Annotated in this window: 53 protein-coding genes and 1 pseudogene (1 of these 54 cut by a window edge); 38 read left to right on the top strand and 16 right to left on the bottom strand. The window is 65.9% G+C overall.

The annotated features are described in order from the left end of the window. From mobA to A5791_RS16820, 10 genes are all read left to right on the top strand, one after another. Positions 1-46, top strand: the end of a protein-coding gene (gene mobA, locus A5791_RS16865) for a molybdenum cofactor guanylyltransferase (RefSeq protein ID WP_255397696.1). The gene continues 560 nt to the left of window position 1, outside the view; 46 of the gene's 606 nt are visible here — the last part of the coding sequence; its start codon lies off the left edge, out of view; it ends in the stop codon at positions 44-46. Between the two features lie 1,086 nt (positions 47-1,132). Next, a complete protein-coding gene (locus A5791_RS16860; RefSeq protein WP_067239276.1) occupies positions 1,133-1,717 on the top strand; it encodes a transglycosylase family protein in 585 nt (194 codons plus the stop codon). 213 nt (positions 1,718-1,930) lie between these two features. Next, positions 1,931-3,187, top strand: a complete 1,257-nt coding sequence (locus tag A5791_RS16855; RefSeq protein WP_067239213.1) for a trans-acting enoyl reductase family protein — start codon at positions 1,931-1,933, stop codon at positions 3,185-3,187. A gap of 110 nt (positions 3,188-3,297) precedes the next feature. Continuing rightward, positions 3,298-3,888 carry a DUF937 domain-containing protein gene (locus tag A5791_RS16850; protein WP_067239211.1) on the top strand — a complete coding sequence of 197 codons (591 nt, stop codon included), beginning with the start codon at positions 3,298-3,300 and terminating at the stop codon, positions 3,886-3,888. Between the two features lie 184 nt (positions 3,889-4,072). Continuing rightward, positions 4,073-4,687: a LysM peptidoglycan-binding domain-containing protein gene (locus A5791_RS16845; RefSeq protein WP_067239208.1), complete on the top strand. Its 615-nt coding sequence runs from the start codon at positions 4,073-4,075 to the stop codon at positions 4,685-4,687. 110 nt (positions 4,688-4,797) lie between these two features. After that, on the top strand, positions 4,798-7,470 hold the full coding sequence (locus A5791_RS16840; protein WP_067239206.1) for a valine--tRNA ligase: 2,673 nt from the start codon (positions 4,798-4,800) through the stop codon (positions 7,468-7,470). Then, the gene (locus A5791_RS16835) at positions 7,467-8,900 is read left to right on the top strand and encodes a folylpolyglutamate synthase/dihydrofolate synthase family protein (RefSeq protein WP_067239204.1); all 1,434 of its coding nucleotides are present in this window, start codon (positions 7,467-7,469) and stop codon (positions 8,898-8,900) included. The genes A5791_RS16840 and A5791_RS16835 overlap by 4 nt, the downstream gene beginning before the upstream one ends. Beyond that, positions 8,897-9,304: a DUF4233 domain-containing protein gene (locus A5791_RS16830; RefSeq protein WP_067239201.1), complete on the top strand. Its 408-nt coding sequence runs from the start codon at positions 8,897-8,899 to the stop codon at positions 9,302-9,304. The genes A5791_RS16835 and A5791_RS16830 overlap by 4 nt, the downstream gene beginning before the upstream one ends. A gap of 144 nt (positions 9,305-9,448) precedes the next feature. Further along, positions 9,449-9,859 (top strand): nucleoside-diphosphate kinase, encoded by a 411-nt coding sequence (gene ndk, locus A5791_RS16825; RefSeq protein ID WP_067239199.1) that lies wholly within the window; start codon positions 9,449-9,451, stop codon positions 9,857-9,859. 325 nt (positions 9,860-10,184) lie between these two features. Then, on the top strand, positions 10,185-13,145 hold the full coding sequence (locus A5791_RS16820) for an Rne/Rng family ribonuclease (protein ID WP_067239197.1): 2,961 nt from the start codon (positions 10,185-10,187) through the stop codon (positions 13,143-13,145). Between the two features lie 420 nt (positions 13,146-13,565). Here the strand turns inward: A5791_RS16820 and A5791_RS26075 are convergent, their stop codons facing one another. Next, positions 13,566-13,985 carry a DUF4189 domain-containing protein gene (locus tag A5791_RS26075; protein WP_082966975.1) on the bottom strand — a complete coding sequence of 140 codons (420 nt, stop codon included), beginning with the start codon at positions 13,983-13,985 and terminating at the stop codon, positions 13,566-13,568. Between the two features lie 732 nt (positions 13,986-14,717). On the opposite strand from A5791_RS26075, the gene A5791_RS26540 reads away from it, so the two are divergent. The 6 genes from A5791_RS26540 to A5791_RS26535 all read left to right on the top strand — a co-directional run bounded on the left by A5791_RS26540 (position 14,718) and on the right by A5791_RS26535 (position 19,059). After that, a complete protein-coding gene (locus A5791_RS26540; protein WP_156661394.1) occupies positions 14,718-15,305 on the top strand; it encodes a hypothetical protein in 588 nt (195 codons plus the stop codon). A gap of 196 nt (positions 15,306-15,501) precedes the next feature. Continuing rightward, positions 15,502-15,813, top strand: a complete 312-nt coding sequence (gene rplU, locus A5791_RS16800; protein ID WP_067239186.1) for a 50S ribosomal protein L21 — start codon at positions 15,502-15,504, stop codon at positions 15,811-15,813. A gap of 13 nt (positions 15,814-15,826) precedes the next feature. Further along, positions 15,827-16,087 (top strand): 50S ribosomal protein L27, encoded by a 261-nt coding sequence (gene rpmA, locus A5791_RS16795; RefSeq protein WP_067239183.1) that lies wholly within the window; start codon positions 15,827-15,829, stop codon positions 16,085-16,087. Between the two features lie 90 nt (positions 16,088-16,177). Further along, positions 16,178-17,614 (top strand): GTPase ObgE, encoded by a 1,437-nt coding sequence (obgE, locus tag A5791_RS16790; protein WP_067239179.1) that lies wholly within the window; start codon positions 16,178-16,180, stop codon positions 17,612-17,614. Next, positions 17,611-18,717: a glutamate 5-kinase gene (proB, locus tag A5791_RS16785; RefSeq protein ID WP_067239176.1), complete on the top strand. Its 1,107-nt coding sequence runs from the start codon at positions 17,611-17,613 to the stop codon at positions 18,715-18,717. The genes obgE and proB overlap by 4 nt, the downstream gene beginning before the upstream one ends. Positions 18,718-18,885: 168 nt before the next feature. Beyond that, entirely contained in the window at positions 18,886-19,059 is a 174-nt protein-coding gene (locus tag A5791_RS26535; RefSeq protein WP_156661392.1) for a hypothetical protein, read from the top strand. Between the two features lie 10 nt (positions 19,060-19,069). Here the strand turns inward: A5791_RS26535 and A5791_RS16780 are convergent, their stop codons facing one another. Further along, complete coding sequence (locus tag A5791_RS16780) at positions 19,070-19,705, bottom strand: TetR/AcrR family transcriptional regulator (protein ID WP_067239173.1); 636 nt, start codon at positions 19,703-19,705, stop codon at positions 19,070-19,072. Positions 19,706-19,771: 66 nt separating this feature from the next. Between A5791_RS16780 and A5791_RS16775 the strand changes: the two genes are divergently transcribed. Next, positions 19,772-21,040, top strand: coding sequence for a cytochrome P450 (locus A5791_RS16775; RefSeq protein WP_067239170.1), 1,269 nt, complete (start codon positions 19,772-19,774; stop codon positions 21,038-21,040). 314 nt (positions 21,041-21,354) lie between these two features. Here the strand turns inward: A5791_RS16775 and A5791_RS16770 are convergent, their stop codons facing one another. Together A5791_RS16770 and A5791_RS16765 are read right to left on the bottom strand one after the other, a co-directional pair. Next, positions 21,355-22,203 (bottom strand): NAD-dependent protein deacetylase, encoded by an 849-nt coding sequence (locus A5791_RS16770; RefSeq protein WP_067239167.1) that lies wholly within the window; start codon positions 22,201-22,203, stop codon positions 21,355-21,357. 10 nt (positions 22,204-22,213) lie between these two features. Beyond that, positions 22,214-22,753: a cysteine hydrolase family protein gene (locus A5791_RS16765; RefSeq protein WP_067239163.1), complete on the bottom strand. Its 540-nt coding sequence runs from the start codon at positions 22,751-22,753 to the stop codon at positions 22,214-22,216. Positions 22,754-22,810: 57 nt separating this feature from the next. Here A5791_RS16765 and A5791_RS16760 point away from each other — a divergent pair, with 57 nt between their 5' ends. Next, entirely contained in the window at positions 22,811-24,865 is a 2,055-nt protein-coding gene (locus A5791_RS16760) for an NAD(+) synthase (RefSeq protein ID WP_067239160.1), read from the top strand. A 6-nt stretch (positions 24,866-24,871) separates the two neighbouring features. On the opposite strand, the gene A5791_RS16755 is transcribed toward A5791_RS16760, so the two are convergent. Further along, positions 24,872-25,753: a PfkB family carbohydrate kinase gene (locus A5791_RS16755; protein WP_067239156.1), complete on the bottom strand. Its 882-nt coding sequence runs from the start codon at positions 25,751-25,753 to the stop codon at positions 24,872-24,874. A gap of 119 nt (positions 25,754-25,872) precedes the next feature. On the opposite strand from A5791_RS16755, the gene A5791_RS16750 reads away from it, so the two are divergent. From A5791_RS16750 to A5791_RS16705, 11 genes and pseudogenes are all read left to right on the top strand, one after another. Next, complete coding sequence (locus A5791_RS16750; protein WP_067239153.1) at positions 25,873-26,454, top strand: dihydrofolate reductase family protein; 582 nt, start codon at positions 25,873-25,875, stop codon at positions 26,452-26,454. A 218-nt stretch (positions 26,455-26,672) separates the two neighbouring features. Then, entirely contained in the window at positions 26,673-27,227 is a 555-nt protein-coding gene (locus A5791_RS16745) for an MPT63 family protein (RefSeq protein ID WP_067239274.1), read from the top strand. Between the two features lie 108 nt (positions 27,228-27,335). Further along, positions 27,336-27,647 (top strand): annotated as a pseudogene (locus tag A5791_RS27760) (hypothetical protein); the annotation flags it as partial. A 110-nt stretch (positions 27,648-27,757) separates the two neighbouring features. Then, positions 27,758-29,029: a glutamate-5-semialdehyde dehydrogenase gene (locus A5791_RS16740; protein WP_067239149.1), complete on the top strand. Its 1,272-nt coding sequence runs from the start codon at positions 27,758-27,760 to the stop codon at positions 29,027-29,029. 25 nt (positions 29,030-29,054) lie between these two features. After that, positions 29,055-29,930 carry a MoxR family ATPase gene (locus A5791_RS16735; protein WP_067239146.1) on the top strand — a complete coding sequence of 292 codons (876 nt, stop codon included), beginning with the start codon at positions 29,055-29,057 and terminating at the stop codon, positions 29,928-29,930. Then, a complete protein-coding gene (locus tag A5791_RS16730) occupies positions 29,930-31,375 on the top strand; it encodes a VWA domain-containing protein (RefSeq protein ID WP_067239143.1) in 1,446 nt (481 codons plus the stop codon). Before A5791_RS16735 ends, A5791_RS16730 begins: the two co-directional genes overlap by 1 nt. Positions 31,376-31,576: 201 nt before the next feature. After that, the gene (gene nadD / locus A5791_RS16725; protein ID WP_082966974.1) at positions 31,577-32,239 is read left to right on the top strand and encodes a nicotinate-nucleotide adenylyltransferase; all 663 of its coding nucleotides are present in this window, start codon (positions 31,577-31,579) and stop codon (positions 32,237-32,239) included. Beyond that, a complete protein-coding gene (gene rsfS / locus A5791_RS16720) occupies positions 32,236-32,619 on the top strand; it encodes a ribosome silencing factor (RefSeq protein WP_067239140.1) in 384 nt (127 codons plus the stop codon). Before nadD ends, rsfS begins: the two co-directional genes overlap by 4 nt. After that, the gene (gene gpgP, locus A5791_RS16715; RefSeq protein ID WP_067239137.1) at positions 32,616-33,296 is read left to right on the top strand and encodes a glucosyl-3-phosphoglycerate phosphatase; all 681 of its coding nucleotides are present in this window, start codon (positions 32,616-32,618) and stop codon (positions 33,294-33,296) included. The genes rsfS and gpgP overlap by 4 nt, the downstream gene beginning before the upstream one ends. 7 nt (positions 33,297-33,303) lie before the next feature. Further along, positions 33,304-34,041, top strand: a complete 738-nt coding sequence (gene octT / locus A5791_RS16710; RefSeq protein WP_156661404.1) for a diglucosylglycerate octanoyltransferase — start codon at positions 33,304-33,306, stop codon at positions 34,039-34,041. 3 nt (positions 34,042-34,044) lie between these two features. Next, positions 34,045-34,884 (top strand): DegV family protein, encoded by an 840-nt coding sequence (locus A5791_RS16705; RefSeq protein WP_067239133.1) that lies wholly within the window; start codon positions 34,045-34,047, stop codon positions 34,882-34,884. A gap of 304 nt (positions 34,885-35,188) precedes the next feature. On the opposite strand, the gene A5791_RS16700 is transcribed toward A5791_RS16705, so the two are convergent. From A5791_RS16700 to A5791_RS16665, 8 genes are all read right to left on the bottom strand, one after another. Next, positions 35,189-38,119: an RND family transporter gene (locus A5791_RS16700; RefSeq protein WP_067239130.1), complete on the bottom strand. Its 2,931-nt coding sequence runs from the start codon at positions 38,117-38,119 to the stop codon at positions 35,189-35,191. After that, positions 38,116-38,568, bottom strand: coding sequence for an MmpS family transport accessory protein (locus A5791_RS16695; RefSeq protein ID WP_082966973.1), 453 nt, complete (start codon positions 38,566-38,568; stop codon positions 38,116-38,118). Before A5791_RS16695 ends, A5791_RS16700 begins: the two co-directional genes overlap by 4 nt. 169 nt (positions 38,569-38,737) lie before the next feature. Next, on the bottom strand, positions 38,738-39,805 hold the full coding sequence (locus A5791_RS16690) for a dihydrodipicolinate reductase (RefSeq protein WP_067239124.1): 1,068 nt from the start codon (positions 39,803-39,805) through the stop codon (positions 38,738-38,740). A 31-nt stretch (positions 39,806-39,836) separates the two neighbouring features. Beyond that, positions 39,837-40,787, bottom strand: a complete 951-nt coding sequence (locus A5791_RS16685) for an adenylate/guanylate cyclase domain-containing protein (RefSeq protein WP_231995932.1) — start codon at positions 40,785-40,787, stop codon at positions 39,837-39,839. A gap of 86 nt (positions 40,788-40,873) precedes the next feature. Continuing rightward, positions 40,874-42,625 carry a cyclic nucleotide-binding and patatin-like phospholipase domain-containing protein gene (locus tag A5791_RS16680; RefSeq protein WP_067239118.1) on the bottom strand — a complete coding sequence of 584 codons (1,752 nt, stop codon included), beginning with the start codon at positions 42,623-42,625 and terminating at the stop codon, positions 40,874-40,876. Between the two features lie 97 nt (positions 42,626-42,722). Beyond that, positions 42,723-43,145, bottom strand: coding sequence for a PPOX class F420-dependent oxidoreductase (locus A5791_RS16675; RefSeq protein ID WP_067239114.1), 423 nt, complete (start codon positions 43,143-43,145; stop codon positions 42,723-42,725). Between the two features lie 3 nt (positions 43,146-43,148). Next, positions 43,149-44,255 carry an acyl-CoA dehydrogenase family protein gene (locus A5791_RS16670; protein ID WP_067239110.1) on the bottom strand — a complete coding sequence of 369 codons (1,107 nt, stop codon included), beginning with the start codon at positions 44,253-44,255 and terminating at the stop codon, positions 43,149-43,151. A gap of 7 nt (positions 44,256-44,262) precedes the next feature. Then, a complete protein-coding gene (locus A5791_RS16665; RefSeq protein WP_067239106.1) occupies positions 44,263-45,420 on the bottom strand; it encodes an acyl-CoA dehydrogenase family protein in 1,158 nt (385 codons plus the stop codon). A gap of 121 nt (positions 45,421-45,541) precedes the next feature. On the opposite strand from A5791_RS16665, the gene A5791_RS16660 reads away from it, so the two are divergent. The 3 genes from A5791_RS16660 (at position 45,542) to A5791_RS16650 (ending at position 48,339) form a co-directional block, all read left to right on the top strand. After that, complete coding sequence (locus tag A5791_RS16660; protein ID WP_067239102.1) at positions 45,542-46,378, top strand: ComEA family DNA-binding protein; 837 nt, start codon at positions 45,542-45,544, stop codon at positions 46,376-46,378. A gap of 92 nt (positions 46,379-46,470) precedes the next feature. Beyond that, positions 46,471-47,988, top strand: a complete 1,518-nt coding sequence (locus A5791_RS16655; RefSeq protein ID WP_082966972.1) for a ComEC/Rec2 family competence protein — start codon at positions 46,471-46,473, stop codon at positions 47,986-47,988. Between the two features lie 3 nt (positions 47,989-47,991). Then, on the top strand, positions 47,992-48,339 hold the full coding sequence (locus A5791_RS16650; RefSeq protein WP_067239099.1) for a VOC family protein: 348 nt from the start codon (positions 47,992-47,994) through the stop codon (positions 48,337-48,339). A 29-nt stretch (positions 48,340-48,368) separates the two neighbouring features. Here A5791_RS16650 and A5791_RS16645 read toward each other — a convergent pair whose 3' ends face one another. Beyond that, the gene (locus A5791_RS16645) at positions 48,369-49,256 is read right to left on the bottom strand and encodes a TauD/TfdA family dioxygenase (RefSeq protein WP_067239095.1); all 888 of its coding nucleotides are present in this window, start codon (positions 49,254-49,256) and stop codon (positions 48,369-48,371) included. A gap of 188 nt (positions 49,257-49,444) precedes the next feature. Between A5791_RS16645 and holA the strand changes: the two genes are divergently transcribed. Next, entirely contained in the window at positions 49,445-50,410 is a 966-nt protein-coding gene (gene holA, locus A5791_RS16640) for a DNA polymerase III subunit delta (protein ID WP_067239092.1), read from the top strand. A 3-nt stretch (positions 50,411-50,413) separates the two neighbouring features. Here the strand turns inward: holA and rpsT are convergent, their stop codons facing one another. Further along, entirely contained in the window at positions 50,414-50,677 is a 264-nt protein-coding gene (rpsT, locus tag A5791_RS16635; RefSeq protein WP_067239089.1) for a 30S ribosomal protein S20, read from the bottom strand. A gap of 166 nt (positions 50,678-50,843) precedes the next feature. Between rpsT and A5791_RS16630 the strand changes: the two genes are divergently transcribed. The 4 genes from A5791_RS16630 to A5791_RS16615 are packed head-to-tail and all read left to right on the top strand — an operon-like array spanning position 50,844 to position 54,978. Beyond that, positions 50,844-52,499, top strand: a complete 1,656-nt coding sequence (locus A5791_RS16630) for a circularly permuted type 2 ATP-grasp protein (RefSeq protein WP_067239086.1) — start codon at positions 50,844-50,846, stop codon at positions 52,497-52,499. Further along, on the top strand, positions 52,499-53,476 hold the full coding sequence (locus tag A5791_RS16625; protein WP_067239082.1) for an alpha-E domain-containing protein: 978 nt from the start codon (positions 52,499-52,501) through the stop codon (positions 53,474-53,476). Before A5791_RS16630 ends, A5791_RS16625 begins: the two co-directional genes overlap by 1 nt. Next, positions 53,476-54,315 (top strand): transglutaminase family protein, encoded by an 840-nt coding sequence (locus A5791_RS16620; protein WP_067239079.1) that lies wholly within the window; start codon positions 53,476-53,478, stop codon positions 54,313-54,315. Before A5791_RS16625 ends, A5791_RS16620 begins: the two co-directional genes overlap by 1 nt. Continuing rightward, positions 54,316-54,978, top strand: coding sequence for a hypothetical protein (locus A5791_RS16615; RefSeq protein WP_067239074.1), 663 nt, complete (start codon positions 54,316-54,318; stop codon positions 54,976-54,978). On the opposite strand, the gene A5791_RS16610 is transcribed toward A5791_RS16615, so the two are convergent. Next, a complete protein-coding gene (locus A5791_RS16610; protein ID WP_067239266.1) occupies positions 54,946-55,788 on the bottom strand; it encodes an Rv2407 family type 3 sulfatase in 843 nt (280 codons plus the stop codon). The genes A5791_RS16615 and A5791_RS16610 overlap by 33 nt on opposite strands. Before the next feature lie 132 nt (positions 55,789-55,920). Here A5791_RS16610 and A5791_RS16605 point away from each other — a divergent pair, with 132 nt between their 5' ends. Beyond that, entirely contained in the window at positions 55,921-56,349 is a 429-nt protein-coding gene (locus A5791_RS16605) for a CBS domain-containing protein (RefSeq protein WP_067239071.1), read from the top strand. Positions 56,350-56,626 lie beyond the last annotated feature (277 nt).

Here is a 56,626-nt window from a genome sequence, read left to right as displayed (position 1 = left end):
CAACTCGGCCGCGGACTTGCGCGCTCTGGCGCGCCCCGGGGTCTGATTTTAATTCCTTTGACCGGCCATTAATTGGTCCATTTATACATCACTCGGCGAGGCGTGTGATTTATATAATTTTCGCCTAGTGCGATGCCACTTGAATAATTGACTGGAATGAATTCGCACTGCATTTGCTTTGACGCGCTCCGACGTGGCATCGAATTGTCTTGCAGCAGTATCGATTTGGCATATCCGACGGCCGATCCGCGGCTAGGTCCGAGAAGCTTCCAGCTTTCCCTAGCGGGAATTATGGCAAATTCGTTAGCTGAAATCTGAGGCTGGCGCCCCCAGCGGCTGGACCCTCCGTCTGCCGGGGCATGGCGGCTGCCATGGGCGACGCCGGTCGCCCGATCCGTATTGAAACCAAATCGCTTGGCGTATTGCGCAATTCGGTCCTTTAATGGGTGCTGCAGATCTCGTGAACGGACTTCGGCAATCACCGGTTTTTGCTGCCACGGCCGCTCCGCGCTGAGAGCGAATAACGTTCTAGCACTGATGGTTTAGCGACAGCGCGCCGGTTTGCCGAGGCGCTTCAGCGTGCGAGCGGCCGGTCGGTGACGAATCGGTGCAACTGGGCTCCGATACAGGGTGCCGCGGCGACGTCCGCGGGGTGATGCGAGCCAGTGGGTGCGTCGCCAGCAAACCCGTGTCCCAGCTCACAAAATATGCGTGATTCCCCTCACGATAACGGGCTGACCACGCCCCGTCGCAGCCCGTCGAAAATATCAGCCTGACCTGCAATGACAATTGTCCGATCGCGTCGTGACAGCGTCGTTATAGAAGCGAGATATGCGCGCGTCAAAGATGACGAATACATTTGCGTCTCGTACCGTCCCTACATAGCCCGACAACGGGCGCCGCAAAATTGAATCCACGGACCCGCGTGTGAGCGGGGTTGCGGACGGCTGCAGGTTCAGCAGCTGCCGCGACCGGCGGTAGCCCCGCCGGGCAGATCGAGAGCCCCCGCTGTCGTGCCAGAACGAGACGGCACGTCCCGAAGCAGCTAGTTCCGGATGGATCCGGATGCATTCAGCACCCCAACCCACCTTCGTGGGCTGGCTTTGGCGCGCGCACCGCGAAAGGAACAATGTTGAGGAACGTCCGCAAGACGCTCATCGTCGCCGCGCTCACAGGGGCGCTCGTGACTGTCCCCTCCGCCGGTACCGCCAATGCGGAGCCGGCGGGTTTTGACCCGAACGTGCCCCCCGCCGAGGCGGGCCCGGACGCCGCACCGCCCGCGCCGGAGGGATTCGACCCGAACGCCATGCCGGACGCCCTGGCGCCGGTCGACGCGCCCCCAGTGGCGGAACCGGCGGGTTTTAACCCGAACGTGCCTCCGGTCCCGGCTCCGGACGCCCCGCCGCCCGCGCCGGTTGGCTTCGACCCGAACGTCCCACCGCCAGCGGACGCACAGCCCATTGAGGCGCCGCCCGCTCCCAAGGCGTACAGCGTGAACTGGGACGCGATCGCACAGTGCGAATCCGGTGGAAACTGGGGCATCAACACCGGTAACGGGTTCTCCGGTGGCCTGCAGTTCACCGCCAGCACCTGGCGGGCCAACGGTGGCACCGGATCCGCGCAGAGCGCGAGCCGTGAGGAGCAGATCCGGGTGGCCGAGAACGTCCTGCGTTCGCAGGGCATCGGCGCCTGGCCGGTCTGCGGCCGACGCGGCTGACAAACGTCATAACGAGAATGCCGGGCGCATTGCGCCCGGCATTCTCTTTTGGGGCCTGAAACGGCCGACAATCACCCGCGACCGTCGCGGTTCGGCTACAAGCCCTCGCCAGGCGCAGCGCACTGGTAGCGGCGCCGCTCGAGGTGTCGGTGCGGCTCCGATGACGACGATCCGCGCCATCGCGTCGACGTAGCTCGGGGTAGCGTCGGTCCGGTGACCGCTACGCCGCGCGAATTCGACATCGTGTTGTACGGGGCCACCGGCTTCGTGGGAAAGCTCACCGCCGAATACCTCGCCCGGGCCGGCGGGGAAACCCGCATCGCGCTGGCCGGCCGGTCGACCGAACGGCTGCAAAAGGTGCGCGACACTCTGGGGGAGCGTGCCCAGTCGTGGCCGGTGGTGGCCGCAGACGCCGCATCGCCGTCGACGCTGACCGCGATGGCGGCCCGGACACAGGTGGTCGTCACCACCGTCGGGCCGTACATGCGATACGGATTGCCACTCGTGGCGGCGTGCGCCGAGGCGGGCACTGACTACGCCGACCTGACCGGCGAGCCGCCATTTGTCCGCGAGAGCATCGACCTGTACCACAAGCAGGCCGCTGACACCGGTGCCCGCATCGTGCACGCATGCGGATTCGACTCAATCCCTTCGGATCTGAGCGTCTACGCCCTGTATCGCGCGGCACGGCAGGACGACGCCGGAGAGCTCACCAACACCGACTTCGTCGTGCGCTCCATGGCTGGGGGGCTATCCGGCGGGACCATCGCGTCGATGCTGGAAATCCTGCGCGCAGTCTCCGCTGATCCAGAGCTGCGTCGGCAGTTCGCCGACCCCTACACGTTGAGTCCCGACCGCGGCGCCGAGCCCGACGTCGGTCGGCAACCCGATTTGCCGTGGCGCCGCGGTCGGCAGATCGCGCCGGAACTCAACGGACTGTGGACCGGCGGATTCATGATGGCGCCGACGAATACCCGAATTGTGCGCCGCAGTAACGCATTACTGGATTGGGCGTACGGCAGACAATTCCGGTACAGCGAAAACATGAGCCTGGGATCCTCTGTCGTTGCGCCAGCGGCGTCGGCCGTGTTGAGCGGTGTCGGCAACGCGATGACGGGATTGGGCAGCCGCTACTTCCGCCTGCTCCCGCATGGTCTGGTGGAGCGGGTCGTCCCCAAACCCGGCAGCGGCCCGAGCGAGGCGACCCGGGAGCGTGGCTACTATCGGACCGAGACCTACACCACCACAACCAGCGGCGCCCGCTATGTGGCGCGGATGGCCCAGCGCGGCGACCCGGGCTACAAGGCGACGTCGGTGTTATTGGGGGAGTGCGGTCTTGCGTTGGCGATCGACCGTGACAAGCTGTCCGAACTGCGCGGCGTCCTAACCCCCGCGGCCGCGATGGGCGATGCCTTGCTGGCGCGTTTCCCGGCCGCCGGCGTGTCGCTGCATACCGAGCGGCTGAACTGATCGAGTACTTGAAATCGGCTTGCGCCAAGGGGTATCGATCCCCAGCGCGTGAGTCTAGTGTCGGAGAGGGCTTTGCTCTCCATTTCAGCGACGAAGGTGGTTGCAAAACGATGGCCGGTCTTGATGATCTTTACGCTCAAATTCCCACTTCCGATATCGCAAGCAAGCTAGGTGCCGACGAAGGCGAAGTCGACAACGCGATTCACACCCTGGTACCGGTTCTGCTTGGCGGACTTCAGCACAACTCGGGCGATCCCGAGCACGCCAGCAGGATCGAGTCCGCCGCCAGTAGCGCGCGCGGGCTGCTCGACGCCGGTGGCGGTGTCGAGCAGGTTGACGAGAACCAGGGACATCAGGCGGTTGCGACGCTGTTCGGCGGCAACGACACCGATCAGGTGGCGACCGCTCTGGCCAGCGGCGGTGCCGGCAATCGCGACCTGATCAAACAGTTACTTCCAGTCGTGCTCCCAATTGTGTTGGCCTACATCGGAAAACAATTGACTTCCGGTGGTGCCGGCCAGACCGCACCGGCGCAGAAGAAGGAGGAAGCGTCCGGCGGCGGCCTCGGTGAAGTGCTGGGCAGCATCCTCGCCGGCAGCTCCGGTGACAAGTCGCTCGGCGGCGTCCTGGGCAGCGTGCTCGGCGGCAAGGGCGGCGGACTCGGAGAGATCCTCGGTGGTCTGCTCGGGGGCAAGAAATAGTCCGACGCCGCACTGCATTTCGCAGTGTTCACTTTTCGTTTCGTGGGGGTTTCGATATGCGTCGAGAAGGTGATGCCGAGGTTCAACCAAGATCAGTAGGCGCCCGTCAGCCGGGCACCGACAGCGATACGAGACATCTGAGATTTCCGATGAGACATCCGAGAAGACAACGAGAGGGAATGCTATGGCAGACACGCTCACCCCAGGTCAGAAGCTGGTGCGGGGAGAATCGCTGGTTTCGAACAACGGGGCGTACACCCTGACGCTGCAAGACGACGGCAACCTGGTGCTGGCGTCGCGCGGCAAGCCGCTGTGGTCGACTTCGACCAACGGCCAGGACGTGGTGCGTGCCGAGGTGCAGCCCGACGGCAACTTCGTCCTCTACACCGCGGACAAGCCGGTCTGGCACAGCGACACCAAGGGCAAGAAAGACGTCAAACTCGTCCTACAGGACGATCGCAACCTCGTGCTGTACGCGGCTGACGGACCCGCCTGGTCGACCAAGACCGAGACCGACCAGCCGCCGCCACCGGCGCCCGAGGCCGCCGCGGAGCCTGCCACCGACGAGACCGAGAAAGAAGCCGTTTCGGACGCCGTAGCCGAACCGGTCGAAGAAGCCACGCCGGAGCCCGCTCCGGAACCCGCCGCGCGCACCTACACCGTGGAGTCCGGCGACACCCTGTGGGCCATCTCGGAGCGGTTCTACGGGGACGGCAGCAAATACCAGGTCATCGCGGACGCAAGCGGCATCAGCAATCCGGACCTGATTCACCCGGGGCAAGTGCTGACGATTCCCTGATCGCGCCAAACCGTCGAGCGGCCGGTGTAGCCGGGTGCGCTGGAATGTCCGGCCGCCCTGCGCACCGGCCGCCCTGAACCGGCAGCCGTGCCGGTTCCTAGAATTGACCGGTGACTGCCAGCCAGCGCCCTGCCGCCGACTCGCTGCCCAAATCGTGGGAGCCGGCTGCGACGGAGGGCGCGATCTACCAGAAGTGGCTGGAAGCGGGCTATTTCACCGCCGATCCCTCCAGCACCAAACCGGCGTATTCGATCGTGCTGCCGCCGCCGAATGTGACCGGCAACCTGCACATGGGCCACGCGCTGGAACACACCATGATGGACGCCTTGACCCGCCGCAAGCGGATGCAAGGGTATGAGGTGCTCTGGCAGCCGGGCATGGACCACGCCGGTATCGCCACCCAGAGCGTGGTGGAAAAGCAGCTTGCGGTCGACGGCAAGACCAAAGAGGACTTCGGCCGCGAGCTGTTCGTCGACAAGGTGTGGGACTGGAAGCGCGAGTCCGGCGGCGCCATCTCCGGTCAGATGCGCCGGCTCGGCGACGGCGTGGACTGGAGTCGCGACCGGTTCACCATGGACGAGGGCCTGTCGCGGGCGGTGCGCACGATCTTCAAGCGGCTCTACGACGCCGGTCTGATCTATCAAGCCGAGCGGCTGGTCAACTGGTCGCCGGTGCTGGAGACCGCGATCTCGGACCTCGAGGTCAACTACCTTGACGTCGAGGGCGAACTGGTGTCGTTTCGATACGGTTCGCTCGACGACTCGCAACCACACATCGTGGTCGCCACCACCCGGGTCGAGACGATGCTCGGCGACACCGCGATCGCGGTTCATCCCGATGACGAACGATACCGCCACCTCGTCGGAAAGACTTTGCCGCACCCGTTTGTCGATCGCGAGCTCCTGGTCGTCGCCGACGAGCACGTGGATCCCGAATTCGGCACCGGCGCGGTCAAAGTCACTCCCGCGCACGACCCCAACGACTTCGAGATCGGGCTGCGGCACCAGTTGCCGATGCCCTCGATCATGGATACCAAAGGCCGGATTACCGACACCGGAACGCAATTCGACGGCATGGACCGTTTTGAGGCCCGGGTCGCGGTGCGCGAAGCCCTTGCGGCGCAGGGCCGGGTCATCGAGGAGAAACGCCCCTACCTACACAGCGTCGGGCATTCCGAGCGCAGCGGCGAGCCGATCGAGCCGCGGCTTTCGCTGCAGTGGTGGGTCCGGGTGGAATCGCTGGCGAAAGCCGCTGGCGACGCGGTTCGCAACGGGGACACCGTGATTCACCCCGCCAGCCTGGAGCCGCGCTGGTTCGCCTGGGTCGACGACATGCACGACTGGTGCATTTCGCGGCAGCTGTGGTGGGGCCACCGCATTCCGATCTGGTACGGGCCCGACGGCGAAAAGGTGTGCGTCGGCCCGGACGAGACGCCCCCGGAGGGCTGGGAGCAGGATCCCGACGTGCTGGACACCTGGTTCTCGTCGGCGCTGTGGCCGTTCTCCACCCTGGGCTGGCCGACTAAGACGCCCGAGTTGGAAAAGTTCTATCCCACAAGCGTTTTGGTCACCGGTTACGATATCCTGTTCTTCTGGGTGGCGCGCATGATGATGTTCGGCACCTTTGTTGGCGGCGATGACGTCATCACGCTCGACGGCCGGCGCGGCCCGCAGGTGCCGTTCACCGACGTGTTCCTGCACGGGCTGATCCGCGACGAGTCCGGACGCAAGATGAGCAAGTCCAAGGGCAATGTCATCGATCCTCTCGACTGGGTGGACAAGTACGGCGCCGACGCGCTGCGCTTCACGCTGGCCCGCGGCGCCAGTCCCGGCGGCGATTTGTCCGTCGGTGAGGACCACGTCCGCGCGTCACGCAACTTCGGCACCAAACTGTTCAACGCCACCCGGTACGCGCTGCTCAACGGCGCCGAACTGGCGCCGCTACCCGGACTCGACACGTTGACCGACGCCGACCGGTGGATCCTGGGTCGCTTGGAAGAGGTTCGCGCCGAAGTAGATTCGGCTTTCGACGGCTACGAGTTCAGCCGGGCCTGTGAGGCGCTCTACCACTTCGCCTGGGACGAATTCTGCGACTGGTATGTCGAGCTGGCCAAGGCGCAATTGGCCAATGGGCAAGCCCTCACCACCGCGGTGCTGGCTGCGGTGCTGGACACGCTGCTGCGATTGTTGCACCCAGTGATCCCATTCCTCACCGAGGCGCTTTGGCGGGCTTTGACGAACGGGGCAGTCGGGCAGGGGTCGCTCGTGATCGCCGACTGGCCGGTGCCCTCCGGTATCACCCTGGATCCCGTTGCCGCGCAGCGGATCAGCGACATGCAGAAGCTGGTGACCGAGATTCGCCGCTTCCGCAGCGATCAAGGTCTGGCGGACCGGCAGAAGGTACCGTGCCGGCTCAGTGGAGTGGACGAAGCGGATCTGACCACACAGGTGGGCGCGGTGACATCACTGGCCTGGCTGACGGCACCGGAACCGGATTTCGGTGCGACGGCGTCGCTCGAGGTTCGGGTCGGTCCCGACATGAGGAGCACCGTCGTCGTCGAGCTGGACACCTCGGGGACCATCGACATCGCAGCCGAGCGGCGCCGACTGGAAAAAGATCTGGCCGCAGCGCAAAAGGAGCTGGCATCGACCACCGCCAAATTGGCCAACGCCGACTTTCTGGCGAAGGCCCCGGAAGCCGTCGTCGGCAAGATCCGCGACCGCCAGCGGCTGGCCACCGATGAGACTGACCGGATTACCGCCAAGCTGGCTGCGCTGCAATGAATTTCGAGCCGGCAGACCGGCCGCATAGCACCCGCGCCGTCCCCACGCCGGATGAAATCGCGTCGCTGCTGCAGGTCGAGCACCTGCTGGACCAGCGCTGGCCGGAGACCCGCATCGAGCCCAGCCTGACCCGGATCAGCGCGTTGATGGATCTGCTGGGTTCGCCACAACTCGGCTATCCGTCGATCCACATCGCCGGCACCAACGGCAAGACGTCTGTGGCGCGGATGGTGGACGCGCTCCTCACCGCGCTGCAGCGTCGTACCGGGCGAACCACCAGCCCGCACTTGCAGTCGGCGGTGGAACGCATCGCCATCGACGGCGAACCGACCAGCCCGGCGCGGTACGTGGCGACCTACCGCGAGATCGAGCCGTTCGTGCAGATGATCGACCAGCAGTCGCGAGAGGCCGGCGGACCGGCGATGAGCAAGTTCGAGGTGCTCACCGCGATGGCGTTCGCCGCGTTCGCCGATGCACCCGTCGAGGTCGCGGTGGTCGAGGTGGGAATGGGCGGACGGTGGGACGCCACCAACGTGGTCAATGCGCCGGTGGCCGTGATCACCCCGATCAGCATCGATCACGTCGACTATCTCGGTTCCGACATCGCCGGCATCGCCGGTGAGAAGGCGGGCATCATCACCCGGGCGCCCGAGGGCGCGCCGGACACCGTCGCGATCATCGGCCGTCAGGTGCCTGAAGCAATGCAGGTGCTGCTGGACGCCGCGGTGCGCGCCGACGCCGCGGTCGCCCGCGAGGATTCCGAGTTCGCGGTGCTGGGCCGGCAGATCGCGATCGGCGGTCAGGTGCTGCAGCTGCAGGGCCTGGGCGGGGTGTACTCCGACCTTTTCCTGCCACTGCACGGTGAACACCAGGCGCACAACGCGGCGCTGGCGCTCGCGGCGGTGGAGGCGTTCTTCGGTGCCGGCGCGCAGCGCCAGCTCGACGTTGATGCGGTCCGGGCCGGTTTCGCCGCCGTCAAGAGCCCAGGACGGCTGGAGCGGGTGCGCAGCGCACCGACGGTGTTCATCGACGCCGCGCACAACCCGGCCGGGGCGGCCGCGCTGGCACAGACGTTGACCGACGAGTTCGACTTCCGAATGCTGGTCGGGGTGCTCAGCGTGCTGGCCGACAAGGACGTCGACGGGATCCTGGCGGCGCTCGAGCCGGTGTTCGATTCGGTCGTCGTTACCCACAACGGGTCGCCGCGGGCCCTGAATGTCGAGACGCTGGCGTCAGCGGCGCGAGAGCAGTTCGGCGCCGAGCGGGTGCTGACCGCCGAGAATCTGCGCGAGGCCATCGACACCGCCACTGCCTTGGTCGACGAAGCGGCCTCGACGGAGGACGCCTTCTCCGGCACCGGGATCGTCATCACCGGCTCGGTGGTCACCGCCGGCGCCGCCCGCACCTTGTTCGGTCGTGATCCGGAATGACCGACCAGACTCCCGGGCCCCACGCTGACCGCCCTGACCCCCCAGGCCCCGCTGATCCCTGGAAGAGCTTCGCTGCGGTGATGGCGGCGACGCTGCTGCTGGAGGCGATCGTGGTGTTGCTGGCGATACCGGTGGTGGGCGCGGTTGGTGGCGGGCTGACGGCCGCCTCGTTGAGTTATCTGATCGGCGTGACCCTGTTGCTGATCCTGCTTGCCGGGATGCAGCGCCGACCGTGGGCGATCTGGGTGAACCTCGGCATGCAGTTGGTGCTGCTCGCCGGTTTCGCGGTGTATCCCGGTGTGGGTTTCATCGGGGTGCTGTTCGGCGGGGTGTGGGCACTGATCGCGTATCTGCGCTCCGAGGTCCGGCGCCGGCAGGATCAACCACCGGCTGCACCGGACTGACAGGGCATCCGTTCGCGCCGAGTCTGCGGTGATGGCGTCGAACCTGCGCTGGGGGCGCGCTTTCGGCCACTTGGGAAGCCCTGGCCGCAGTCTCGGTCCGCTGGGTACCCGCGGGCCCGCCCCCGGTTGGGTACGCTGTGCGCCGTGACCGAACGGACCCTCGTACTGATCAAGCCCGACGGCGTCGAAAGGCGGTTGATCGGCGAGATCATCAGCCGGATCGAGCGCAAAGGCCTCACCGTCGCCGCGCTCGAGCTCAGACATGTCAGCGAGGAGTTGGCCAGCCGTCACTATGCCGAACATGACGGCAAGCCCTTCTTCGGCTCGCTGCTGGAGTTCATCACGTCCGGCCCGGTGGTGGCCGCGATTGTCGAGGGGACTCGAGCGGTCGCGGCGGTTCGGCAACTCGCCGGTGGTACCGATCCGGTGGAGAAGGCGACGCCCGGCACCATCCGCGGTGACTTCGGGCTGGAGACACAGTTCAACCTGGTACACGGGTCGGATTCGGCCGAATCGGCTCAGCGCGAGATCGCGCTGTGGTTTCCCTCCGACTGACCTCCGTCTGACCCCGCCTGATCGCCTCTGCCGGGGCGCTCGACTCACAACTGGATGACCCCGCTCAGTGATGTGGGATACTGATGGACGGGTGAACGTCGCCGGACCGGCGTCGGACACCCGAATGAAGACTTAGACAAGCGCGACCATCGCCATCCGCGATGCGGCGCGGCATGCCGAGCCATCATTCAGCACGGCGTCGAGTGGGTTCTGTTGAGCTGCTCGGTGCGAGACCATCACAAGCCCGGGAGAAGTACTCGGGCCCATAGCGAAGCCCTCGCGTGGCCGCGTCGCACGGACGCGCCCGGGGGCTTGAGGAGAATACGTGGTAGACGGTGCCCCATCTTCAGAAGCAACCTCTTCAGAGAACACCTCTTCAGAGAGCACCTCTCCGGAGACAACCTCTGCGCCGACACCGGTCGAGGAACTGCCGGACCGCCTGAGAGTCCATTCCCTGGCCCGAACCCTGGGAACCACCAGCAAGCGGGTCCTGGACGCGCTGAGCGCGCTCGATGGAAGGATCCGCAGCGCACACTCCAGCGTGGACCGCGAAGATGCCGCTCGGGTGCGCGAGCTGCTGGCCAACGAACCCCCGGACAGCCCGGAGAGCTCCCAAAGTTCCGAGAGCCCGCCAGACGAGGCCGGCACGCCCGAGGAGCCGGAATCACGGCTGATGCTGGAGACCGCAACTGAGCGGCCCCACTACATGCCGCTGTTCGTCGCACCGCAACCGGTAGCGGCACCCGGCTATCGCGGCGCCGACGACGACGAAGCTGCCGACGAAGCCGTCGACGTTGCCGACGATTCCGACACTGACGACGATGACGATCAGGCCGATCGACCGGCCAATCGGCGCCGGCGTCGGGGCCGTCGTGGTCGCGGCCGCGGCCGGGGCGAACAGGGCGGATCCGAAGGTCAAGGTGACGGCGCTGACAGCGGCGACGAGACCGAAGCCAAGGGTGGCGAGTCCAGCGATGCCGACGACGAAGACTCAGATTCCGACGATGTCGACGACACCGAAAACGGCGACGACGAGAACGGCTCCGCGGAGGCGGGCAGCCGGCGGCGCCGGCGGCGCCGGCGCCGTAAGTCGGGTTCCGGTGATGACGGCGATGACGGTCCGGCACCCGATGATCCGCCGAACACGGTGGTACACGAGCGGGCACCCCGTGCAGGTGGCAAGGGCGGGGCTGACGACAACGGCAACGGCTCAGGAAGCTCGGCGAGCGGCGAGATCAAGGGCATCGACGGCTCCACCCGGCTGGAGGCGAAGCGGCAGCGGCGTCGCGACGGGCGGGACGCCGGACGGCGCCGCCCACCGGTGCTGACCGAAGCGGAATTTCTGGCGCGCCGCGAGGCCGTCGAGCGGGTCATGGTGGTGCGCGATCGGGTCCGTACCGAGCCGCCGCACCCCGGCGCCCGGTACACCCAGATCGCGGTGCTCGAAGACGGCATCATCGTCGAGCATTTCGTCACGTCGGCGGCATCTGCTTCGCTGGTGGGCAACATCTACCTGGGCATCGTGCAGAACGTGCTGCCGTCGATGGAGGCGGCGTTCGTCGACATCGGCCGCGGCCGCAACGGCGTGCTCTACGCCGGTGAAGTCAACTGGGAAGCCGCCGGCCTGGGCGGTGCTGATCGCAAGATCGAACAGGCTCTGAAGCCAGGCGACTATGTCGTGGTGCAGGTCAGTAAGGACCCGGTCGGACACAAGGGCGCCCGGCTGACCACGCAGGTATCGCTGGCCGGCCGCTACCTGGTGTACGTACCCGGCGCGTCGTCGACCGGGATCAGCCGCAAGCTGCCCGACACCGAGCGCCAGCGGCTCAAGGAGATCCTGCGGGAGGTGGTGCCGGCCGACGCGGGGGTGATCATCCGGACGGCGTCGGAGGGCGTCAAGGAGGAGGATATCCGCTCCGACGTCACGCGGCTGCAGGAGCGCTGGCAGCAGATCGAGGCCCAGGCGGCCGAGACCAAGGAGAAAGCCGCCGGTGCCGCGATCGCGTTGTACGAGGAGCCTGACGTTCTGGTCAAAGTCATCCGTGACTTGTTCAACGAGGACTTTGCGGGCCTGATCGTCTCCGGCGACGAAGCCTGGAACACGATCAACGAGTACGTGAATTCTGTTGCCCCCGAACTTGTTTCGAAGCTGACCAAATACGAGCCGGCCGAGTCTTCGGGGGGGCAGCCGGCTCCTGACGTGTTCGCGGTGCACCGCATCGACGAGCAACTGGCCAAGGCGATGGACCGCAAGGTGTGGCTGCCGTCGGGCGGCACCCTGGTGATCGACCGGACCGAGGCGATGACGGTCATCGACGTCAACACCGGCAAGTTCACCGGGTCCGGCGGCAACCTCGAGCAGACGGTGACCAAGAACAATCTCGAGGCGGCCGAGGAGATCGTGCGTCAGCTGCGGCTGCGTGACATCGGCGGAATCGTGGTCATCGACTTCATCGACATGGTCCTGGAGTCCAACCGCGACCTGGTGTTGCGCCGGCTCACTGAGGCGCTGGCCCGCGACCGCACCCGCCACCAGGTGTCGGAGGTGACGTCGCTGGGCCTGGTCCAACTAACCCGCAAGCGGCTTGGGACCGGTCTGATCGAGGCGTTCTCGACCTCATGTCCGAACTGCGGCGGCCGCGGCATTCTGCTGCACGCCGACCCCGTCGATTCGGCCGCGGCCGGCGGCCGCAAATCCGACTCCGGCGGTCGACGCGGCCGGCGGTCGAAGAAAAGCCGCACCGACGAACCTGTGGTGGCCAAGGTGCCCGCGCACGCTCCGGGTGAGCACCCGATGTTCAAGGCGATGGCCGCCGGCTCGTCCGGAACCTTGGGTGCTGCCGATGGCAGTGACGGGGAAGCGGGCGAGTCCGACCAGGATTCGACAGCTGGGGCCGGCGAGGTGACCGAAGAGCGGGTCCTGGAGGACGCCGATCAGGAGGACTTCGACGACACCGACGAGCTGGACGCTGACGACGTCGAAGGCGAGGACAGCGACGACGAAGACGACGACGACACTGAAGAAGACGAAGACCGCGACGACGAAGACAGCGAAGACGTCGACGAACTCGATGACGAAGACGTCGAGGAGGACCTCGACGATGACGAACTCGACGACGACGATGAGGACCTCGACCTCGACGACGACGACCTCGACGTCGAGGAGTCCGATTCCGACTCCGACTCCGACTCCGAGACGGGCGGCTCCGCTGACCGCGCAACCGAACGTCCGCGCCGGCGGCGCGCAGCGGGCAGGCCCGCCGGTCCACCGATCCACGCCGACTAGCAAACTCGCATCGCCGACTGGCGACTGCGTCCTGCCAGTACGGGCAGGGGCATGTTATCCGATCCAGTGCTAGTGCCACGCGGTGGCGATGGCACCGGTAGGTTCGCTCCCACGGCTCCATGGGCCGACGGGATGGTCGGCGCCGCCGTGGCGGGATTGGGTGGGTATCGACACAGCTGCCGGCGGCGGACCGCGTCGGTTCAGGCGCGTTGGGCAGCTTGGCAATTCAGTCCGCTGGCCCAATCGCTCGGCATCATTCATAGACACGTCGATGAGCCCAGCAACGCCTGCTGCGCTGTCCTCGGCGGTCAGGTCGACAACCTCACGCCGTGGTTTCGCCGCAGCCAGCGACAACAGGCTCCGGTCGCGCGCGGACGCCTTCACATGACAAACCGCTGCGCTAGCCGCTCGCCGGGTCAGTCAGGCGCACGCTGCGGCGACGATGTTCCCGCCGGGTTGTTGCTGCAAAGCAGCTTGCCTTGCTGCGTCGACCGAGCCGCCATAACCCATTTGCGCTACGTGCGGGCCGTTGGGGGCTTGGACATTTGCTGGGACGGCCAACGCACCACAGGCGTGCTCGGTGCCGCGGTGCAGCGACGTGACCGTAGTGCATTTCGAGTTGGTCTTTGCTTGACAATTACTAGCGGCCGAATTCATGGCGGTTGTCTCATCGTTCGCACCACTTGCTGTCCCGCCCGTCTTGCCGTCCGCCGAAACCGCGAGCGCGCCCCAGTCCCCGGCGGCGTATGCCGTGGGCGCCGCGGTGACGGTCAGCGCGGCCACCGCCGCAGCGCCCGCTGCGAAAATTGCGGCGCGAGTGACACAACTGGTCTCTTTCATGGTGGTTCCTTACCTGTGCTGAAGATCCCGTAAAGGTGGACACAATGGACGCTGATGTTGTTTGGCCTTCTCTGGCCCGTGTTTAGCCTTGTAAACGCAGTCGGGTCCAGGTGGGGCGCGCACACTACAGAAAGGACGAACAATTCCGAAGACGACCACAAGTCGACAAGGGATGAAATTTCGCCGCCCGCTGACACTCCGCTCTTGCATACGCTTTGACACCTCCTTCGAGGTTCAGGACTGAATATTAACCCCCACCGTTCTGCGCTGGGCCCGCTTTAACCGAACCTGCCCCATAAGCCGTATTTGCTATGTGACTAGTGATGTCAGGCAGCTTGGTAGATAGCCGACCTAAGGTCTTAGCTGCGCTGTTCTATTTCGTTCGTTGCTACGGACGTCAATGCAAACCCGGCAAACATTGAGCAGCTACGCTCCGGTTCAAACACGTCGATAGGATCGCGGCCCACGAATGCCGCCCGACCATGTGCACCCTCCGCGTGGGAGGGTCAACGTGATCCCCTCGTCGCTTGTTCGCGAATATTGACGTCAGCCCCAGACCAAACTGCCGGCACCCAGTCGGATCGTCGATGAGGACCGATCCACGCCGACTAGCAAACTGCGGCCCACTGTTTCAACCCCACAGGGGGAGCTGGCGTGCGACGATACGCGGTGATGCATCGGTAACGGCACACCTCAGGTCATTGGTTGGGGTCCGCACGTAAGGAGTGGTGGATGAGGGGGGCAATGGCTCGGGGAGTCCGCGGCGCGTTGACGAAAACCGTCGTGGCCGCGTCATTTGGAGTAGGAATAGCCGTGGCGGGCGCGGCCGTTCACGCGGACGCGACGCCCGGCTCCGCAGCTGGCTTCGGTACGCGCGCTTTCGTCGACGATCCTGATCCTGGTTTTCCGACCGGCCCGGACGATCCCCGCTGCGCGACGATGTCGTGGGCAGCCGAGTGTCAGGGCGGCCCCTATGCCGGTCCCGCTGGTCTCGACAGTCCCGGTGGTCCCACCGGTCCGGCCGATACGAAATGCATTTCCATGCCTACCGACCCGGTGTGTGCCGGGGGCCCGTACGCTCCGCCGGCGGCTGCGGCTCCTCCCATCGAGGCAGCGCCGCCGATCGATGCGCCGCCGGCGGACACACCGCGGGACCCGTTTGCTGGCGGAGCGCCCGACGAACACATCGGTGGCGGTATCCCCGATGAGCACATCGGTGGGGGTATGCCGGGGCACATCGGCGGCGGTATTCCTGACGAGCACATCGGTGGGGGTATGCCGGGGCATATCGGTGGTGGCGGAATGCCGGGACACATCTAAGTCGAGGTTCTAGGTCACACTCGGCAGTTTGACCCTGTAGCCGCTGGTCACGTACCCTTGGACAGTTGTCGCCAGGCTGGGCGAGTAGCGTTCGGCCGGCGAGCGGGAGATATGGGCCCGCGCCACAAGATCCACCACGCGCCCGGCCCGATGGCCCGTGCGCGAGAAGCTGAGCAGAGTTAAGGCAGGAGCAACGATGGCGACCTACGCAATCGTCAAGACCGGCGGCAAGCAGTACAAAGTCGCCGTCGGAGACGTGGTCAAGGTCGAGAAGCTGGAATCCGAGCCCGGAGCCAAGGTGTCGCTGCCGGTCGCGCTCGTCGTCGACGGCGCCAACGTGACCACCGACGCCACGGCACTGGCCAAGGTCGCGGTGACCGGCGAGGTGCTCGAGCACACCAAGGGTCCCAAGATCCGGATCCACAAGTTCAAGAACAAGACCGGCTACCACAAGCGGCAGGGACACCGTCAGCAACTGACGGTCCTCAAAGTCACCGGCATCAAGTAACGAGGCGACAGACATGGCACACAAAAAGGGCGCTTCCAGCTCCCGCAACGGTCGTGATTCCGCAGCTCAGCGGCTAGGCGTGAAGCGGTTCGGCGGCCAGGTCGTCAAGGCCGGCGAGATCCTGGTCCGTCAGCGCGGCACCAAATTCCATCCGGGCGTCAACGTGGGTCGCGGCGGCGACGACACCTTGTTCGCCAAGGCGGCCGGTGCCGTCGAGTTCGGGGTCAAGCGCGGACGTAAAACCGTCAGCATCGTCGGGCAGACCACCGACTAAGCGTCGCGAGCGTGCACCCACTGCGATAATTCGAGGTAAATCTCGCAGTAGCTACACGTTCGGCGAGCGAGACGGGTGAGAGGACCCCCGATGCCTCGGTTTGTCGATCGCGTCGTCATCCACGCACGGGCAGGTTCCGGCGGCAACGGTTGCGCCTCGGTGCACCGCGAGAAGTTCAAGCCGTTGGGCGGTCCGGACGGCGGCAACGGTGGGCGCGGCGGCAGCGTGGTGTTCGTCGTGGACCCGCAAGTGCACACCCTGCTCGACTTTCACTTCCGCCCGCACATCGCAGCCCAATCGGGCAAACAGGGGATGGGCAACAATCGGGACGGCGCAGCGGGCGCGGACCTGGAAGTGAAGGTGCCCGACGGCACCGTCGTGCTGGACGAAAACGGCAGGTTGCTCGCCGACCTGGTCGGGGCGGGTACCCGCTTCGAAGCCGCCGCCGGTGGCCGCGGCGGTTTGGGCAACGCCGCGCTGGCGTCGCGTGCCCGCAAAGCCCCGGGCTTCGCGCTGCTGGGCGAGCCGGGCCAGTCCCGCGACCTCACGCTGGAGCTCAAGACCGTCGCCGACGTCGGGCTGGTCGGCTTTCCGTCGGCCGGGAAGTCCTCGCTGGTCTCGGTGATCTCGGCGGCCAAGCCCAAGATCGCCGACTACCCGTTCACCACGCTGGTTCCCAACCTCGGGGTGGTATCCGCGGGAGAGCACGCTTTCACCGTCGCCGATGTGCCCGGTTTGATTCCGGGCGCGTCACAGGGGCGCGGCCTGGGCCTGGACTTCCTGCGCCACATTGAGCGCTGCGCGGTGCTGGTGCATGTCGTGGACTGCGCCACGGAAGAACCGGGCCGCGACCCGATCTCCGACATCGATGCGCTGGAGGCCGAACTTGCTTCCTACACACCCACATTGCAAGGGGACGCGACGCTTGGCGATCTGGCCGAGCGGCCCCGGGCAGTAGTGCTCAACAAGATCGACGTGCCGGATGCCCGCGAGCTCGCCGAGTTCGTCCAAGAGGACATCGCCGCGCGCGGCTGGCCGGTGTTCCTGGTCTCGACGGCTACCCGGGAAGGCTTGCAGCCGTTGATCTTTGGCCTCTGGCAGATGATCTCGGACTACAACGCGCAACGCCCGCCAGTGGTGGCCCGACGGCCGGTGATCCGCCCAGTTCCGGTGGACGACAGTGGGTTCACAGTCCAGCCCGACGCGCACGGTGGTTTCGTGGTCAGCGGCGCACGGCCTGAGCGCTGGATCGGCCAAACGAACTTCGACAACGACGAAGCAGTCGGCTACCTCGCTGACCGCTTGGCCCGCCTTGGAGTGGAGGAGGAGCTGCTGCGGCTGGGTGCGAAACCGGGATGCGCGGTGACCATCGGCGAGATGACCTTCGATTGGGAACCGCAGACGCCCGCCGGCGTCGACGTCGCGATGTCCGGCCGCGGCACGGACGCGCGCCTGGAAAGCAGAGACCGTGTCGGCGCCGCCGAGCGCAAGGAGGCTCGTCGCCGGCGCCGTGAGCGGCACTCATGAACAGTCGCCACCGCGAAGCCATCCGGACCGCGCGAAGCGTCGTCGTCAAGGTCGGCACCACCGCGCTGACAACGCCGAACGGAATGTTCGACGCCAGCCGGCTGGCTGGTCTCGTCGACGCAATCGAGGGACGCATGAAGGCGGGCTCCGACGTCGTCATCGTGTCCTCGGGCGCGATCGCCGCGGGCATCGAGCCGCTCGGATTGTCCAAGCGCCCAAATGATTTGGCCACCAAGCAGGCGGCGGCCAGCGTCGGGCAGGTGGCGCTGGTGAACGCGTGGAGCGCGGCGTTCGCGCGCTATGGCCGCACGGTGGGGCAGGTGCTGCTGACCGCCCACGATATCTCGATGCGGGTGCAGCACAACAACGCTCAGCGCACCCTGGACCGGTTGCGGGCACTGCATGCGGTGGCGATCGTCAACGAGAACGACACCGTAGCCACCAACGAAATCCGGTTCGGCGACAACGACCGGCTTTCCGCGCTGGTGGCCCACCTGGTCGGCGCGGACGCATTGGTGCTGCTGTCCGACATCGACGGCCTCTACGGCTCGGACCCCCGAAAAATGCCAGGTGCACGGTTTATCGCCGAAGTGGCCGGAGCGGCTGATCTCGATGGTGTGGTGGCCGGACAAAGCAGCCACCTGGGCACGGGCGGGATGGCATCGAAGGTGTCGTCAGCGTTGCTTGCCGCCGACGCAGGTGTGCCGGTGCTGCTGGCGGCCGCCACCGACGCCGCAACCGCGCTGGCCGACGCCTCGGTGGGCACGGTGTTCGCCGCGCGGTCCGACCGCATGTCGGCGCGGCGGTTCTGGGTGCGCTACGCCGCGGACGCCGCGGGTTGGTTGAGGCTCGATGCCGGGGCGGTGCGTGCCGTCGTGGGGCAGCGCCGTTCGTTGCTGCCCGCCGGCATCACCGGGGTATCGGGCGGGTTTTCGGCGGGCGATGTCGTCGAACTGCGCGGACCGGACGAGGCCATGATCGCCCGCGGCGTGGTCGCTTACGACGCAACGGAGCTCGCGTCGATGATCGGCCGGTCCACCTCCGAGCTACCCGGCGAGCTGCGCCGTCCGGCGGTGCACGCCGACGACCTGGTGGCCGTGTAGCCTCGGCGGCGGCTTGGCGAGCAGACGCAGAATCGCACAGACAGCGGCCCTTGCGTGCGATTCTGTGTCTGCTCGGCGTTCCAAGAAGTCGCTCCAAGAATCTATGAAGGATCCTTGCAGCCCTGCCCCTGACCCTTTTCTCAGAGCAAGCGAGAAAAGGGAGTCACCATGTGGGCACTCACAACGTCCAACGGCCTGCGTGTCGACGGCATCCGCGTTGAGCAAGACGGCCGCGCAGCCGTCCAGATGCTGGGCTACTCTCAACTCATCGGCCCCTACTCCTGGCAGGTGACCGACAACCAAGGACGGCGATTCGTCGCCGAGCTGCGCCGAGCGCGCTGAATTTCTGGCGTCACTGCGAGGCAGACTTTAGATACAGTGCGCCCCAAGCGATTTCGGTCAGCGTATTGATCAGTTCGGCGTCGTAGTCGGGTGGTTCGTTCGGCAGGTTCTGCTGGCACGCCCGCTCGACCATCCAGACCAAGGCACTGGCCGCGGTGGCCGCCGGCAGTTCTGGGCGGATCGATCCATCGGCCTGGCCCGCCTCGATAACCTGGGCCATGCGTCCGGAGATTCCGGTCAGCAGATCGCGATAAGTCTGTGCCGTCGCCGGGTCGTAACCGGCCATCTCGTTGAGCGCGACGAGCACCGGTTGATGACGGCGAAAGCTCGCGACGATCCCTGCCAGCGCGGCGCGCAAGTCGTCCGGATTGTGTCGCCCGGCCACTCCCCACCAGCGTTCCCCGCCGCCGGCCAACTCCGCGAACACCTCGCTGGCCAACCGGCGCAGCAGGTGGCCTTTGTCCTCGAAGTAGATGTAAAAGCTGGCGCGCGAAATCCCGGCCTCGGTCGACAGCCGGTCCACGCTGAGTTCGGTGAAGCTGGTGCCGTCGCCCATCAGGCGTTCGGTCGCTTCCAGCAGCCGCCGCTCCATCTGCTCTCGCCGCTGCTGGCGGTTGGGCTGCGGCTTTCGGGTGACGGACGGCATTTGCTGAGCATAACTCGTAGATTTACATCTTGACTAGACATTATGTCTAGACATAAAGTCACGAGGATGACTGAGGCGACAGGACTGTCCGGCAAGACCCGCGACTACGACCCGATAGACCTTTCCTCGCGAGCGTTCTGGTCGACGACGGCTGACGACCGTGAACGCACGTTCGCCGTCTTGCGTGCCGAGCGGCCGGTGAGCTGGCACCCTCCTGTCGAAGACGCCATGCTGCCCGATCCCAACGACCGCGGCTATTGGGCCGTTACCCGTCGCTCCGACATCGTCGCGGTGAGCCGCAACAACGAGGTGTTCGTGTCGGGCAAGGGAGTGCTGTTCGAGAACTATCCCGAGGAGCTGCTCGAGGCGTCGCAGTCGTTTCTGGCGATGGATCCGCCTCGGCACACCAAGCTGCGCAAACTCGCCCACGCCGCCTTCACCCCGAGGCAGGTTCGGCGCATCGAAGAGTCGATCAATCAGAACGCCAAAACCATCGTCGAGGAGCTGCGCGCCGCGGGCAGCGGAGCCGATTTCGTGGAACATTGCGCGAAGGAACTGCCCATCCGCACGTTGTCGGACATGGTGGGGATTCCGGAATCGGAGCGTCAGCAAGTGGCGCATGCCGCCGATGCCCTGGTGTCTTTCGAGGACCCGGACTTCCTGAACGGCCGCAACCCCCTCGAAGTCGCGTTCGAGAACCAGGTGTATCTCCATGAGGTGGCCGGCTCATTGGCCGCCCAGCGCCGTGATGATCCCGGTGACGACCTTTTCAGCAGTCTGGTCAACGCGGAAGTCGACGGTGACCGGCTGACCGACGCGGAGGTGGCCGCCTTCTTCGTGCTGCTTGCCGTGGCCGGAAACGACACCACGCGACAGACCACCAGCCACGCCATGAAAGCCCTCACCGACTTCCCCGACCAGCGGGCCTGGCTACGAGAGGATTTCGACAACCGGATCGGAACCGCGGTCGAAGAATTCATCCGATGGGCCACCCCGGTCATGACCTTCCGACGCACGGCCACAACGGATTTCGAGCTAGGCGGACAGACCATCTCGGCCGGCGAGAAGGTGGTGATGTTCTACGCGTCCGGCAACCGGGACGACGAGGCCTTCGACCATCCGGAGCGGTTCGACCTGGGCCGCAGCCCCAACCCGCATGTGGGTTTCGGCGGTGGCGGAGTGCACTTCTGCCTCGGGGCTCATGTGGCGCGGGCGCAATTGCGCGCCATTTTCGGCGAGCTGTTGCGGCAGGTGCCCGACATCGAAGCCGGCGAGCCGACATACGTCACAGGCAATTTCATCCACGCCATCCGCAGTATGCCCTGCAGCTTCTAACGCGTTTTCAGGTATTCCGCTCGAAGGCTGGACACGCACCGGCGGATACTGACGGTTTTGAGTGTGAACTGACGGTTTTGAGTGTGAACTCACGGTTTTCGGTGTGAATCCTTGGCGGGAATCGGCGCAGATTTTCGCCCAGGATGCACGCCGAAAGCCTAGGATTCACACCGAAAGCCGTGGATTCACACCGAAAGCCAGCGCTCGACACCGCAGCCATGTTGATAGCGCCCGCGCTATCAAATTGAAGACCGCAACATGCCTGCCGTTTTGGTAGCAGAGTGGCAGATGTGACGAGACCGCCAGCGCCACGTCTAAAACAGGGCAGCCCCGGCCAATTCGGAGGCAACCAGCGTCAGCATTTCCGAGCAGCCGCCGTCGACCTTGACCGTTGCCAGGTCGTCGCCGCGGGTGCGGCCCCGGTTGACGATGGCGACGGGAATGCCGAGGGCCGCCGCATGACGGACGAATCGGTAGCCGGAGAACACCGTCAACGACGAACCCGCGACCAGCAGCGCCTCGGCCTGATCCACCAACGAATAGGCTTGAACAACAACGTCTTTCGGGACACTTTCGCCGAAGTAGACGATGTCGGGTTTGAGCATGCCGCCGCAGCGAGGGCAGTCGAGGTACCGAAACGAACTGGTGTCGGCGACGACGGCGTCGGCGTCCGGGGCCACCGCCAGCCCACCGATGGCTTCGGCGCGCTCGGCGAAGCCGGGGTTGAGTACCTCCAGCCGTTCGGCGAGTGCGGCCCGGCTCATCGTGTAGCCGCAACCCAGGCACACCACCCGCGCGTAGCTGCCGTGCAGATTGACGACGTTGCGGCTGCCCGCCTTGGTGTGCAACAGATCGACGTTCTGGGTGATCACACCCGTCACCAGTCCGGCGTGCTCCAGCGTGGCCAGCGCCCGGTGGCCGGCGTTGGGCTGGGTGTCGTGCATGTGCCGCCAGCCGACGTGGTTGCGCGCCCAGTACCGCTGACGAAACGCCTGATCCGACGTGAACTGCTGGATCGTCATTGGATTGCTCGGCGGTGAATCGGGACCGCGGTAATCGGGAATCCCCGAATCGGTGGAAATCCCCGCGCCCGTGAGAACGGCGAACCGGCGACCGGCCAACAGAGCCACCAGCTCCGGCGATTCCGCGCAGCGAACAGTCACCTGTTCGAGGCTAACCCAGGCAGTTTGCCGCCGTCGTAAGCTCGGCGGACATGTTCTGCTCCATCATCTTCAGCGCGGCCTTGCCCAGGTCGGCGTCCAGGTGGGCGACGGCATCGGTTGGGACCACGACCTCGAAGTGGCGCACATAGGCATCCAGCGCGGTGTAGAGAATGCACTGCTCGGTGACCTGGCCGGTCAGGATCAACCGTTTGGTTTCAAGACGGCTGAGCAGGTACGCCAGCGGCGTGGCGTAGAAGGCGCTGTGGCGAACCTTGGTCAGCAGTCGGCTGCCTTCAGCGGGCACGATCGGCTTGACCAGGTTGGGCCGTGCGCCGTCGACCGCCGCGCGGACGAGGTCGGAAAACTCGGCGGTGAAATCTCCGTAGTTGTCGTTGACGTAGATCAGGTCGACGGTCTCGGATTTCCGCGCGCGTCCGACCAAGTCGGCCAGCGGATCGATGATCTTGGCGACATTGGGTATCAAGTCTTCGGCGTCGTCGTGCCCGTAGCTGTTCAGCATGTCGATAACCAGGACAGCGGTGTCGCTCATGCTGTGTTGATACCCGACGAGACGGTGTTGACACGGACCGGGTGAGAATGGAGGGCAATGAATTCCTACAAGGACTTTTACAACGCCTATAGCCAGGGTTTCGTCCGGGTCGCCGCATGCACGCACCACACCACGATCGGTGATCCGGCGGCCAACGCCGCCGCGGTTTTGCGGTTGGCCGGCGAATGCCATGACGACGGGGTCGGGTTGGCCGTCTTCCCGGAGCTGACCTTGTCGGGCTATTCCATCGAGGACATTCTGCTGCAGGATTCGTTGCTCGACGCCGTCGAGCTCGCACTGCTCGACATCGTCGCCGCGTCCAGCGATCTGCTACCCGTGCTGGTGGTGGGCGCGCCGCTACGCCATCGCCATCGCATCTACAACACCGCGGTCGTCATTCACCGCGGGGCTGTGCTCGGCGTGGCGCCCAAGTCCTATCTGCCCAACTATCGGGAGTTCTACGAGCGACGCCAAATCGCGCCCGGGGACGAGGAGCGTGGCGCCGTCCGAATCGGCGAGCTGCAGGCACCGTTCGGCCCCGATCTCCTGTTCGCGGCGTCCGACGTGCCCGGTTTCGTGCTGCACGTCGAGATCTGCGAGGACATGTTCGTGCCGGTGCCGCCCAGTGCAGAAGCCGCGCTGGCGGGTGCGACGGTGCTGGCCAACCTGTCCGGCAGCCCGATCACGATAGGCCGCGCCGAGGACCGTTGCCTGCTCGCCCGCTCGGCGTCGTCGCGGTGCCTCGCCGCGTATGTCTACGCCGCAGCGGGAGCGGGGGAGTCGACGACCGACCTGGCCTGGGACGGCCAGACCATGATCTGGGAAAACGGGGTGCTCCTCACCGATTCCGAGCGCTTCCCCAAAGGGGAGCGCCGTTCGGTCGCCGACGTCGACATCGAGCTGCTCCGATCCGAGCGGCTGCGGATGGGAACGTTCGACGACAACCGGCGTCATCACCGCGTGTCGTCAGAGACGTTCCGGCCCATCGAGTTCCGGCTGGATCCGCCGGCCGGCGACATCGGGCTGCGGCGAAAGGTCGAACGGTTCCCGTTCGTCCCGGCCGATCCGCAGCGGCTGGAACAGGATTGCTACGAGGCCTACAACATCCAGGTTGCCGGACTTGAACAGCGCCTGCGCGCGCTGGACTACCCGAAGGTCGTCATCGGAATTTCCGGCGGCTTGGACTCGACGCACGCGCTGATCGTCGCCGCCCGCGCCATGGACCGGGAAGAGCGGCCGCGCAGCGACATTTTGGCGTTCACGCTGCCCGGGTTCGCGACGGGTGATCGCACCAAGAACAATGCGATCGAGCTGTGCCGCGCACTCGGCGTCACGTTCGCCGAGATCGACATCACCGAGACGGCGAAGCTGATGCTCCAGGAGATCGATCATCCCTTCGGGCGCGGTGAAAAGGTCTACGACGTGACCTTCGAGAATGTCCAGGCCGGCTTGCGCACCGATTACCTGTTCCGGCTGGCCAACCAGCGCGGGGGGATAGTGCTGGGCACCGGTGACCTTTCCGAGCTGGGCCTGGGTTGGTCGACCTATGGTGTCGGCGACCAGATGTCGCACTACAACGTCAATGGCGGGGTCCCCAAGACGCTGATTCAGCACCTGATCCGCTGGGTGATCGCGTCAGGGCAGTTCGAGTCGGATGTGACCGACGTGCTGCAGTCGGTGCTGGACACCGAGATCACTCCCGAACTCGTGCCCAGCGGCGAGGAGGAAGAACTGCAGAGCAGCGAGGCGAAGGTGGGACCGTTCGCCCTGCAAGACTTTTCGCTGTTCCACGTGCTGCGCTTCGGGTTCCGCCCGTCCAAGATCGCGTTCTTGGCGTGGCACGCCTGGAACGATCCCGATCACGGCATCTGGCCACCCGGATTCCCTGAGGACAAGCGACCGTCGTACTCGCTCAAAGAGATTCGGCACTGGCTGCAAGTCTTCGTGCAGCGGTTCTACTCGTTCAGCCAGTTCAAGCGCTCGGCATTGCCCAACGGTCCCAAGGTGTCTCACGGTGGTGCGTTGTCCCCGCGCGGCGATTGGCGCGCCCCGTCGGACATGTCTGCGCGAATCTGGCTCGACGAAATCGAGCGTGAGGTTCCTGAAGAATAGGTCGGCTCAGGCTCGACCGGCAGCAATCGCGGCGTCGATCGCTTCAGCATCCGGTGCGCAATCACCGGCACCTGGCACGAGTGTCGCCAGCGCGCCGGCGGCAGTCGCCCGCCGCATGGCCCGCAACCGCCGCGCCGGGTCCGAGGCGTCCTGCCAATTGGCGGCCAGGACTCCGGCGAACACATCGCCGGCCCCCGTGGTGTCCACCGGTGCAACCGCGGGAGCGGGTACCTCGAATTCGCCGTCGGCGCCGATGTAACGGGCGCCGCGCGCACCGAGCGTAACGACCAAATGATCTGGCCGCCACGGCCATTCGTCGGCCTCGGCTTCGTTGACCACCACAACGTCAGCGACGGCCGCGAGCTCGGCCAGCGCCCAGGAAACTTGGCCTGCTGGCGAGGCATTGACCATGACGACCGCACCCGCGGACCGGGCTTGCCGCGCCGCGGTAAGTGCCGCCGCGACCGGAATCTCGAGCTGGGTCAACAACACATCGCAATCGGCGATCGCCGCGCGCACCTCTTCGTCATCCAGAATGAGTCGCCCGTTGGCCTCTGGTGCCACCACGATCGTGTTCTCCGCGCCGGCGTCCACCACGATCAAAGCCGTGCCGCTGGCCCCGGGCACTGTCACGGTCCCGTTGAGCCCGACGCCGTTGGCAAGCAGGTGAGCCCGTAACTGCTCGGCCGCGGCGTCGTCGCCGACCGCGCCGACGAACTGGACCTGCGCGCCCGCCCTCGCCGCGGCCACGGCCTGATTGCCGCCCTTGCCGCCGGGTGAGTGGGTCAGCGACGACGCCAGCACCGTCTCACCCGGGCGTGGCAGGGTCTCGACGTGCGCCGTCAGGTCCATGTTCACGCTGCCGACCACGCACACGCGTGCTGCCATACCGTCGACGTTAGTGGCCGCCAGCGTGCAGCCGGACGGTTGTGGGCAGCGATTAGTTTCGCCATGGCTTTCGGTCTGTATCCCCAACACGCCATCAACCGCGCCCAGAGGAGAGCACCATGACTGCTACCTATACCTTCGACGTCTTTTCCAGCCTCGACGGCTTCGGCGGCGTCAGCGGCGGCGACTGGGGCGGCTACTGGGGGAAGCAAGGCCCCGAATTGCTCGATCACCGACTCGCCCTGTACGACGAGAAGCAACGAATGGTCTTCGGCGCCAACACATATCGGCTATTCGCGCAAATGCTGGCCGAGAGCACCGAGGAGTCCGAGGTGCACGACCCGTGGGTCACCCGGATGCGGCACCTGCCGGCGACGGTGGTGTCGACCGCCCTGGATGCACCTCTCGACTGGCCGGACGCGACCGTCGCGAACGGCGACGCCGTCGACGTGGTCGCCCGGCTGAAGGAGGAGTCCGAGGTGCCGTTGCGCTCGCACGGCAGCCTGTCGATGAACCGCGCGCTGATGGCGGCCGGCCTGGTCGATCGCATCCAGGTGACCCTGTTTCCCGTGATCACCGGTCAGACCGGTGATGATCCGATCTTCCGCGGTGCGGCCGACTTCGACCTCGAATTGATGGAGAGCAGAACGCTTGACGGCAATATCCAAGAGCTCATCTACCGGCCGACCCTGCACGTCTGAGTCCATCCATGACACCGGTCGTGCCCCGGTAACTATTTGCCGCGGTTGTCCGCTTTAAAGTTGTTCCGACGTTCCGGCACGAGAATGGCTCAGCCCGTTTTGCGCTGGTAAGCGATGCAGTCATGTTTGAGATTTCCGTCGATGGTTATGCCAATTCAAGCGCGGTTTCGCCCCGGTTGGTAACCGCTCGACCCAATGGAGAACATGAAGGAGCCATCGTGAAGTTCACAACGACTGCGGTCAAGACGGCAATCGCTGCCGCCGGAATAACAGCGGCAAGCGTTTTCACCGCGGTACCTGCATCGGCAGCACCGACCATCCAGGGATTCGGTACCAGCGAATCGCTGGTCGACGGACCAATGATTACCACCTACACGGTGAGCAATCTTGTGCGCAGTACCGTCGCGATCCCCGGCTACACGCCCAAGGGAACGATCTACCAGGCAGACATCACCGCCAGGTCGGACGGTGGCACTGTCACGCCGATGGTCAGAGACTTCATGGCCCGGGGGCCCAACGGTCAGAACTACAAGCTGATCGACAAAGTCGAGGTCCCTAACGGCCTCAACCCGGCGCCCATCCCGCAAGGTAGCGAGTCGACGGGCACCCTGTATTTCGACGTGACTGGCGCACCGCCGAATGGTGTCGTCTACAACGACGGACTACAAGACATCCTGATCTGGACATCGAACGTCCCCGCGGAGGCCTCACCTAGTCCGTCCCCGGGCTCGAGTCCCGCACCGGGCGCGCTACCTGCCCCCGCAAACAGCTAATCTCCGGCAAATACCTCCCCGCGCCACGCCTAGTGGCGCGGGGAGCTTCTTATGTCGGCCGGTTGCCTAATGCCGACCGTTAAATTTTTCGCAATCGTGATTATCGCAGAGGCGCCGTTTCGGGAAGTGACGAATTCGTTGATCGTGTACAGCGGCGGGTCTGGCATTGTCGAGGCAACGACGGCGTTCACCGCGCGGTTGGGGCAATTAGCCAACGCGACGATCAACCCCGCCCAGTAGCCCGCGCTCGTCACTTACTACGAAAACGAGATGATCAAACCGATCAATCCATATCGCCAATCCAAGCTGCGCGATGCATACCAGAAAGCGTTGTCCTCCAACGACGTAGATTTCGTGTGGATCACCGGCTTCCAGCCGTGCCAGGCGTTACTCGATACCCCCACGCCGTGGGTGGTTTCGCAACTTCGGCCACATTCTCAACGAGCGGCGGAGCAAAGCGCGGCAGCTGTCCAGGCCTCAACCGGTGGGGTGAAAGTCCAGCTCTCGCTTAGCGCCGATACCCTGAGTAAATGAGTCTGCAAGCCCCATCCCAGAGCGGGACGGCCCAGCAGCCGAAGCCCGACTTGCGCCAGGAAGTCCACGACGCCGCACGGCGGGCCCGGGTCGCGTCACGCGCCCTCGCGTTGTTGCCGACGGTCGCCAAAGATCACGCACTGAAGGCCGCCGCTGAGGCGATCGTGGCCCACGGCGACCAGATCCTGGCGGCCAACGCCGAAGATTTGGCTGCCGCCCGCGCCGCGGGCACGCCGGCCGCGATGCTGGACCGGTTGGCGCTGAACCCGCAGCGTATCGACGGAATCGCGGACGGTCTGCGCCAGGTTGCGGGGCTACCGGACCCGGTCGGTGAGGTGCTGCGGGGCTACACCCTGCCCAACGGACTGCAGCTGCGCCAGCAGCGGGTTCCGCTCGGCGTGGTCGGCATGATCTACGAGGGCCGGCCCAACGTCACGGTCGACGCATTCGGATTGGCGCTCAAGTCCGGCAATGCGGTGCTGCTGCGCGGCAGCTCGTCAGCGGCGAAGTCGAACCAGGCGCTCGTCGAGGTGCTGCGTGCGTCGCTGGTCAGCGAGGATCTGCCGGCCGATGCGGTTCAGCTGCTTTCGGCGGCGGACCGGGCCACCGTCACTCACCTGATCCAGGCTCGCGGCCTGGTCGACGTGGTGATCCCGCGCGGGGGAGCCAGCCTGATCGACGCGGTGGTCCGCGAGGCCCAGGTGCCCACCATCGAGACCGGCGTCGGCAACTGTCACGTCTACGTCCACGAATGCGCCGATCTCGACGTGGCCGAGCAGATCGTGTTGAACTCCAAGACCCGGCGGCCCAGTGTGTGCAACGCCGCCGAGACGCTGCTGGTCGACGCCGCTATCGCGGATCAGGCTATGCCCCGGCTGCTGGCCGCGCTGCAGGACGCCGGGGTGACCGTTCACCTAAATCCCGACGAAGATGCGCTGCGCCGCGAATACCTGTCGATGGACATCGCGGTGGCGGTGGTCGAGGATGTCGACGCCGCGATCGCGCACGTCAACGAATACGGCACCGGACACACCGAGGCCATCGTCACCACCAATATGGCTGCCGCTCAACGGTTTACCGACGGCGTCGATGCGGCCGCGGTGATGGTCAACGCGTCCACGGCCTTCACCGACGGCGAGCAGTTCGGCTTCGGCGCCGAGATCGGCATCTCCACGCAGAAGCTGCACGCGCGCGGCCCGATGGGACTGCCGGAATTGACCTCGACCAAATGGATTGCGTGGGGAGACGGCCAGACTCGTCCGGCCTGACGCCCGTACTTAGGAGAATTCGATTGTGAGTGTGCCCGCGCGGCCCGCCCCGCTGTTCGCCGACATCGACGACGTCTCGCGAAGGCTGGCCGAGACCGGCTACCTGCCGGACACCGCCACCGCTACCGCGGTGTTCTTGGCCGATCGGCTCGGCAAGCCGCTGCTGGTGGAAGGCCCTGCAGGCGTCGGAAAAACAGAGCTGGCCCGGGCCGTCGCCCAGGCCACGGGTTCGGGTCTGGTCCGGCTGCAGTGCTACGAGGGTGTCGACGAGGCCCGCGCACTGTACGAGTGGAACCACGCCAAGCAGATCTTGCGCATCCAGGCCGGGTCGGGAGACTGGGAGGCGACCAAAACGGACGTGTTCAGCGAGGAGTTTCTGCTGTCGCGCCCGCTGTTGACCGCGATCCGGCGCACCGAGCCGACGGTGTTGCTGATCGACGAGACCGACAAGGCCGACATCGAAATCGAAGGCCTGCTGCTGGAGGTGCTGTCCGACTTCGCCGTCACCGTCCCCGAATTGGGCACGCTCACCGCCGAACGCGCGCCGTTCGTGCTGTTGACGTCCAATGCCACCCGTGAACTCTCCGAGGCGCTCAAGCGGCGCTGCCTTTTCCTGCACATCGACTTTCCCAGCCCGGATCTGGAACGCCGCATCCTGCTGTCCCGAGTTCCCGAGCTGCCCGAGCACCTCGCCGAGGAGCTGGTGCGCATCATCGGGGTGCTGCGCGGGATGCAGCTCAAGAAGTTGCCGTCCATCGCCGAGACGATCGACTGGGGCCGCACCGTGCTCGCGCTCGGACTGGACACTATCGACGACGCGGTGGTGGCCGCGACGCTTGGCGTGGTTCTCAAGCACCAGTCCGATCAGCAGCGCGCTGCCGGGGAGCTCAGGCTCAACTGATGGCCAGCCGCCGCATCCGTCCGACCCGACCGCTCGCCCCGCACGGGCTGACCGGTCATCTGGTCGGGTTCGTGGAAGCGCTTCGGGGGGCGGGGATTTCGGTGGGTCCGTCGGAGACGGTCGATGCCGGACGAGTGATGGCCACCCTCGGCCTGGGCGATCGTGAGGTGCTGCGCGAAGGCATCGCGTGCGCGGTACTGCGCCGGCGCGATCATCGCGAGACCTACGATGCTATGTTCGACCTCTGGTTTCCCGCGGCGCTGGGTGCGCGGGCGGTGGTGTTGGACGAGGAGGCCGGCCAGGCCGGTGACGACGGCCTGCCGCCCGATGACGTCGAGGCGATGCGCCAGATGCTGCTGGATCTGCTTACCGAAAACCCCGAGCTCGCCGACATGGACGAGCGGCTGGTCGCGATGATCGCGCGCATCGTGGAGGCCTACGGCAAGTACAACTCCAGCCGGGGACCGTCGTTCTCGTCGTATCAGGCGCTCAAGGCCATGGCGCTGGACGAGCTGGAAGGCAAGTTGCTGGCGGGGCTACTCGCGCCGTACGGTGACGAACCTACGCCGACGCAAGAGCAGATAGCCAAAGCCCTTGCCGCGCAGCGGATCACGCAGTTGCGCAAGATGGTCGACGCCGAAACCAAGCGCCGCACCGCCGAGCAGCTCGGCCGTGACCATGTCCAGATGTACGGCATCCCACAGCTTTCCGAGAACGTCGAGTTTTTGCGGGCCTCCGGTGAGCAACTGCGGCAGATGCAACGGGTGGTGGCACCACTGGCGCGCACGCTTGCCACCCGTCTGGCGGCCCGGCGGCGACGCAGCCGCGCCGGGGTCATCGATCTGCGCAAGACGCTGCGCAAGTCGATGTCCACCGGCGGCGTGCCGATCGACGTGGTATTGGCCAAACCGCGTCCAGCGCGCCCGGAGCTGGTGGTGCTGTGTGATGTGTCCGGTTCGGTGGCCGGGTTCAGCCATTTCACCCTGCAACTGGTACACGCTCTGCGCCAACAGTTCTCGCGCGTTCGGGTATTCGCCTTCATCGACACCACCGACGAGGTGACCCACATGTTCGGGCCCGAGGCCGACCTGGCGGTGGCGATTCAGCGAATCACCCGCGAGGCGGGTGTCTACAGCCGCGACGGACATTCCGATTACGGCAACGCGTTCGCTTCGTTCGTGCAGGCGTTTCCGAATGTACTGTCGCCGCGCAGTTCGCTGTTGGTGCTCGGCGACGGGCGCACCAACTACCGCAACCCGGAGACCGACCTGCTGGCCCATATGGTGACAGCCAGCCGGCACGCGCACTGGCTGAACCCCGAGCCCAAACACCTTTGGGGCAGCGGTGATTCGGCGGTGCCGCGCTACCAAGAAGTGATCACGATGCACGAATGCCGGTCCGCCAGCCAGCTGGCGACGGTCATCGACCAGCTGCTGCCGGTCTGACGGCGGCAGTCGGGTCACACGAGTCACATCAGCCACGTCAGTCCCTCCGAGGCTGGCCCCCCGCTTCTGCGATTTGCTATCACCGGTGCTAGCGGATTGAAGAATGCAACATGCCTCGCATTTTGGTACCAGAGTGACAGGTGTTACGAGCTTGCCCGGGTGGACATTACCGTCTTCGCTGCTCCAGTAAGCTGGCGAACCATGCAAAAGCAGCAGCGCAGGCTGGGCGTCATGGGTGGGACGTTCGATCCCATTCATTACGGCCACCTGGTTGCTGCCAGCGAGGTGGCTCACCTGTTCAGGCTCGACGAAGTCGTGTTCGTGCCCAGCGGTCAGCCCTGGCAGAAGGGCCGCCGCCACGTCTCGGCGGCCGAGGACCGGTACTTGATGACGGTGATCGCCACGGCGTCGAATCCGCGGTTCTCGGTGAGCCGGGTCGACATCGACCGCGCCGGCCCCACCTACACCCGGGACACCCTGCGCGACCTGCACGCGCTGAACCCCGATTCCGAGCTGTATTTCATCACCGGCGCCGACGCGCTGGCCACCATCCTGTCCTGGCAGGGCTGGGAGGAGCTGTTCGACTTGGCGCGGTTTATCGGGGTCAGCCGGCCCGGCTACGAACTGCGCCACGACCACATCACCGATGTCCTGGGCGAGCTGGCCGAGGACGCGTTGACCCTGGTCGAGATACCCGCCTTGGCGATCTCGTCGACGGACTGCCGTCACCGGGCCGAGCAGCGCCGCCCGTTGTGGTACCTGATGCCCGACGGCGTCGTGCAATACGTCTCCAAACGCCGGCTTTACCGCAAACCGGAGGAGCAGGTAAGTCCGGCGCCGCTGGCCGCGGGAAACAACCCATGACGGCCACTCCAGAAGCCATCGACATGGCGACGGTCGCCGCCGCCGCGGCCGCGTCCAAGCTGGCCGACGACGTCGTCGTCATCGACGTCTCCGGGCAGCTGGTCATCACCGACTGCTTCGTCATCGCCTCGGCATCCAACGAGCGGCAGGTCAACGCCATCGTCGACGAAGTCGAGGAGAAGATGCGCCGGGCGGGTTACAAACCCGCGCGCCGCGAAGGAGCCCGAGAGGGCCGGTGGACGCTGCTGGACTACCGCGACATCGTCGTACACATCCAGCATCAGGACGAACGCAATTTCTATGCGCTGGACCGGTTGTGGCGTGACTGCCCGGTGATCCAGGTGGACCTGGGTCCCGACGATGCGGCGAGTGCACAATGAGAATCCGTCGACTGGTGATGCTGCGGCACGGGCAAACCGACTTCAACGCGGATAGCCGTATGCAGGGACAGCTGGACAGCGCGCTCACCGAGTTGGGTCGCGCCCAGGCGGTCGCTGCTGCCGAGGTGTTGGGCAAGCTGCAGCCCTTGCTGATTGTCTCCTCGGACTTGCATCGCGCCTCGGACACCGCGTTCATGCTGGGGGAACGGACCGGGTTGCAGGTCTGGGTTGACGAGCGGTTGCGAGAGACCCACCTCGGCGACTGGCAAGGCATGACTCACACTCAGATCGACGCGGAGGCACCGGGAGCCCGGCTAGCCTGGCGCGAAGACGCGACGTGGGCACCGCACGGCGGGGAGAGCAGGGTAGACGTGGCCGCGCGCAGTGTGCCCTTGGTTGCCGAAATTGTCTCTCGCGAGTCCGAATGGGGCCTGAACAGCGATGCGGCCGAACCCGCCGGGCCCGTGGTGCTGGTGGCCCACGGCGGACTGATCGCCGCGCTGTCGGCCGCCTTGCTGAAGCTGCCAGTCGCCAACTGGCCGGTGCTCGGTGGGATGGGCAATGCCAGCTGGGTGCAGCTGAGCGGGCATTCCGACGATGCAGCAGACTTCGACGCTATCCGCTGGCGGCTTGATGTGTGGAATGCTTCAGCACAGGTGCCCAATGATGTCCTCTGAAAAGCCGATGTCCTCTGACGGACGTCCGACGCTGCTGGTCTTCGCCGATTCGTTGGCCTACTACGGGCCCACCGGTGGCCTGCCCGCCGACGACCCCAGGATCTGGCCCAATATCGTTGCCTCGCATTTGGATTGGGACTTGGAGCTGATCGGCCGTATCGGTTGGACCTGCCGCGACGTCTGGTGGGCGGCGACACAGGACCCACGGGCATGGGCGGCCCTGCCCCGGGCCGGCGCGGTGGTTTTCGCCACCAGCGGGATGGATTCGCTGCCGTCGGTGCTGCCGACGGCGCTGCGCGAACTGATCCGTTACGTGCGTCCGCCGCTGCTGCGGCGCTGGGTCCGCGACGGCTACGGCTGGGTACAGCCACGATTGTCTCCGGTAGCCAGGTCTGCATTGCCGCCGCACTTGACTGCCGAATACCTCGAACAGACCCGTGGCGCAATAGATTTCAACAGGCCGGGCATCCCGATCGTGGCGTCGCTGCCGTCGGTGCACATCGCGGAGACATACGGCAAGGCTCACCGCGGCCGTGCGGGGACGGCGGCCGCCATCACCGACTGGGCGCAGCGCCACGATATCCCGTTGGTGGACCTCAAAGCCGCTGTGGGCGAACAGATTATGAGCGGACGTGGCAATCCCGACGGCATTCACTGGAATTTCGAAGCGCATCAGGCAGTGGCGGAACTGATGCTCAAGGCGCTGGCCGAAGCCGGTGTGCCGGAACAGAAATCACGCGGCTGAACAATGACCGTCGTTGTGGTCACCGACTCGTCGTCGCGACTGCCGGCCGACGTGTGCGAAAAGTTGGCGATACGGGTGGTGCCGCTGCATATCCTGCTCGACGGTAGCGATCTGCGCGACGGCGTCGACGAGATCCCCGATGACGTCCACAAGCGTCACGCCACCACCGCGGCGGCCACCCCGGCCGAACTCTGCGCCGCCTATCAACAGGCGCTGGCCGACAGTGACGGCGACGGCGTTGTCGCGGTGCATATTTCGTCGGCGCTGTCGGGTACCTGCGGCGCCGCGGAGCGGACTGCCGCCGACCTCGGTCCGGCCGTGCGGGTGATCGATTCCAAGTCGACTGCGATGGGCACCGGTTTCATCGTGTTGGCTGCTGCGCGGGCGGCCGCCGCGGGCGGCGACCTGGACACCGTCGCGGGTGCCGCCAAAGCGGCGACTGAGCGCAGTCATGCGTTCATGGTGGTGCACCGGCTGGACAATTTGCGGCGTAGCGGGCGGATCGGCGGGGCCCAGGCCTGGCTTGGGACCGCACTGGCGCTCAGGCCGCTATTGCGCATCGACGACGGCAAACTCGTTCTGGCCCAACGGATACGCACCGTCAGACACGCCACGGCGGTGATGATCGACCGGGTCTGCGAACTGGTCGCGAATGGTCCGGCGGTTCTTGCCGTGCACCACGTCGCGAATCCGGACGGCGGTAACGAAGTGGCGGCCGAGCTGGCCCGACGACTCCCGGCGTGCGAGCCGGCGACCGTCACTCCGCTGGGCCCGGTGCTGGCGGTGCATGTCGGCGCCGGAGCCGTGGCGGTCTGCGTGGATGTCGGTGACCCGGGACGGTGATCGTCCGAGCCAACTTGTCGCAGCGCTGATGCTGATACGTGGGCGCGACGGTAGGCTGCGTTGCCTCATGACAATGCGTTCGCGGCGGCATTCGGTGTCTCGGGCTTTCCGCGTGAATCCTGGGCTTTGCGGGTGAATCTACGGCTTTTGGTGTGCAACCTGGGCGGGAAATTCGCGCCGGCCTGCGCCGTACGCTCACAACTAAATCCGTAGATTCACACCAAAGCCGTACGCTCCACTGGACCCGGATTATGCGCGACGCTGACCATGGGTGACTACCGCGACGGCTGATACCAGCGCCGGATCAGCCTGATGCCGCGGGCGCCGTCGGCCGGAATTGCGGAAGAGCATTGTCGCCGCGCGGATGCACCACCTTCGGCCACCAGAACCAGCGGCCCAGCAGTGTGGCGATCGACGGCATCAGCAAGGTGCGCACAATCAGTGTGTCGAGCAGAAGACCGATGCAGACGGTGGATCCGAACTGCCCCAGCACCCGCAACTCGCTGCCCAGCATCGCAGCCATTGTGAACGCGAACACCAGACCCGCGGCGGTCACCACGCCGCCGGTGCCAGCCATCGACCGAATGGTCCCGGTTTTCAGTCCGGCGTGGATCTCTTCCCTGAACCGGGAGACCAACAACAGGTTGTAGTCGGAGCCGACGGCCAACAGGATGATCACCGACAGCGCCATCACGATCCAGTGCACTTTGATGCCGAAGAGGTCCTGCCAGATCAGCACGGACAGACCGAAAGAAGCGGCGATCGAGCTCGCTGCCGTGCCGACGATGACCAGCGCCGCAACGACACTCCGGGTGAGCAGCAGCATGATCATGAAGATCAGCGTGAGCGCCGATACCACCGCGATCATCAGGTCGTATTTGGCGCCGTCATGCATGTCCTTGAACGTCGCGGCGGTACCGCCGAGGAAGACTTTGGCGTCCGACAGGGAGGACTGTTTCAGACCCTCCTGGGCGGCCGTCCGCTCGGAATCGACGCGTGAGATTCCTTCCGGCGTCATCGGATCGCCTTGATGCGTGATGAAGAACCGCGCCGACTTGCCGTCGGGCGACAGGAACATTCGCAAACCCGTCTGGAAATCCGGGTTTTGGAAGGCTTCCGGCGGGAGGTAGAAGAAGTCGTCGTTCTGCGAGGTGTCGAAGCTTTGGCCCATGACAATCGCCGTATTGCTCATGGCCTCCATCTGGTCGATCATCGCCTTGAACGTCTGGTACAGCGTCAGCGTGATGCCTTTTGTGGACTTCAGCGTCGCAATCATCGTCGGGACCAAGTCGAGCATCTCGTGGGTGGCCACGGCAGTGCGCTTGATGTCAGCCGTGAGTTTGTGGAACTGCTCGGCAAGCTGGTCGAACCCGTCCAACGAGTCGAACAGCGACCGCAACGACCAGCAGATCGGAATGTCGAAGCAGTGCTTCTCCCAGTAGAAGTACGACCTGATCGGCCGCCAGAAATCGTCGAAATCCGCTATGTGGTCCCGTAATTTGTCGGTGATTTCCGATGTTTCGGCTGTCGTCGCCGCGCTGTCGTCAGCGGCATTGGAAAGATCTTTGGTCACTTCGTACAAACGTTGTGTGTAGTCGATCTGGTCCTGCAGTAAGTCGGCCATTTTGAGGATGTCGGCCATGCGGTCCTTCAAAAAGGCCATGTTCTGCATCGTCGTCTGGCTCTGCATGCTGTTCTGAAATGGTATGGAGCTGTGCTGAATTGGAATGCCCAGCGGCCGGGTGATGTCCTGCACCATGGCGATGCCGACCACGCGGATGACGTTCTTGGCCACCCGGTCCAGGACCAGCATGTCGGCGGTGTTCCGCATGTCGTGGTCTGCCTCGATCATCAGCATGTCGGGGTTCATCCGGGCCTGGGAAAAATGCCGGTCCGCGGCGGCTTGCCCCAGGTTCGACGGCGCACTTGTGGGCAAGTAGTAGCGGTCGTTGTAGCTCGTCTTGAAGCTCGGCAGCGCGACCATGCCGACCAGCACGACGGCGGCGCTCACCGCGAGAATCGGTGCGGGCCAACGCACCACCGCCGTGCCGATCCGGCCCCAGAGGCGACCCCGCTTGGCCGCCAGCGTGGACTCGAAGAGGCCCAACTTGCTGCCCAAAAAGACGATGGCGGGACCCAGCGTGACCCCGGCCAACACCACGACCAGCATCCCGATGGCGACCGGCGCGCCCATGGTGTTGAACCACGGCAACCGCGCGAAGCTCAGGCAGTACGTCGCACCCGCGATGGTCAGGCCCGACCCCAGGACGACGGGGGCCACACTGCGAAACGTCGTGTAATACGCGGTTTCTCGGTCCTCGCCGGACCGCCGTGCCTCTTGATATCGCCCGACCAGGAAGATCCCGTAGTCCGTGGCGGCCGCGATCGCCAGCATGGTCAGGATGTTCGCTGCGAACGTGGTGAGCCCGAAAGCGTTGTTGTAGGCCAGAACCGCGACGACTCCGCGCGCACACAACAGCGCGACAAACGTCATGAACAGCTGGATCAAGGTGGTGACGATCGAGCGGTAGACCAGCAGCAACATGATCGCGATCGCGCCAAGGGTGAACAACGTGATCTTGGCAAGGCTGGCGTTGCCGATGACGTGCATGTCGTCGCTGAGCGCGGCCGGCCCCGTCACGTAGACGTCCAGGCCGGCCGGTGGCTTGTTCTTCTCGATAACCTTGCGGACAGCCTCGACCGAATTGTTGGCCTGGGTGGTGCCCTGGTTGCCGGCCAGGTTCAACATGACGTAGGCGCCCTTGGCATCGGCGCTTTGGGCACCCGCCGCCGTCAGCCGGTCTCCCCAGAAGTCCTGGATGTGCTGGATGTGCTTGTGATCCTGCTGAAGTTGGCGAATCAGGTTGTCGTAGTAGCGATGTGCCTCGTCGCCCAGTGGCCCCTTACTTTCCAGCACGATCATCACGGTGCTGTTGGAGTCGAATTCCTTGAAGTTGTGGCCCAGTCGCATCATCGCCTGCATCGACGGGGCGTCCAATGGCGCCATTGGCGCTGAATGCGCTTCGCCCACGACCTCAAGCGTGGGTACGGCAACGTTGACGACGATTGTTACGAACACCCAGATCAGCAAGATCGGCAAGGCGAAGATGCGGATCATGTGCGGGATGACGGGCCGGTGTGGCCGCCCGGCGGGTTCGCTGCTGCTGCCGGTTCTGATGGGCCCGGTGTCTTCGGTGTCCGTTTCCAGGTGGCTTCTGCTGTTCAGATCGCTCATGCCGACTTCACCAGGCAAAAAATCTGGGGGTTGACGCCGTCGGAGTTCTGCTCTTCACGGACCACGCCGTCGACGGTGATGCGGCAGCCGATTCGACTGCCGTCACCCTGCACCATGATGTTTGCGCTCACCGACGGCAGCGTCGTGGAGACGGTAGTGGACCATGGCAGCGCGGCATCGTTGACCTGGTGGGTGTTGGCGTTCTCGTCCCAATAGTTGAGGTTGGCGGTCGACCCGGCGGGGCCGAAGACGTCGTAACGGACGACTTTGGGGTTGAACTGCACGATCTTGATCCCGCCTCCGGCGCCCGCGTTGAGGTCCTCGGAGCCGAAGATCCGGTGCAGCCGCGTCACGACCAGCCCCGACACGGCGAGCACGACCACCAACACCAGGGGTATCCAAGCTCGCTTGGCCAAGCGGCCAACCCGACCGGTAATTGGACCAGCCATCTCACCGCCTCCCGCTCGCGATCCTGGTTTGTAACGCGCCGCCTCAGAGCTTGCTTCCCGAGGCACGCGCACCGCTGCCCGGCAGAATCTTTGTTTGGCTAAGAATCGTAAACCTTAGTGCACGAAAGCGTTCCTCGGGGGTGTGGCCGCGTGACTAACGCCACCCCGGTCAGCTCGCGACGCGGCCGGTGACCGGCGGCAGGTCGGCGAGCGTCGCGATTCCGGGGGCGGCGGCCACCACCGCCGGCACAGCGTTGGTGACCGGCATGGCGGTGTAGATCATGCCCAGGCCCATGAACCCGGGTTCCGTCCAGTCCTTGGGTGGCAGACAGTGCAGGACGGTGCGCATGTTGGGCAATCCGAACACCTGGATGACGTGGCCGTGCTCCAGCGGTTTGGGCGGGACCACGTGGTTGCCCATGGTCCAGTTGAACCCGACGCTGACGACGTTGCGATCGCCTGCCCAGCCGCGGTGGTAGCCGTAGACGCTGCCGACGGTTCCCGCCGGAATCTTCATGAAACCCAGGTCGGAGTCTGCGGTGGCGGCGGTAAAGGTGACGTCGAAGGTCATCCTGTCCAGCTTCGCCCCGATCGCGTCGGCCATCATCGCGGCCGACTCGGCGAAGACTTCGCTTTCGCGCCGCACGCTCTCGGCCAGTCCGGGCGTGTCGGGGTCTTGCGAAAACCCCATCGCCGTCTGGGTTTCCGCCGATTCGTAGGTTGAGCAGTCGACCGATTCGGTGATCCGGATCTCGTCGACGCGCTCGCACGAGGCGCTGAGCACCATGCCGACCATGTTCGTCATGCCAGGGTGCGCGCCGCTGCCGAAGATCGTCGAGCCGCCGCGCCGGCAGGCTTCCGCAATCCGCTGCCGGTCCTGCGGCGTCTGCTTGCCGCCGGTGATCCAGGCCGCGCTGGAGCACACGTTGACTCCCGATTCCAGCAGCCGTACCAACTCATCGATGTTGGGCCACAACGGGTTATAGCAACATGCGTCGGGCCGCAGGGCGAGCAGCGCGTCGATGTCATTGGTGGCTTTCACCCCGGTCGGCTCCGGCCAGCCCGCCAGTTCGGCGGCGTCGACGCCGACCTTGTCCGGCCCGTGCGCGTAGACCCCGACCAGTTCCATGTCCGGCCTGCCGATGACGGCGTGCAAAGATCGCCGGCCGATGTTGCCGGTGGTCCACTGGATCACCCGCAGCGGACGGTCCGGGCCGACTGAGGACGAAGGCGTCATCGAGTGCTCCTTACCGCAACAGTTTGGTCGGCTACGCACGCCCGATGACCGGAAACGCAATCTGCGTTCCACTTCGGCCCTTGATCTCGACCTGCTCGGGCGGACCCCAGACGTATCTGGTCTCGACGGCGGCATGCACGGTGGCGGTCGTCATCACCGGTGCGCGACCGCCCCGTCCGGCGATACCCGCGAGCCGGAAGGCGACGTTGGTCGCGTCGCCGATCACTGCCTCGACCGTCCTGGTCATCGCGGCGAGCGCCGCCCGGCCCTGCACCACCGCCCAGCCCATGCGGATCGGCGACCCGTTCGGTTCCCGCAGCGGCAGTCCGGGCGCGAGTTCCTCGACTTTCTGGTTCGCCGCGAGCGCGAAGTCGATCGCCAGCTCGTTGGCATTGGGTAGCGCCCGTAGTCCCCAGACCGCGTACAGCGCGTCACCGGCGTAGTGGTTGAGGGTGCCGCGGTGGGCGCGCAGTACGCGGCCCAGCTCGGTCCAAAGGTAATTGAGGCTCTCCGCGATCACTTTGCTGTCGGTGACTTCGGAGATCGTCGAGTAGTTGGTGATGTCGCCGACGACCATCACCATGATCTCCTCGGTGATCCGGGTCATGGTGTAGTCACCGGTGTTCTCACTGACTGTGTTGAACCGGTCAGATCGGAACCTCAGCGTGACATCGCCTATCCGGATCTGGTCGTTGGGCCTGATGGGGACGGGTACCGCGCGTTCGAGCCGGGCGCCGTTGAGCAACGTCCCATTGGTGCTGGTGTCGATGATGAAGGCCTGGTCGGCGGCGGGATCCAAGCGGATTTCGAGGTGGTTTCGAGAGATTCCGGGATCGTTGATCACCAGCCGGCGGTGTTCGGCGATACCTGGGCAGACCCGGCCGACGAAGAGTTGATCGAAAATCGGGACGATGCGCGCGCCGTCCTCCGCACGCATGATCAGGTCGGCCAGCGGCTCCCCGCGCGACCTATTGGCGTCCACGGCTACAAACCTAGCCGTCTTGTGCTCACCCATGGCCTTTCGGGGGAGCCGACCATGCCCAGAACGAGGCTTGCAAAGACCCCGGCTTAACGAATCAGCGCAGGCTGTGCGTCCAGAGCGGCCCGCGTCGCGGCCCGGCCGGCTTCCAGGGCGGCGTCAAGTTTCTTGAAGTCCATCGGGCCGATCGCTGTGACGTCCGGCTCGATGACGGCGGCGATTTGCGGGTCGAGCAAGTTCACGGCGGACCCCGCAAGGTCGACGGTGCGAAGCAGCGTCTCCTGAAGCGGCGGCAGGGCGACATCCGAACCGGTTAGCAGCCGCCGGACCAGCCCGGGCAGCGGAACGATCGGCGGCAATAACCCAAAGCCCTTGGAAGGCACGAACTTTTGGCGTAGATCGACACATATGACTTGGCCGTCCGGATCGGCACACATCACGTCGGCCGGGAGTTGGTTCAAAAGACCGCCGTCGACGAGCATCTGTTCGCCCTGCAGCACCGGCGGCATCAGACCGGGGATCGAGATCGAGGCGCGCACCGCCAGTGACAGCGGGCCACGGCGGTGGACGATCTGATCGCCGGTGATCATGTCGGCGGACACGGAGAAGAAGCCGTGTGGCAGATGTTCGATCAAAGTGTTGCCGACGAAGTTCTCCAGTAGGCGGTCGATGCGTCCACCGCGGGTGAAGGCCACCGCGGGGATCGTGTAGTCGCCGAGGGGGTTGCCCTGCCCCAGGTACTTGCGCGCCGCCGCTATCGCCTCCTGCGCGTCCATTCCCACCGCGAAGGCCGCGGCGGCGATCGCGCCGGCACTGGTTCCGCCGAACCGGTCGATGACGACGCCTGCGCGGGTGAGCTCTTCGTAGACGCCGAAGTGCGACAACCCGCGGGCGCCGCCGCCCGCTAGAACCAGACCCAGGGATCGGCCGGCGATCCTGCGGGCCAGAGCACCGATGCCGTCGTCGTCGGCGCGGTGGTGCGAAATGGGATTCAGCGCATCCCACCAACCCGGATCCGGCTCGTGCCCGCACGCGAGCAGGTGCACCGGTCTTCCGTGGGTGACGAGCGAGTCGAGGCCTCCCGACGGGTGTTTCTGGGCCAGCAGGAACACCAGTCGGTCGCTTTGCGCCGCAACATATCGTCGCCAAAGGTGGCCTGAGCCTCGTTCGGCCACCAGCAGGACCCAATCGTTGCTTCGCTCCGCCCGATCAAGGGCTTCGCTGAACGCCTCGACGAGGTCGCCGTAGTCATGGACTTCTGCGGTTGTCTCGACGGGCGGAGCCAGCACGGCGGTCTTGCCGTGGGCGCCCAGCAGATTCGCGATCTTGTCAACGACCGGGCCGGCGGCGGCGTCACCCGTCGACAGCATGCCGATGACCCGGGGGCGCTGAGAAATCTCCGCCGCTCGAGACTTTTGCAGCATGCCTGCCATCGCGCGAAGCATCACCGACTGCAGTTGGGGAGTCGTCGCCAGCACCTCGGTAAAGGTGTCAGCGGCGATCCGCCAGACTTCGCCGTCGCGAACGGCACGTACGCCGGCAGAACGAGGAGCGCCCGCGATCACGCCCAGGTCCCCGATGGAGTCACCCGATCCCATCTCGCGAAACACCTGGCCGTCGACACCGACGACCGCGAACCGCCCCGAGGCGACGATGTAGATGGCGTCCGACGGGTCTCCCAACCGAAAGAGCCACTCGTCGGCGAAGATGTGGTGGCGGCTGACGGCGCCGGAGAGTTGATCGAGTTGCTCGTCGTCGAGGTCAGCGAGTAGCGGCACCCTGCGCAGCGCGGCTCGTTTGTCGGCCGCACGCAGCGGGGCCCGGCGGCGTTTAGCGCTCAATCTGCTGCTCCTTTTGGTCGCTTTTGTCGTTTAGTGGCTTTTGTCGCTTGGTCGCTTTGTCGCTTGGTCGCTTTTGTCGTTTAGTCGCTTTTGTCGTTTAGTCGCTGATGTCGAACCCGGCGATGACCTTGACGGGGCGGATTCGGACTGCCACCTCGCCGGGAACCGCGTTGCGCCGGCCGAACTCTTCGGCGCGGTCGGCGCCCATGTACCGCGCGCCGGTTCGGGTCGCGACGTTCAGCACGTCTTGCGGATCGTCGCTTAACGTCGCGGTACCCTGCACTTGCACAAAGGAATACGGTGGATGCGGGTCGTCGACGCAGATCGCAACTCGCGGATCACGCTGCAGCGCAAGCCCTTTCGGCGTGTTACGCGCAGTGGTGAATGCCAGCTGGCCGTCATCGACCACGAACCATACCGGAGTGACCAACGGCCTGCCGTCCGACGCGACGAAACCCAACATCCCGGTTCGGGTGCCGGCCGAGAGGAACTCGACGACTCTGTCGGTCAGCTCGGCCATGTATTAGAGCCGTGCCAGGTCGTAGTCACCGACATGGTCGATCAGGACCTGAAGGTGATCTTGCGAGGAGCCCAGCGTGTGCTCGATCGCGGTGAGCCTGGCCGCGTAATGGCCGGCCGGATACTCCGCGGTCATGCCGATACCGCCGTGCAGCTGGATCGATTCCTGCGCGATATGCCGGCCCGACCGGCCGATCTGCAGTTTCGCGCGCGACGCGATGAGTGGGTCGAGGTTGCCGTCGGCGATCGACATCGCCGCGTAAAGGTTCATGCTGCGGGCCATTTCCAGCGAGACGTACATGTCCGCGGAACGCTGGGTCAGCGTCTGGAACTTGTTGAGCGTGACGCCGAACTGCTTGCGGGTCTTGAGGTAGTCGGTGGTCAGACGAAGCGCTTCCTCCATTGCCCCGACGGCTTCGGAGCACAACGCCGACTGGAAACGAATGACGGCGTGGCCGATGGCATTCGACGCGTCTTGTCCATCGCCAAGCGGCTCGGCGGGGGTGCGGTCCAGGTCGATCTGCGCGCCGCGCTGTCCGTCGAATGTCGGGTACGGGTGGCGGGTCACGGTTTCCCCGTCGACCAGGAACAGCCCGGTGCCGCCGTCCGGCAATGCCGCGCTGACTACCAGCGAGTCGGCGCAGTCACCGGCCAGCACCGGATTCTTCCGTCCGCTCAACAGCCACGAATCACCTTGCTGCTCAGCGGTAGTGGCGAGCTTTGCGGGGGCCTTGCGGTGGCGGGGCTCCAAGTGGGCGAAGGCGAGTAGCCGTTGTCCGGCGGCGACTTCGTCCAGCAGTTCCTTTTGCGCTTGGCTGCCGTGCTCGGCGATCAGCGAACCGGGACCCAGGGCCGCGTGCACGACGGGTTCGGGTGCCAGTCGTCGCCCAATTTCGGTGAGTACCACCATGATCTCGATCTGGCCCGACTCGTCCGGATCGAAGCCCAATCCCAGAATCCCGATGTCGGCCAGCTGGCTCCACACCTCGCGGCTCCAACCGAGATCGGTGTCGATTACCTTGTTGCGGCTCTCCGGGTCATAGCTGCGCCCCAGCAGGTCGCGGGTGGTGTCACGGAGCAGCGCCTGCTCGTCGCTCAACTGAAAGTCCATGGCTGCCTCACAATCCCAGAATGGTGGATGCGATGATGTTGCGCTGCACCTCGTTGCTGCCGCCGTAGATCGATGTCTTGCGGTAGTTGAGGTAGCGTGGCGCGCTCGTTTGCGCCCAAGGGGGAGAAGCGATCTCGTCACCGTTCACCGGTAGCGCGTCGGGTCCGGCCACCTCGACCAGCAATTCGGTGGCCACCTGCTGCAGCTGGCTGCCGCGCAGTTTGAGTACTGACGACGCCGGGTTGGGTTTACCGTCGGCCGAGCTCGACACCACCCGCGCCTGGGTGAGTTCCAGTGCCAGCAGCTCGTTTTCGGCTTCCGCGAGGCGGGCTGCGAACAGTGGATCCTCGAGCAGACCCGTCTCCGCGGCGTGCTTTTTCACCTCGGCGAGACGTACTTTGGTGCGGCCCACCCCGGCGATCCCGGTGCGCTCGTTGCCCAGCAGGAACTTCGCGTATGTCCAGCCCTGGTTCTCTTCTCCGACAAGCTGATCGGCGGGCACGCGCACGTCGGAGAAGAACACCTCGTTGACTTCGTGGCCGCCGTCGATCGTCTTGATGGGCCGCAGCGTGATGCCAGGCGTGTTCATGTCCATCAACAGGAACGAGATGCCGGCCTGCCGCTTGGGCGCCTGCGGATCGGTGCGGACCAGACAGAAAATCCAGTCCGCATACTGGCCCAGCGTCGTCCACGTCTTCTGCCCGTTGACGACGTAGGTGTCGCCGTCGCGGGTGGCGGTGGTGCGCAGCGAGGCGAGGTCGGAGCCGGCTTCGGGCTCGGAGAATCCTTGGCACCACCAGATGTCCATGCTGGCGGTCGGCGGCAGGAAACGTTTCTTGATCTCCTGGGACCCGAATTCGGCGATCACCGGGCCGACCATCTTGACGTTGAAGTTCAGCGGTTCCGGGACGCACGCCAGTTGCATCTCGTCGGACCAGATCTGGTGCTGGGTGGGTGTCCAGTCCTTGCCGCCCCATTCGACGGGCCAGTTCGGCACCGCGAGGCCGTGGTCGTTGAGGATTTTGTGGCTGGTGACCATCTGATCGCGGGTCAGAGACGAGCCCTGACGTACCAGCTCACGGAGGTCCTCGGGAATCTGTGTGGTGTAGAAGGTGCGAAGCTCGTCGCGGAAAGCGGCTTCCTCGGCTGTGAGCGCCAGTTTCATGGGTTCCATCTTGACTTATCCGGCGTCGAGCCCTTCCACAGCCTCGGGTTAGTCCACAGGAAGCGTTTGGCGGACGGTCGATCGCGCCTGTGCTGGCGGTGGCCGCGCCTACGGTCGGCGCATGCGAACAGAACTGCCCGCCCAGCGGCTGCAGCGCCGATTAGGTGCCGATCCGCAGGCCGACGACACGGACGAGCCGGATGCCGCCACCGAAGAGGATCAGAACTCGTTGCTGCCACGTTGGCTCCCCGACGCATCCGGCGGCGGCTGGATGGCCAAGGTGCGTGCGGATCCCGGCCGCGCGGGTGCCGTTGCCCTGGCCGTGGTGGCCGCACTTGCCGTGTTGGTCACCGTGTTCACAGTGCTGCGTGACCGGCCTGCGCCGGTGATGTCGGCGAAGCTCCCTCCGGTGCAGCCGGTGTCATCTACTTCTAGGGCGAATCCCGCCCTGTCGGCCAGCCCGAGCGCCGGCGCTGACGGGCCGGTGGTGGTCAGCGTCGTCGGCCTGGTGAACAAGCCCGGACTGGTCACCCTGACACCGGGCGCGCGGATCGCCGATGCATTGCAGGCAGCGGGTGGCGCCGTGGATGGCGCCGACACCATCGGGTTGAACATGGCGCGCCCGCTCGGCGACGGCGAACAGATCGTGGTCGGGCTGGCTCCGTTGTCGGGACAGCCGAGGGCGCTCGGCAGCTCGGTGAGCCCGGGCTCGGCGGTCCCACCGGCAGCCGGGGCGCCGACGGGTACCACCAGGCCGAAGCGAGGCGAGGTGCTCGACCTCAACACCGCAACGGTGGAGCAGCTGGACGCCCTGCCCGGGGTCGGGCCGGTCACCGCTGCGGCGATCGTGGCGTGGCGGCAGGCCAACGGCAAGTTCACCACCGTCGACCAGCTCGCCGAAGTCGACGGCATCGGCCCGGCGCGGCTGGAGAAATTGCGTGCCCTGGTCCGCGTCTGACGCCGGTGTCTGGCAGCGACGGCCCCGGTGGTTACGGCGGGGCTCTGGCGCGACTCGATGTGCGCCTTGTCCCGGCCGCGCTCACGAGCTGGATGGTGACAGCAGCCGGTGTCGTGTGGCCGGTGGGCCGGCTGCTCGCGGGGTGCTGCGCGGTGCTGGCGGTCGCCTCGGGCGCGGCGTGGTGGTGCGTGTCGCGACGGCCTGGGCCAGCTGTGCGGTCTGGCGCGATCAGCGCCGGACTCGTGGCCGTCGGTGTGGTGGGCGCCGGCTTCGGGTTCGCAATAGCCTTGCGTGCCGATGCGGTCGCTCGCCACCCAATCACCGCCGCGTTCGGTGCCGCCATCCCGGTCACCGTGACTCCCAGCGAGAGCGCGATGTCCCTGGGAAGCGGCCGACTGATGTTTCGCGCCACGCTGCAGTACCTGCGCGAGGACGAAACATCAGGCCGTGCAGTGGTTTTCGCCAGGACCTCGGATTTCGGGGACATCATGGTCGGTCAGCCGGTCCGGTTCACCGCGCGGATCAACCGTCCAAAGCGGCATGACCTGACAGTCGCGGTGCTCATCGCCACGGGCCGGCCCGCCGTGGGCCAGGCCGCCGCGGTGCAGCGGGCCGCTCACGCCGTTCGTGGCAGGTTCGCCGCAGCCGTCCGAGGTGTGTTGCCCGCCGAGCAGGCCGCGATGCTGCCCGCCCTGGTCCTCGGCGACACTTCGGCTGTCACCACGACGACCAGCCGAGACTTTCGCGCGGCGAGCATGACGCACCTGACGGCGGTATCGGGTGCCAACGTCACGATCGTGTGCGGGGCCGTGCTGTTCTCGGCACGGCTGATCGGCCCGCGCTTTGCGGTGCTGCTGGCCGCCGCGGCGCTGGTGGGGTTCGTGATCGTCGTGCAGCCGACGGCCAGCGTGTTGCGGGCAGCCGTCATGGGCGCCATCGCGCTGGCCGGGATGCTGTCGTCGCGCCGGCGGCAAGCGATTCCGGCGCTGTGCGCCACGGTGCTGCTGTTGATGGCTGTCGCGCCGCAGCTGGCGGTCGACATCGGCTTCGCGTTGTCGGCACTGGCGACGGCCGCTCTGGTGGTCATTTCGCCGATCTGGTCACGCCGCCTCGTCGCCCGCCGCTGCCCCAGACCGTTGGCGGACGCAGTTGCGGTCGCGTTGGCCGCGCAAGTGGTGACCGCTCCCTTGGTCGCCGCGATCTCCGGCCGGTTCAGCCTGGTTGCCGTGTCGGCCAACCTTGCGGTCGCGGCCGTCATACCGCCGATCACCGTGCTCGGCACCGCGGCGGCCGTCTTATGCGGGCTGTGGCCCGGCGCTGCGCAGGTGTTGATCCGCTTCACAGGTCCAGAGCTGTGGTGGGTGCTGAGTGTTGCGCATTGGGCGGCCGGCATGCCCGGCGCGACGGTACCCGTGCCGAAGGGCGTCCCAGGCGTGCTTCTTGTCGGCGGCGTCACCGTGCTGGTGGTCGTGCTGTGGCGCTCGCGGTGGTTTCGCCTGGCCGCGGCATCGACGATGGCGGTTGCGGTCCTTTGCCTGCTCGCCTGGTGGCTGTCTGGGCTGAGCGGTGATGTGGGGGTGATGGCCAGCGGACTGACGAGGCAGAATTAAGCGATGAAGCCAGCCGGTGTACACCATGTCGCCATCTGCGTCGCCAACGCACAGCAGGGCCTTGCCTTTTATCGCGACGTGCTCGGCATGACGCAGCTTCCGCGCCCCGACCTCGGCCCGGGGTACTGGCTCGACGCCGGCGGCCAGCAGGTGCACCTGATGGAGTCCGACACCCAGCCGTCAGGTGCGAATCACTTCGCGATCCGGGTCGACGACGTCGACGCAGCCGTCAGTGATCTGCAGCAGCAGGGCGTCGAGGTGCACCGAGTCCCGCTCATCCCCGGCTCCGGGCACCAAGCCTTCCTGCACGATCCGTTCGGCAACTTGGTCGAGCTGAACCAGCCGGAATAGCTTGCGCAGTCCGCAAAGCGGCCGCGAGGTCATTTCGCCGGCTGGTGCGCCGGCGCACGCATGGCGTCGAGCCCGTCGACGGCTGTCGCGGAAATCGTGCTGCGGACCATGTAGCGCGGCTCCCGCGGCGGCCACGGCCGCCCGCGATGCATGGTCGCCCGGTTGTCCCACATCACCACGTCGCCCTTGCGCCACGAGTGCAGATAGCTCACGCCCGGGGCGGTCGCCGCCTCCGTCAGCTCCGCGAGCAACTCCCGCGCCGCTTTCCGCTCGATGCCCTCGATCGCGTAGGCGTGCGATGCAATGTACAAAGCCTTACGGCCATTGACCGGGTTCTTCCACACAAGGCGCCAGCATTGCGGCGGCAGCGCCGCCCGCTCGACCGGGCCGGCAAGGTCGGGCGCGATCTTGCCGCGCGAGTAAGCGTATTCGTGCCAGGCGAAGGAATTTTCCAGCCGTCGCTGCAACGCCGGGTGGAGGCGCTCGAAGGCGAGCCGCGTGGAGACATACTCGGTCTCGCCCCCGCGCCCTGGAATGATGCGCGACGACAGCACCGAAGCAAGCGCCGGCACCCGCTTGAACGAACTGTCGGTATGCCAGAGCTGATTCGCCTTGTTCTCCAAGGCGAGCCGGTCATCTTCCGGCACTACATTGCCCGTCGCGTCGAGGGTCTTGAGGATCACCAGGTTGGTGCCGTAACCGTCCGAAGCCACCTTTGTGACCTCGAGCGGGCCGAAGCGACGCGAGAAGGCGAGTTGTGCTTCATCGGTGACGTCCTGGTCGCGAAGGACCACAACCGAGTGCTCCTCGAACGCTGCGCGCACCGCCGCATATGCGTCCTCGCTTGCCGCAACGTCGTGAATGGTCACTCCGCGGAGTTCGGCGGCGAAGCCCGGACCAACCGGGACGATTTCCATCGGCGTCCTCCATCGCATTCCAGGTCTGACCATGACTCTCCGCCGAAGACGAGCCCCCGGCAAACAACCCGGCTGCCGAAGCCTTGGCTCAAGCGCGATACCTCGCCCAACCCGCCGAGGCCCAGCAGCTCGGTCGAGCGGTAGCGCCCAAACGGAGCGCCGTCAGACCCGCGTGACACGATCGTCGGGTGAGCGAGGTTTCGCCGTTGCACCTGGTCCTGGGAGACGAGGAATTGCTGGTCGAGCGAGCCGTTGCAGAGCTGCTCAAATCCGCGCGCGAGCAGGCCGGCGTCGACGACGTGCCCGTCAACCGCATGCGGGCCGGCGATGTCACCACCTACGAGCTGGCCGAGCTGCTCAGTCCGTCGCTGTTCGCCGACGAGCGGATCGTGGTGCTGGAGGCCGCTGGAGAGGCAGGCAAGGAGGCGGTCGCGGTCATCACGTCAGCAGCCGCTGATATCCCCCCCGGCACTGTGCTGGTGGTGGTGCACTCGGGGGCCGGGCGAGCAAAAGCGCTGGCCGGCGAGCTGCAGAAGCTCGGCGCCGCAGTCCACCCGTGCGCGCGAATCACCAAGCCCAGCGAACGCGCCGACTTCGTCCGCAAGGAGTTCCGCTCATTGCGGGTCAAGGTCGACGACGAGACGGTGACCGCGCTGCTCGACGCGGTCGGCTCCGACGTGCGCGAACTCGCCTCGGCATGTTCCCAGCTCGTCGCCGACACCGCCGGTGACGTCGACGCCGAGGCGGTACGGCGCTACCACAGCGGCAAAGCCGACGTTAAGGGCTTCGACATCGCCGACAAGGCCGTCGCCGGCGACGTGGCAGGAGCCGCCGAGGCGCTGCGCTGGGCGATGATGCGCGGGGAACCGCTGGTGGTCTTGGCCGATGCGCTGGCCGAGGCCGTGCATACCATCGGCCGAGTGGGTCCGTTGTCCGGCGATCCCTACCGCCTGGCGGCGCAGGTCGGCATGCCCCCGTGGCGGGTGCAGAAGGCCCAGAAACAGGCCCGACGCTGGTCGCGCGAGACAGTGGCAGCCGCGATGAAAGTGGTGGCGGAACTCAACGCCAACGTCAAGGGAGCCGTGGCGGACGCCGACTACGCCCTCGAGTCCGCGGTCAGAAAGGTCGCGGAGCTGGCCAGTACCCGTAGCTGACGGTCAGCCGAGCTTGTTCAGAGTGCGCGCCAGCGCCGACTTCTTGTTGGCCGCCTGGTTCTTGTGGATCACGCCCTTGCTGGCCGCCTTGTCCAGCTTGCGATTGGTCGACACCAGTAGTTCGGTGGCCTTGTCTTTGTCGCCGGCATGGGCGGCTTCGCGGAACGCGCGGACAGCCGTACGCAGCGACGACTTCACCGACTTGTTGCGCAGTCGGGCGCGCTCGTTGGTGCGGTTGCGCTTCTGCTGCGACTTGATGTTGGCCACGCGTCTGTGTTCCCGTCTGTTCCTGCGTTGATTGGGCGACTTGACCGGGCTCTCCGTGATCTGAAATGCCCGTTCGCGACTGCCCAGGTTATCAGTCGGTTACGTTTTCTCCCAAAATGGGAACTCGTGGCCTGCCCCATCGTCGATCTGAGGCAGCATCTGACAGGTGAGTCTTCCGAACCAGCTTGAGGAGACCAAGCGGGGGTCGCGCGGCGGTGCGCGTGCCCGTTCGGAACGCATCTTCGACGGATACAACACGTCGGACTCCTACTCGATGGCGTTCGACGAGATGTTCGATGCCGAGGGCAGCGTCCGCGGGCCCTACAAGGGCATCTACGCCGAACTCGCTCCATCAGACGCCTCCGACCTGAAAGCCCGGGCCGACGCACTGGGCCGCGCGTTCATCGACCAGGGCATCACCTTCTCGCTGTCGGGGCAGGAGCGGCCGTTCCCGCTGGACCTGGTACCCCGGGTGATCTCGGCATCGGAGTGGACCCGACTGGAACGCGGCATCACCCAGCGCGTTAAAGCCCTCGAGATGTACCTCGACGACATCTACGGGGGCCAGGAGATCCTGCGCGACGGCGTGATACCGCGGCGGCTGGTGACCTCTTGTGAGCACTTTCACCGTCAGGCCATGGGCATCGTGCCACCCAACGGGGTGCGTATCCACGTCGCGGGCATCGACCTGATTCGCGACGAACGCGGCGACTTCCGGGTGCTCGAGGACAATCTGCGCTCGCCGTCGGGCGTCTCGTACGTCATGGAGAACCGGCGCACCATGGCACGGGTCTTCCCGAACCTGTTCGCCACCCACCGGGTCCGTACCGTCGACAATTACTCGGCGCACCTGCTGCGGGCGTTGCGCAACTCGGCCGCCACCAACGAGGCCGATCCCACCGTCGTGGTGCTCACCCCCGGTGTCTACAACTCGGCCTATTTCGAGCACTCGCTGCTCGCCCGGCAGATGGGCGTCGAGCTGGTCGAAGGCCGCGACCTGTTCTGCCGCGACAACCAGGTGTACATGCGCACCACCGAGGGCGAGCGTCAGGTCGACGTCATCTACCGGCGCATCGACGACGCTTTCCTGGACCCGCTGCAATTCCGGGCCGACTCGGTGCTTGGGGTGGCCGGCCTGGTCAACGCCGCGCGGGCCGGCAACGTGGTCATTTCCTCTGCGATCGGCAACGGCGTCGGCGACGACAAGCTCGTGTACACCTATGTGCCCACGATGATCGAGTACTACCTAGGCGAGAAGCCGGTGCTGGCCAACGTGGAAACGTTTCGCTGCTGGCTGGATGACGAACGCGAGGAGGTGCTGGACCGGATCCGCGAGTTGGTGCTCAAGCCGGTCGAGGGCTCCGGCGGTTACGGCATCGTCTTCGGCCCGGAAGCCACCGAAAAAGAGCTGTCGGCCGTCAGCAAGAAGATCCGCGACGATCCGCGCAGCTGGATCGCCCAGCCGATGATGGAACTGTCCACGGTGCCAACCCGCATCGAAGGCTCGTTGGCGCCGCGCTACGTCGACCTGAGACCGTTCGCCGTCAACGACGGCAACGACGTATGGGTGCTGCCCGGCGGGCTGACGCGGGTGGCGCTGGTGGAGGGTTCGCGGGTGGTCAACTCCAGTCAGGGCGGCGGCTCCAAGGACACCTGGGTGCTGGCGCCGCGCACATCGGGAGCCGAGCGTGAGTTGGGCGCCGCGGAGGTGGTGCGGTCGCTGCCGCAGCCCCTCCCCGAATCAGGGCCGGACGGTTCGCAGGCCACGCCGCAATCGGGCGCCGGGCAATCCCAGCACCAACAACAGAAGGCGATCGACTGATGCTGGCCCGCAACGCCGAAGCGCTGTACTGGATCGGCCGCTACGTCGAGCGCGCCGACGACACCGCCCGCATCCTGGACGTGGCTGTACACCAACTGCTCGAGGATTCCAGCGTCGACCCCGACCACGCCTCCCGGGTGCTGCTGGAGGTGCTCGGCATCGAGCCCCCGGACACCCGGCTGGACGTGTGGTCCCTGACCGACCTGGTGGCTTTCAACCCGAACACCCAGGGCGGATGCTCGATCGTCGACGCGATCTCGGCGGCGCGGGAAAACGCAAAATCGGCAAGGGAAGTCGCGTCCAGCGAGACCTGGGAGTGCATCAACACCACCTACCACGCGCTACCCGAACGCGAACGTGCCGCCAAACGCCTTGGGCCGCACGAGTTTCTGTCGTTCATCGAAAGCCGGGCGGCGATGTTCGCGGGCCTGGCCGACTCCACACTCTCCCGCGACGACGGCTATCGCTTCATGATGCTGGGCCGCGCGATCGAACGGGTGGACATGACCGTGCGGCTGCTGCTGTCCCGGGTGGGGGACAGCGCGTCCTCGCCGGCATGGGTGACGCTGCTGCGCTCGGCCGGTGCGCATGACACGTACCTGCGCACCTACCGCGGGGTGCTCGACGCCGGCCGGGTGGTCGAGTTCATGATGCTCGACCGGCTGTTCCCGCGTTCGGTGTACTTCTCCTTGCGGCTGGCCGAACACAACGTCGAGGAACTGCTGCACAACCCGCAGAGCCGAATCGGGGCCACCACCGATGCGCAGCGGCTGCTCGGTCAGGCGCGCAGCGAATTGGAATTCGTGCAACCGGGTGTGTTGCTGGAATCGCTGGAGAACCGCTTGGGCGCCTTGCAGAGGACCTGCGGTGCCGTCGGAGATGCGTTGGAGCTGCAGTACTTCCATGCCGCACCCTGGGTAGCGTGGTCGGATGCCGGTCAGCGGGTCCGATCGTTGACCACGCCGGGAGAGTCCTGATGTGGCGGGTGCGGGTGGTGCACACCACCGGATATGCCTACAAGTCGCCGGTGACGGCCTCCTACAACGAAGCTCGGCTGACGCCGACGTCCAACAACAGGCAGAATGTCATCCTCAACCGCGTCGAAACCATCCCGGCCACCCGGTCCTACCGCTACACCGACTATTGGGGCACTGCCGTAACGGCTTTCGACCTGCACGCGCCGCACACTGAACTGACCGTGACGTCGTCGTCGGTCGTCGAAACCGAACGTCCGGAACCGCCGACGGCCAAGACCAGTTGGGAAGAACTGCAGTCCATGGCCGTGATCGATCGGTTCGACGAAGTGCTGCGACCCACCGCCTACACCCCGACAAGCAAACGTGTTGCCGCCGTGGGGAAGCGGATCAAGAAGTACCACGACCCCAGGGAAGCCGTCGTTGCCGCCGCTCGCTGGGCACGCAGCGAGCTGGACTACCTTCCGGGAACCACCGGCGTGCACTCGTCCGGGCTGGACGCGCTGCAACAGGGCAAGGGCGTCTGCCAGGACTTCGCGCACCTGACACTGATTCTGTTGCGCGCCATGGGAATTCCCGGGCGCTACGTGTCGGGATACCTACACCCCAAACGCGACGCCGTCCTCGGAAAAACTGTTGAGGGCCGCAGCCACGCCTGGATCCAGGCCTGGACCGGTAGCTGGTGGAATTACGATCCCACCCACGACACCGAAATCACCGAGCAGTACGTGAATGTCGGCGTCGGCCGCGACTACGCCGACGTGTCGCCGTTGAAGGGCATCTACTCCGGGCAGGGAGCGACGGACCTGGACGTAGTCGTGGAGACCACCCGGCTGGCCTGAATGGTGAACAGGGCTCGACCCCGGCCGACCGGACCCTCGCTGGTGGTGCTGTCGGCCGCGTGCGTTGGGTTGCTGTTCGGCGGACTTGGGGTCGGGGTCGCGCTCGGCGGTGTGATGCCATTGCCATACGGACCGCTTCCACCGATCCAGGAGTACGTGCGCAACCATCGGGTGGCGGTGCAGACCATCGCCGTGGCGATGTTCGCGTCGTCGGTGCCGCTGGCGGGTTATGCGGCCGCGGCGAGTGCCCGGCTGCGGCGGCTCGACGATACCGGGCCCCGACCGACGATCGCGTTGACCGGCGGCATTCTCGCGGCCGGGTCGCTGGCACTTGCCGGCTTGGTGGGCTGGACGCTGACGCGGCCAGAAGTCAGCGCGGACGCCGCTTTGGTCCGGGCGCTCTACACCTTGGTGTTTCTGATCGGTGGCCCCGGGCACGTCGTTGCGCTGGGCGTGCTGATCGCCGGGATGGCGGCCGCTGGGTTCATGCCGAAACCGGTGGCGTGGATCGGCCTGGCGATCGCGGTACTCGCCGAATCGGCGACGGCGGTGCTGGTCTGGACGCGGCTGGGCATGATCCTTCCGGTTGCCAGGGTTTTGGCGTTGGGGTGGCTGGTGGTGGCCGGCGCTTTATTGCCGCGCGACGACCTCGACGCGATGTAGGTCGTCGCCGAGTTCGATTCGCCCGCTGAACTCGGCTGCCGCCAGCGCCCGCCACTGCTCTTCTTGCCCGGGCACGACGGCAGGCACATAGTGCGTCATGACCAGCGTGCTCACCCCCGCGCGCGCCGCCGTCGCGGCCGCTTCCTGAACCGACGAGTGGTAGTCGCAGACGTCCTTGACCCGCTGCTGGGGCACGTGGGTGAGGATGTCCTTGCGAATCACGGTGTGCACCAACGCGTCTGCACCGGTAGCCAGCTCGTCCAGGCTGGCGCAGGGCACGGTGTCGCCGGCCAGCACCACCGCAGCGCCGTCGGCTTCGATCCGGAACCCGATGGTGGGCGCCACCGGCCGGTGATCGGTGGGAGCCACCCGGATGGTCACGCCGTCGCGGTCCCACACTTGCCCCTCGGTGTACTCGTGGACCTCGACCGGCGGCGGCGCGTTCAGGTCGGCGTGGTGGGCGATCCGATAGCCGATGTCGCGGCCGAACGCCTTCAGCGTGGCGTCGACGGTCTCCGCGGTGCCGGGCGGCCCGATGATCTGCAGGGGCGCAGGATCAGCCGCGAAGTTGGTGACCCAACTCGTGATCAGCACGTCGCCGAGCTCGGCAATGTGGTCGCTGTGCAGGTGGGTGAGCAGCACGGCCGACAAGCCGGCGGCGCCCACCCCGACCGCCGCCGCACGCTGCAACACACCACGTCCGCAATCCACCAGGAACACCTGGCCGCCGGCGCGTATCAGCGTCGACGGTCCGGCGCGGTTCGGGTCGGGGATGGGACTGCCGGTTCCGAGCAGGGTGATCTCGATCATGGGACCCATCCTTGCAACTCGTGCCACGGCCCGGGCCTGCGCCGACGGTCACAATTGGCTATGTGTTCTTTCTTGCCGCGTGAGTTAGCCGTAGCCTGGTGTGAAGCAGATCACCGGCGGCTGGAGGCCTTGATGCGGATCGCGGATGTCTTGCGGAACAAGGGTGCGGCGGTGACCACGATCCACCCTGACGCGACGGTCCGTGAACTGCTTGCCGGCCTGGCCGAGCAGAACATCGGCGCCATGGTGGTGATGGCCCCGGAAGGTGTCGTCGGCATCGTCTCGGAACGTGACGTGGTACGGCAGCTGCACACTCATGGCGCCAGCGTGTTGTCCCGCCCGGTGTCCAAGATCATGACCAGCGCGGTCGCCACCTGCACCAAATCGGACACCGTCGACAGCATCAGCGTGCTGATGACAAAGAACCGGGTGCGCCATGTGCCGGTGCTGGACGGCAAAAAACTCATCGGCATCGTCAGCATCGGCGACGTCGTCAAGACGCGAATGCAAGAACTCGAGGCCGAGCAGCAGCAGCTGCAGTCCTACATCACTCAGGGTTAGACCGGCTCGGGCGTACCGGCCATTCGAGTGCCGGTTCAGCGTGAACTGACGGTTTTGGCTGTGAACTGACGGTGTTGGCCGTGAATCTATGGCGTTGGCTGTGAATCGTGGGCTTTGCGCGTGAATCCTGGGCTTTCGGTGTGAGCTTACGGCGTCGATCCGGCCGATTTTTCCGCCCAGGATTCACAGCCAAAGCCATAGATTCACAGCCAACGCCATAGATTCACGGCCAACACCGTCAGTTCACAGCCAAAACCGTCAGTTCACGCTGAACCGG

Origin of the sequence: Mycobacterium sp. 852002-51163_SCH5372311 (assembly GCF_001667115.1) — a bacterium.
Classification (GTDB): Bacteria; Actinomycetota; Actinomycetes; order Mycobacteriales; family Mycobacteriaceae; genus Mycobacterium.
Note: the sequence above shows the minus strand (reverse complement) of the source record. Positions and strands in the feature narration are given on the sequence as shown.

What these genes read in the sequence shown, in the direction of transcription:
- A5791_RS16850 (WP_067239211.1), top strand. Translation starts at nt 3,298, where the DNA reads ATGGCCGGTCTTGATGATCTTTACGCTCAAATTCCCACTTCCGATATC.
- A5791_RS16845 (WP_067239208.1), top strand. Translation starts at nt 4,073, where the DNA reads ATGGCAGACACGCTCACCCCAGGTCAGAAGCTGGTGCGGGGAGAATCG.
- A5791_RS16835 (WP_067239204.1), top strand. Translation starts at nt 7,467, where the DNA reads ATGAATTTCGAGCCGGCAGACCGGCCGCATAGCACCCGCGCCGTCCCC.
- A5791_RS16830 (WP_067239201.1), top strand. Translation starts at nt 8,897, where the DNA reads ATGACCGACCAGACTCCCGGGCCCCACGCTGACCGCCCTGACCCCCCA.
- A5791_RS26075 (WP_082966975.1), bottom strand. Translation starts at nt 13,985, where the DNA reads ATGAAAGAGACCAGTTGTGTCACTCGCGCCGCAATTTTCGCAGCGGGC.
- A5791_RS26540 (WP_156661394.1), top strand. Translation starts at nt 14,718, where the DNA reads ATGAGGGGGGCAATGGCTCGGGGAGTCCGCGGCGCGTTGACGAAAACC.
- rplU (WP_067239186.1), top strand. Translation starts at nt 15,502, where the DNA reads ATGGCGACCTACGCAATCGTCAAGACCGGCGGCAAGCAGTACAAAGTC.
- rpmA (WP_067239183.1), top strand. Translation starts at nt 15,827, where the DNA reads ATGGCACACAAAAAGGGCGCTTCCAGCTCCCGCAACGGTCGTGATTCC.
- obgE (WP_067239179.1), top strand. Translation starts at nt 16,178, where the DNA reads ATGCCTCGGTTTGTCGATCGCGTCGTCATCCACGCACGGGCAGGTTCC.
- proB (WP_067239176.1), top strand. Translation starts at nt 17,611, where the DNA reads ATGAACAGTCGCCACCGCGAAGCCATCCGGACCGCGCGAAGCGTCGTC.
- A5791_RS26535 (WP_156661392.1), top strand. Translation starts at nt 18,886, where the DNA reads ATGTGGGCACTCACAACGTCCAACGGCCTGCGTGTCGACGGCATCCGC.
- A5791_RS16780 (WP_067239173.1), bottom strand. Translation starts at nt 19,705, where the DNA reads ATGCCGTCCGTCACCCGAAAGCCGCAGCCCAACCGCCAGCAGCGGCGA.
- A5791_RS16775 (WP_067239170.1), top strand. Translation starts at nt 19,772, where the DNA reads ATGACTGAGGCGACAGGACTGTCCGGCAAGACCCGCGACTACGACCCG.
- A5791_RS16765 (WP_067239163.1), bottom strand. Translation starts at nt 22,753, where the DNA reads ATGAGCGACACCGCTGTCCTGGTTATCGACATGCTGAACAGCTACGGG.
- A5791_RS16760 (WP_067239160.1), top strand. Translation starts at nt 22,811, where the DNA reads ATGAATTCCTACAAGGACTTTTACAACGCCTATAGCCAGGGTTTCGTC.
- A5791_RS16755 (WP_067239156.1), bottom strand. Translation starts at nt 25,753, where the DNA reads ATGGCAGCACGCGTGTGCGTGGTCGGCAGCGTGAACATGGACCTGACG.
- A5791_RS16750 (WP_067239153.1), top strand. Translation starts at nt 25,873, where the DNA reads ATGACTGCTACCTATACCTTCGACGTCTTTTCCAGCCTCGACGGCTTC.
- A5791_RS16740 (WP_067239149.1), top strand. Translation starts at nt 27,758, where the DNA reads ATGAGTCTGCAAGCCCCATCCCAGAGCGGGACGGCCCAGCAGCCGAAG.
- A5791_RS16730 (WP_067239143.1), top strand. Translation starts at nt 29,930, where the DNA reads ATGGCCAGCCGCCGCATCCGTCCGACCCGACCGCTCGCCCCGCACGGG.
- nadD (WP_082966974.1), top strand. Translation starts at nt 31,577, where the DNA reads ATGCAAAAGCAGCAGCGCAGGCTGGGCGTCATGGGTGGGACGTTCGAT.
- rsfS (WP_067239140.1), top strand. Translation starts at nt 32,236, where the DNA reads ATGACGGCCACTCCAGAAGCCATCGACATGGCGACGGTCGCCGCCGCC.
- gpgP (WP_067239137.1), top strand. Translation starts at nt 32,616, where the DNA reads ATGAGAATCCGTCGACTGGTGATGCTGCGGCACGGGCAAACCGACTTC.
- octT (WP_156661404.1), top strand. Translation starts at nt 33,304, where the DNA reads ATGTCCTCTGACGGACGTCCGACGCTGCTGGTCTTCGCCGATTCGTTG.
- A5791_RS16705 (WP_067239133.1), top strand. Translation starts at nt 34,045, where the DNA reads ATGACCGTCGTTGTGGTCACCGACTCGTCGTCGCGACTGCCGGCCGAC.
- A5791_RS16700 (WP_067239130.1), bottom strand. Translation starts at nt 38,119, where the DNA reads ATGAGCGATCTGAACAGCAGAAGCCACCTGGAAACGGACACCGAAGAC.
- A5791_RS16695 (WP_082966973.1), bottom strand. Translation starts at nt 38,568, where the DNA reads ATGGCTGGTCCAATTACCGGTCGGGTTGGCCGCTTGGCCAAGCGAGCT.
- A5791_RS16690 (WP_067239124.1), bottom strand. Translation starts at nt 39,805, where the DNA reads ATGACGCCTTCGTCCTCAGTCGGCCCGGACCGTCCGCTGCGGGTGATC.
- A5791_RS16675 (WP_067239114.1), bottom strand. Translation starts at nt 43,145, where the DNA reads ATGGCCGAGCTGACCGACAGAGTCGTCGAGTTCCTCTCGGCCGGCACC.
- A5791_RS16670 (WP_067239110.1), bottom strand. Translation starts at nt 44,255, where the DNA reads ATGGACTTTCAGTTGAGCGACGAGCAGGCGCTGCTCCGTGACACCACC.
- A5791_RS16665 (WP_067239106.1), bottom strand. Translation starts at nt 45,420, where the DNA reads ATGAAACTGGCGCTCACAGCCGAGGAAGCCGCTTTCCGCGACGAGCTT.
- A5791_RS16660 (WP_067239102.1), top strand. Translation starts at nt 45,542, where the DNA reads ATGCGAACAGAACTGCCCGCCCAGCGGCTGCAGCGCCGATTAGGTGCC.
- A5791_RS16655 (WP_082966972.1), top strand. Translation starts at nt 46,471, where the DNA reads ATGGTGACAGCAGCCGGTGTCGTGTGGCCGGTGGGCCGGCTGCTCGCG.
- A5791_RS16650 (WP_067239099.1), top strand. Translation starts at nt 47,992, where the DNA reads ATGAAGCCAGCCGGTGTACACCATGTCGCCATCTGCGTCGCCAACGCA.
- A5791_RS16645 (WP_067239095.1), bottom strand. Translation starts at nt 49,256, where the DNA reads ATGGAAATCGTCCCGGTTGGTCCGGGCTTCGCCGCCGAACTCCGCGGA.
- A5791_RS16625 (WP_067239082.1), top strand. Translation starts at nt 52,499, where the DNA reads ATGCTGGCCCGCAACGCCGAAGCGCTGTACTGGATCGGCCGCTACGTC.
- A5791_RS16620 (WP_067239079.1), top strand. Translation starts at nt 53,476, where the DNA reads ATGTGGCGGGTGCGGGTGGTGCACACCACCGGATATGCCTACAAGTCG.
- A5791_RS16615 (WP_067239074.1), top strand. Translation starts at nt 54,316, where the DNA reads ATGGTGAACAGGGCTCGACCCCGGCCGACCGGACCCTCGCTGGTGGTG.
- A5791_RS16610 (WP_067239266.1), bottom strand. Translation starts at nt 55,788, where the DNA reads ATGATCGAGATCACCCTGCTCGGAACCGGCAGTCCCATCCCCGACCCG.
- A5791_RS16605 (WP_067239071.1), top strand. Translation starts at nt 55,921, where the DNA reads ATGCGGATCGCGGATGTCTTGCGGAACAAGGGTGCGGCGGTGACCACG.